The following is a 57,671-nucleotide window of genomic DNA, read 5'->3' as shown; positions in this document are numbered from 1 at the left end:
CACCACATGCACAACTTCCCCGCATTCCTGTTCCGTCACACAGATCGTCTCCTGCGGGGAAGCTATGTATGCGCCGTCGTTCATGGAAAGGCTTGCGTTTCCACGCAGGGACACCTGTTTCTGTGCGTATCCCAGCTTTCCGCAGTCTGTCAGAAGGACACGGATCTGCACCGGTCCGGCTGCCGTTGTTTCTTTTTGTTCTTCCTTTTTACTGTTCAGAAAAGCCGCGTTTTCCTGTTCCATGTTCTGTATCGTCTCCTCCTGCTTTTTGCCTTCCATCGTCTCCGTCCTGCTTTCTGCTGTCGCTGTCTCTTCCGGCGCATCCAGACGGCGCTTCACAACAAACAATAACAGCAGCAGGAGAATCCCCACTCCTAACAGTATCAGTTCCAATTTATCATTTTTTCTCTTCATATCTCATTCTATGCACACGGCTTTTTGTCTGATTCCTTTTCTTTTTGCGATTTTTCCTTGACAAATACCGCCCTATGGTATATAGTATGGTTGTGTATAAATTTCATATCAACATCCAGAGTGCATCAAAAGAAGATCCGTCTTTTGGTGAGAGAGGGAATTCAGGTGAGATTCCTGGGCGATCCGGTCACTGTAATCAGGGAGTGAAGCATAACAAATCCATTGTATGTCCGCAACATATGAGAAGGAATGTGGAACGATGATCTGTAAGTCAGGAAACCTGCTCTGTATGCATAGGGTTGATGCTTCCGATGAAAGCTTCCATTCAAAGACTATTATGGGATATGGAATGTCTGAAAATTTTCGATTAGATTTTTAGAAACCTTCGAGCGAGATTTATGCATTGCATTAAACGGCCGGGTAAACCGTTTCAGATTCTGGTTTCGCCTGTTCTTAGTCAGGCGCCATCCTCCGCTTAAAGGTGTCTGCTATTCCGCTTGCAGGTTGATTCAGATGGCGAAGCGGTTACCCACCTCTGAAAAGAATATGACATAACTGGTAAGATTCTGTTGGATTCGAAAACAGGGTCTTTTCTTTTTCTGTTTTTTCAGAATTCGTTTTCTGCATATTTTCCCATAAAAAGGCTCCCCGCCTGCGCTCCTGTTTTCACAGGACGCTGCAGGAAGGGAGCTTTTTTATGCTGTTTCTATAGCAAGACCCGAAAATAATGCAAAAAAGGCAGTGCTGCAGAGCGCGAATTGCAAGGAACAGATTTGAAGGCGTACCGGGGTACGACGAAAATCTGTGACGCAGTAATTCACGCTCTGCGGTGCTGAATTTTTTGCATTATTTTCGAGGATTGCTATAAAATAGGATCTTAGAAAATGAATTTGTATACGGTTGTGGTGTCGTAAGTATCGCCTGCCTCGAGGATCGGTTTCTCCTCACCCTCCTGGTTGATGGCATTCGGCACATACTGAGATTCCAGGCAGAAGCCGTTGCGTTTGTCATAGAATACCCCATTCTTTCCGGTAACCGGAGCAATGAAATTTCCGGCGTAGAACTGAACGCATGGCAGATCCGTGAAGGCTTCCATGGTGATGCCGCTCTCTTTGCAGGATGCGACTGCCATCAGCTCAATGCTTCCCTCGACAGCCTTGTCCAGGATAAAGTTGTGGTCGTAGCCGCCGGTCAGTTTGAGCTGTTCGAAATCTGCTTCGATCTCTGCTCCGATTGCTTTCTCGCTGGTGAAATCCATCGGGGTTCCCTGTACCGGTGCATGCTCGCCGGTCGGGATGGATGCAGAATCGATCACCGGGCTGAACTGCTCCGCTTTTAAGACAAGTGTCTGGTTCTCAATAGATCCGGCATCGTGGCCTGCCAGGTTGAAGTAGCTGTGGTTTGTCATGTTGACAACGGTATCCTGATCGCAGCTTCCCTCATAGTGGATTTCTACGGCGTTCTCATCGGTCAGGGTATACGTAACGGACACTTCAAAGTTTCCCGGGAATCCCTGGTCTCCGTCCGGGCTCATCAGAACGAAGGTAACGGCGCTGTCATCCGCCTCTTCTACGTTCCAGAGGCGGTAATCGTATCCGTCCGGGCCGCTGTGCAGGTTGTTGTTGTTCTCATTTTTTGCCAGCTGGTATGTTTTTCCGTGCAGTTCAAATGCTGCTCCCGCGATACGGTTTCCGTTTCTTCCGATGGTGGCTCCAAAATGGCTTCCGTCGGTCTCATAGCCGGTTACGGAGTCAAATCCAAGGACAACGTCTCTCTTCTTTCCATCCTTATCCGGAACGAGAACCGATACCAGATGTGCGCCGTAATCGGTTACACTGATTTCCATTCCGTTTTTATTGGAGAGCGTGTAGAGCAATGCTTCTTTTCCGTCTTTTGTTGTTCCAAAACCCTGTTTTTTCATGTTCCTTCTCCTTTTGGTTGTATGTAACGTATAAAAGAGAACCATTTTCATGATTCTCTTTTTTCTCTTTTGTAACCCCGGAATGCCGTTTCCCATACTTTGACTCCTAGCAACGCAAGCTAGGTGGGTAGCCGCAGTCACCATTTCTGCCTTCCACTGACGTCTGTTTCCAGGGTGGCCTGACATCCACATGACAATAATAAGCCTCCCGTTTAAAGTAAATGTAGGTTCAAAATAATGAGATCATCGAACATTCCAGGAAGTTACATTTTTCTTCTTTTCTTTTCACAATTCGGATTATACGCTATTTTGGTTCGCTTTTCAAGTATTATTGCACAATTACTCAAAAATATTCGAACAGCTTTTGTATTAAATGATAATACACACCATTCCGCCCCGGCTGTCGTTGACAATTTTCTGCATGGAATCCTGGAGTTTTGCCTGGCCATCCTCGGTGATCTGGGCGATTTTGCTGCGGATGCCGTCGTCAACGAGCTGCTCGACGGATTTGCCGAAAATGTTGGTATTCCAGATTCCCTCCGGGCTCTTTGCGCTCTCTTTGATATAGGCGATCAGATCCTCCGCCTGCTGCTCACTTCCGACGATCGGCGCAATCTCCGTCTCGATGTTGGCCTTGATCATATGAATCGACGGGCTCACCGATTTAATTTTCACGCCGTATTTGTTTCCCTGATGGATCACGGCTGGCTCCTCCAGCTGAATCTCCTCCCTCCCCGGAATCACGACGCCGTAGCCGCATCCGCGCACCGCATGAATCGCGTCCTCTACCTTGCGGTACTCTTCCCGCTGTGCCGACAGCTCGCGGATCGTCTGCACCAGATCATACTCGCCTTTGATCTCCACGCCGGCAAGTACACTCAGCATTTCATAATAATACTGCTCTTTCACCTCAATCCGCACCTTCACCGTACCGCTCGCAAGATCCATCGACTGCAGCAGTGTCTGGCTGACATACTGACTGGCAATCGCTGTTTTTCCGCCCACTGCATCCTTCAGGCGCGTCTTTTCCCTGCACATCTCACGGATCTTCTGCAGCAGCTCTGCCTTCAGCGGATGGTCATCGGCAAGAAGCTCCACCCATTTTGGAATATAAAATTCCATCTGCTGAAGCGGAAACTCATACAGCACCTTTTCGAGCATATGCAGAATATCTTCTTTGCGGAGCTGGTCGCAGTTCACCGCCATCGCTGCCACGCCGAATTTTGTTTCAAGCTCCTTTACCTGCCGCTGTGTCTCCTCCCGGTACGGTTTTTTCGCATTCACAAGAATCAGGAAGGGCTTTCCCTGCTTTTTGAGCTCCGCAACGGTCCGTTCCTCCGCCTGCAGAAAATTCTCCCGCGGCAGCTCGCCGAACGATCCGTCGCACGTCACCATAAGACCGATCGTGGAATGTTCTGCGATCACCTTCTTCGTACCGATCTCCGCCGCCTCCCGGAACGGAATCGCCTGCTCGGACCACGGTGTTTTCACCATCCGCTCCTTCTCATTTTCCAGATTTCCCGCCGCGTCCGGCACCAGAAAGCCGACGCAGTCGATCAGTCGCAGCCGGATCGGATCGCCCTCCCCAAGCTGCAGCTCCACGGCGTCTTTCGGCACAAATTTCGGCTCCACCGTTGTGATCGTCTTTCCCTCCCCGCTTAAAGGCAGGGCATCCCGTACCTCCGCCTGTTCCTTTTCCGAAAGATACGGCAGTGCCAGCACCTCCAGGAAACGGCGGATCAGGGTGGACTTTCCCGTCCGTACAGGCCCCACCACTCCGATCAGGAACTGGCCCTTCGTTCGTTTCTGAATATCGCGGTATACTGAATATGCATCCATGCGCTATTGTCCCCCTTTTGATCTTTGTTGCTATGTACTGTTATATTCTATGAGCCGGCCCCCTCTCCTATCACCAAAACTGCACTGCCGCGCACGCAAAAAAGGCACCGCCGCCCTTTTTTCGGACGCACAGTGCCTTTTTTCTGTCACTTTCTTATCTTCAGCCTATGATCAGCTGTTTTTTCTCATGGCAGCCTCTACCACATGGCCGACCAGAACAGATGTGGTAACGGATCCTACGCCGCCTGGAACCGGTGTGATTGCCTCAACGATCGGCTCAGCTTTTGCGTATGCAACGTCTCCGCAGAGTTTTCCTTCTTCGTTTACGTTGATTCCGACATCAATAACGGTCTGGCCTGCACACAGGTAAGTATCATCTACAACACCTGCACGGCCTGCTGCTACGATCACGATATCTGCCTCTTTAACTACAGACGGCATGTCTTTCGTTCTGGTATGGCAGATGGTTACGGTTGCGTTTTTCTTTAACAGCATCATGGCTGCCGGTTTTCCTACAACGAGGCTGCGGCCTACGACAACGGCTTTTTTACCGGTGCAGTCGATGCCGTAGTGGTCGAGGATCTCCATGCAGGCCTGCGGAGTACATGGCGGGAAGCCCTGTTTTGTTCCGGCGAATACGCCTACCATGGAACCGTCTGTGATACCGTCTACGTCCTTCTCCGGGGAGAGTGCTTTGATGACTGCTGCCTCATCGAGATGTTTCGGAAGCGGACGGAAAATCAGAACGCCGTGGATGGAATCGTCTTTGTTTACTTTATCGATGGTAGCCATCAGCTCTTCCTGGGTAACGTCTGCCGGGAGAAGGAATTTCTCGTATGCAACGCCTAAGGTCTCACAGCGTTTGGTTGCTCCTCTTTCGTAGGAAAGGTCATCCTCTCTCTCTCCGACACGGATGATTCCGAGAGTCGGTTTTACTCCTTTTGCTTCCAGCTCTGCTACATTTGCTTTGATCTTCTCATTTAATGCTGCTGTTACTTCTTTTCCTAATAACTGTTTTGCCATTTTTTTATCCTCCGCTTTTCTTTTCGGTCAAAGAGAACTCCTTTTGCAACCCGCTTGCTGCCGGGAAGCTTCTCTGGCCGTTTGTTTTCAGGCTTTCAGTCTTCCCAGTACGTTCCGGAAAATCTCGTCTGCTTTTACGGTATAGACCGCAAGCATTTCATCGCATTTTCGATTCAGTTCTTCTGCATATTCCCGGTTTTTCATAGATTTCGTGTTGATATATACATTCAGGGAAGCACCCTCTAAGGCTGCTTTGCAGAATGCTGCGCCAACACCTGCGTCACTGATCGCAAGTGCAGAACCTTTTGCTGCAAATTCTACGATCAGGTCGATTGCTTCGCAGCATTTTTCCATAATTTCCATTGGAACAGAGCAGGCATCCTTCAGCACAATCTCCATGACTCTTGCTTTTTCTGCCTTCTCCTCCTCTGTCTCGCGCGGCATGCCGTATGCTTTGGAGAGCGGTTCGAACACTTCTGCATCGCGCTCGATCAGGTGAAGCAGTTCGTCCTGAAGCGTGGTTGCTTTCGCCATCAGCTCTTTCATTTCCTCTTCGACATCCGCATATTTCTTTTTACCTACTGTCAGCGCACCAACCATGTTGCCAAGCGCTGTGCCGACAGCGCCAACCAGTGCAGAAGCTCCGCCACCGCCCGGAACCGGTGCTTTGGAACCGAGCACTTCTACAAACTCATTGCAAGGTACTGTTGAAAATCCCATGTTATTTTCCTCCGCTTATTTTTTTCGATCCAGAAGCCATCCTGATGGCCTCAAACCATAACTATTTTGCAGCCAGAGCCTTCAGCATATCAATTGTGACATCTCCCACAACCGCCATATCCTCTCCCTGCGTAAATGCAGCCGGGAAATTGTCCGAAAAGAGGATCTGCGCGGACGGCGGAAACTCATCATCTCCTGCCCATAAAATCAGTCGTACAAAAAGCCCTTTCATAAACTCCAGCTCATATCCGACATCACCGGATGAAATCGCCTGAGCGCCGACACGTTCCATGATTTCACGGAATGCATCCAGCTTTCCGCCAAAGCCAAACGCAAGACGGAACAGGCATCTTCCCTGGAACTGTTTAAAATAAACTTCTCCCCACGGAATCTCCCGGTACGTCAAAAATTTTCCGGTAGACGGAGCAGCTCCGCCCTCTGTCAGATAACGCAATACCAAAATTTTTGCATTCGGTTTTTTCTCGAGTGGATACCAGCCAATTATCGGCGAAACGCTTCCATCATCTCCAATATGAAATACGTTGTACTCCGGCCACGAAATCCGGTAGGAAACACCCATCAGGGAAACGGTAAACTCCTGTTTTTCCGCATCATACGGAACGTCGCACCGGCTGGAAATCTCTTTTGGATCTGCATTCTGATACACTTCCAGATAATGCTCATACGGAATACGCTCTTTGCTGTCTTTTTCGTAATTTAAGTCTACTGCCATGTAAATCCAATTCCTCTCAAAAAGGTTCGCCACAATTCAAAGCAAAACCACATGTGTTTCACCTTGAATCGTAACAGCAAGTTCTGCTTCCGTTTTATGCTTCCACAGACGGGAACATCGTCGTGTCTGTGTGCGGCAGGAAGCACGCCGCTACAAATTCATCCATATAGGTTGGTACCGTAGAGAGTTCCAGATATGTCATGTTCCGGGCAACCTCATACGTTTTCTTCTCTGCTGCTGTCGATAAAAGCATTGAGTACGCACCGGTCAGGGAAGAGTTACCAATGTAATGGAATTTTTCCAGCGGGATGTCCGGAAACATACCGATGGTAACGGCATTTTTCATGTTGATGCCGCTTCCGATACCGCCCGCTACGTAAACCTCCTCGATCATGGAAACATCCATATCCAGATAGTTCAGCATCGTACGGATCGCTGAGAAAATCGCGCCCTTGGCACGGATAAAGTTGTCGATATCTACTTCTGTAATCTCAACGTCGCGGACGCTTCCGGCTTCCTCTTCAAAGGCGATGACATAGCTTCCCATGCCATATTTGTCGTGGCAGATCCGTCTGCCTTCCCGGATAAATTTTCCCTTCGGATTAACCATTTTCGCACGGAACAGCGCTGCAATTACATCGATGATTCCGGAACCGCAAAGACCAATCGGCTTCGTTCCCTCATCTCCGATAACATGGTACGAAGGTTCCATCGTCTCCGGATCGATCGTACATTTTTCAATCGCACCGTCGGTCGCACGCATACCACAGCTGATATCGCCGCCCTCAAAGGCCGGTCCGGCCGAGCAGGCACAGCTTACCATAAAGTCAGAGTTTCCAAATGCAAGCTCGCCATTGGTACCAAGGTCAATAAAAAGACTCATCTCCGGCCGGTTCCAGATCATGCTGACCAACGCGCCGGCAGTAATATCTCCGCCCACATAGCTTCCGATGTTCGGTGCCAGAATGATATGGGCGTCCGGATGAATCGCAAGATTGACGTCCGATGCAAACAGTGAGTTTGTTTTAAAGAAGGCAGGAATATACGGCTCCATCCGAAGCGGATCTGCATTGATGCCCATCATCAGATGCTCCATGGTAGTGTTTCCGGCAATCGCCGCACGGTAAATCTGCTGACTGCTGATTTTCGCTGCGCGGCACATGTTGGAAATCATCGGGTTTAAGGTTTCTTTGATGATTGCATTCTGCAGTCTTTCATGGCCTCCCGGTTTCTGGGATTCAATGATACGGTTGATAACATCCGCACCATACCGGATCTGTCCGTTTCCGGAAGAGGCTTTTGCCAGGATTTCTCCGCTCAGCATATCCACGATCAGTGCAGAAACTGTCGTTGTTCCGATGTCGACAACGAGACCACCGACCACTGCTTTTGCTTCCATTGGAAGCATATCGTATAAAAAGACGTCATTTGCCGTAACCCGGACGACACACTGTGCCTGAAAATGGGATTCCCGAAGGACATCCGGCATTTTTTTCAGTACAGAGTACGGAATCCGTACCCGTTCAAGCCCCGTCGCTGCCTGTACAGCCCAGGTTACTCTCTCGTTATCCGGCATCGTATCATCCAGAGTAGGCTCTTCCATTGAGATTGTAATCACCTGCATGCTGTTTTTCAATTCCAGGCCGGCGTCTGTAATTTTCTTTTTCGTATCTTCAAAAATTGCAATTTCACTCGGTGAACTAAGGTCTGCCACTTTCATGCGGCTCCGGTAAGCGGATGCAATGTCCGGCACTTCCACTTCAACATCGCCTTTGACGGTGCTGACGCACGCCAGTCTCCAGCCATTCTGATATTCTTCCTCAGAAATATGGCGGGTTATTTTGGAATCCAGCTCACCGCTCACAAGACGAACGCGGCATTTACCGCACGATGCGTTTCCGGAACACGGTGCATCGATCGGCACATTGCTCTTCTGCGCTACTTCAAGAAGGCGCTCACCCTCGGTTGCGTAGGTGACTACCGGTTCTCCTTCTTCAAATCGAAAGGTTACTTTTGCCATAATCTGTAAATCCCCCAGTCGTATATATTCTCCGCTTTTTTTATTTTTCCGCTTTTAGATAGAAAAACCCCTGATGGTGCCTCAGGTTTTCGCAAACGCTGCGGCACCATCAGGGGAAAACCTGCGAGATTTAAAGATTAAAGCTCCAGATAAGAATCTGCATACAGAGTGTTGCCTTTGAATACGTCACAGGATTTAATGGTCTCCATCAGTCTCAGGTCATTCGGGTTAACGATGGCGCTGGTCAGACCCTGCATCATAGCCATAGCTACAAGTGCGGAATCCATGATCGGACGGATGTTTTTCGGCATACCGTTGGAGTTGTTGGAAAGTCCGCCGGTAGAATTCAGTCCCATATCGCTGAACATCTTGATGCACTCAAGAACTTCCATCTGTTTGTCCTGCATTCCTTTTACAACCAGAAACAGCGGGTCAAACCACAGATCGGTCGGCTCCATACCATGCTCCATACCTCTTTCCAGAAGGGTCTGGCAGTACATCATACGCTCGTCGTTGTCTTTTGCAATTCCTTCACCGTTGCAAAGTGCAATAACGATTGCATCGTTTGCAGCCGCAAGGTCAACGTACTCGATTCTTCCTGCAGCATCTGCAGAGTTTACGATCGGTTTTCCTTTGGAACGATTGTATACAGAGATACCAGCCTCAATTGCTTTTTTGTTGGATGTATCCAGAGCCAGCGGAACATTGTCAAAATTGCTCTGCAGCAGCTCAACAGCCCACTTCATAATGTCCTCTCCATCATTTTCAGCCGGTCCGATGTTTACATCAAGGTAAACGGCACCAGCATCCAACTGCTGTTTTGCTCTCTTTAAAATTGGCTCTTCATCTCTTGCTGCGAATGCTTTGTTTACAGTAGGAGCTGTAACAGAAAGTCTTTCGCCGATGGTTACAAATTTTGCCATATCTCTTCTCCTTTTCTTTTGGGAATCCCCCATAATTATTTTTTCACGGGAGAAACTTCCGGATACCGGAGTTCCTCCCGGATTTTTTATGTATTACAGTTCTCCGTTTGCCTGCAGATCTTTCATGAATTTCACAAGCTGAACTGCCTCAAGCGGAGCAACGATTACTTCCCATCCAGGAAGTTTGGACTCAATGTCGCCCTTTAATACGGCTACTTTACCAGGAATGATAACTTTTCTGGATTTTACTTTATCTTCTACATTCTCTTTGAAGAATTTGGAGATAGAGTTACCGGAGAATTTACCTGCTGCCCAGGAAGTCAGTACGGAAAGTCCGCCGGCATCGTTGATTACAAGGTTAACCGGAACTCCGGATCTCTCGAGCTCTCCGGATACCAGGAAATAGGTCAGGGCAAAGTCTACTGTGGTCAGGCAGATCGAATTTTCATCTGCGCCGTTCAGCGGGTAGATGCCCGGCTCTACTTTCATCGGTTTCTGCGGATCGGTAAATACGTTCTGGCGAAGTCCGAATACCGGAAGTGCCTCTGCGTATCCCATCTCCTCAAGAACGATGATGGAACCGTATTTCATGGTGAACAGGGAAAGCAGTGCCTGCTGCATATATCTGTCGCCCTGTGCGATTTTTGCCAGATTTACAATAGACGGATAACCGAAGGTACGGTCTGTATCCTTTAAGGATGCACGTCTTACCTGTACGGTAGTAGCGAAAGTCTCTTTGATGGTCGCTTCTGTGGTATCAAGAACAAGGTTCTTGTTGCCGAGTTTCTCGATTGCTTCTACGGTGTCGTGAAGCTCATCAATGTTTGCGCCGCTAACGCCGAGAACAACGCCTGCCTCTGTGGCAAGTTTGCTCATCTCTTCATAGTTGGATGCATTTGCACCATTCAGGATCGGTTTGCCTGCTTTGCATACTTCCAGAGCAGCTTTTGCAGCATCTGCGTCTTCACAGCCAAGTACCAGAACTTTTCCGGTTGCTGCTGCTTTCGTTACAAGAGATACGTATTTGTCTACGCCATTTCCGGCATAGTTTACATACAGCATCTCTGCGCACATACGCTCACCGATACGGTCGTAATCAACTTTTTTGTCTTCTTCCAGTTTTGCATCGATCTCTTCGTCAGACATGCAGCTGCAGAGAGATACCGCATAACGGGTTTTGCTTACAAATGTTTTCTCATGACGATAGAGGACCGTCTCTCCGCCAAGAGTGTACTCACTGTCGCCGGTTCCGACTTTGATCGTCTTCATTGGCGGTGCGGTAGCTTCGGAAAGCTGTGCCATAGCGTCGTCAGACATATATGGGCACGCTGAAATATCCATAGCGCCCTGTGCAACCTTCATGGAGAATGCCATACAGGTCGGACATCCGCACTCCTTACAGTTTTTCTTTGGGGTCATTTTAAAAATCTGAATACCTGATAATGCCATAATTCTTTATCCTCCTAATCTCTTCCTTACGTACTGATTACATCAGTTCCTGAATCATTTTGGAAATGGTTGCAACAGACTGTGGATGTTTGAGGATAACTGCATCAGAACCAGAAGCCAGAGATGCGGCTGCTGTCTGAATCTCCATAGAGACTCCTCGTACTTCCTGATTTCCCCATTCCGGAGATTCCTCTTCTGTTGCCATTGCCTCTTTTACATTCCATGTCTCAGAAGCGATTGGAGTAATAATTGGCATCTGCAGCATTTTATCGTCCTGGGATAATGCTGCTGCTTTGATACGGTCCAGTGTAGATACTACGTACTCATATCCGTATCCGACTGCTGCAGAACCTACGTTCATAACAATGCTGTCTGCGCTGACACCGAGCTGGGTCATAACAACATTCAGCTGTTTTGCAAGGTTGATATCTACAGCGGACTCAGCGCCGACTTTCTGGTTGTATGCCAGACCTGCGGCTGCACCAACTGCCTTGTAATCTTCTTCTCTTGCGGACATAACAAGAACGTTTCTTCCCTGAAGGACCTCTGCTACTTTTGTGAGCAGTTCGGAATCCTTCTCAACGTTTTTACATCCTTCTACAACAAGCGGCACGTCAACGGCATCAGCAACCTCTTTGACTGTCTCAATGAGTTCTTCTACCGATTTGTTCAGACCGTTCGGGTCTCCGCCTGCCAGACGAAGGCAGAGGAAATCTGCACCTTCCATAGCTGCTGCTTTTTTTGCAATCTCGCCCATGGTAGCTGCACCTTCATAGTATGCTTTTACGCTTTCCGGTTCTCCTTCCATACCAAGGTCTGTGATTTCAACGCCGACCTTCGGTCCGTTTTTGATTTCACCGTCGAAAGCATAGAATGGTAATACGTTTTCTCCGCCAAGAGTTACGGTTTTGTCTCCGCTGCCGATTACAACGGATTTAATTGCTGCATTAAACTTTTGTGGTTTGCGATTAAACGGCATAAAAAAAGCCTCCTTAAAAATAAAATTCCATACAGGCATATCTCCATGATTCCGCTTCATGGACACACCTGTTATTATTTTAACGTTTTTTCCCGGAGAATGCAAGATTTACCAGGATATTTTCCAAGATTTTCTGACAAAAAGTATCCGTTTTCTTTTCGTCAGCCGTTTTTTCCCAGAAAATCACTTTACAGCTGCCGGCATGTGCCGGAAAGGGCTTCCTCCTCCGCTTTGGAATCCCCTCCCAAGCCATGCCGGTCTGCTTATTCTTTCACAGGATAAGCCTGTAAAATACGAATTACATCATTGGATCCATGCCAAGTGCCGGATGACCTTTCTCGGTCAGGAATGCAACCAGTGTCTCCGGATCTTCTGCGATGGTCTCATCACCGATCATATCGGTAAAGTTGTCGATACCGTACAGCTCTTTTGCTGTTTCATTCAGTTTCTCTGCAACCTGCTCTTTCAGCTCTTTCGGCATCCATACGATACGGGCAACACCGCCTTCTGCTTTCATAAACTTCTTGGAAGCGATAAAGTGTTTGCCGTGTCCCATGAATCCAGGAGTCTGAACACCGCCGCCTGTCATGGAAGCCAGCTCGGAGAAAGTCATTCCCAGAGGAGTCATGCCTGCGTACTCACGGTTTGCGATGCAGACACCGTTGGAGAACGGCTCGATACCACAGATACACTCGAAGCATCCGCAGGATGTCATTGGTTTTTCCATGATGGAGTACAGAGATACATCATCAAGAGCACCCTGGGAAAGTTTACGAACAGCCTCGTTAACATCCTCGTACTCACCGATTCTCTCATCGATTACTTTTTCTTTTGTGATAACCTGGCAAGGTCCGTTCGGATCCAGCTCGTTGGTAGCTTTTGCATCCAGCCATGAAACAGCACCGCAAAGTCCGAGACGCTCTGGTGTAACAACACATACATGGCTCGGGGAGAATGCCTGGCACATGATACAGCTGTAGTATACCGGTACGGATTCATCTGTCATGGTAGACAGACGCTCGTCACGTTTGTCGAATACCGGGATTGCAATTTCGTGGCGGATCTTGGTACAGTCTTCCGGATTGGTGTAGATCTTAACCTGGCATTTGTCAACAACAGCCTCGAACTCGTTCTTCACCTGTGCGTACAGAACTTCTCCGAAGTGTTTTGCACGGAAGCCTGCGTTGAAAGCTTCTTTGCTGACACGGATACGGATCATATCACGCTGTCCGGTATGCATCACACCTTCGATGCAGTTCAGGTAGCTGTGGAATTTACGCTCAAATACAGGCTCGAAATCCGGCTGCATGCTCTTTCCGGCAACCTCAACAACGTATGCAATGCTGTGCTTGGAACCTACTTCGAACTCGTCGATGTCCGGTCCGATCAGCTCGATCTTGTGATCTTCTACTTCGGAAGCATCTTTTGTCTGAACCAGCTCGCAGCAGTCTACGCGGGAACCGTCAAACTCAACCTGCATATCACCACGGCGGATGATTTCACCCTCGAATGCAGATGCGAATGCAACCGGGATATCAATGTTGGTGATTTTGATCTTGATATCGCGTGCTTCCAGAGAAGTTGCGTTGAATTTGGAAACGTCCTTCTGGATAATAAGGCTCTTCGGAATAGCCGGAACGTCTTTGTCATCGTTTGTGATAACCGGAAAGCCAAGTGCAATCGCACCAGCGCCGCATGCAACGATCACATCATCCAGAGGAGCAAAAGCATTTACGAATGCCGGTACACGGTCTTTGGTGTAGGTCATCAGTGCGCCTGCATCGCCTGCAGTTACGTTACCGAAGATCAGGGCTGCACGGATTGCTACGGATACAGCATGGATAACAGATGTTACGTCTTTTCCAAGCGGGATGACACGTACGTTTGCGCCGGTCTTGTATCCCAGTTCCTGACACTGATCAATGATTCCGCCAACCAGTGTTACAAGAATACCCTGTGCCTGATAGCTCTTAACCAGATCCACGCCTTCCTGTGCGGTCGGAGCGCTTCCAAGGATAACAGCTACGCCCGGGATATCGCCTGTTACAAGCGGCACACCAAGCTCACGGATGATGGCATCGCTTAAATGGCCGTAGCACGGCTCATCATATGGTTTTGCACCGTCGATGTATTTAATTGCCTCGATGAACTCTGCGCAGAGTGCAGTTGCAACACCGGACATAAATACATCATTCAGCTGATTTTCTCTTGTCATCAGAGATTTTACCACGCCAAGAGCCTCTTTCATCTCTTTTAAGTTGGTAACCTTTACTCCTGTTACAGCATAGTAACACGGAAGTGCGTAAGCAGTGTCCGGGAAGCTGACTGCTTTTTCCTCTCCGTTTGCTGCGATTGCGGCATCAACGGCAGCTTCGGTAAGACCGTATACTGCATCATTTCCGCCAAATACTCTCTCGAATAATGTCATGTGTTTTTCCTCCTATCACACTTTTTCCATGCCAGGCATGTTTGACTTATCGATTTTTGTTTTTATTTTCCGTATCTCTTCTACTGCAGCCGCGCTGTAATCATATGGAGACGAACCTTCCCTGTCCGCTTCCATAATTTCCGGGTTGTAGTGGACCATGCCCAGAAGATCCTCCGGGGGGATACGGTCCTGTATGAATGCCTCATCTTTTTCGTCGCGTACTTTGTTTGCCACGACATGAACCTGATGAACGCCAAGCTCTTCGGCCAGACGTTTGACATTCTTATAGGTCTGAATACTTCTTGCACCCGGCTCGATGACTACGATGAACATATCCATGCCCTCCGTCGTTCCTCTTCCCAGATGCTCAAGGCCTGCTTCCATGTCGAGGATGACAACATCCCCTCTGTGAAGGACCAGGCTGTTGATGATTCTCCGCAGCATCACATGCTCCGGGCAGACACAGCCGCTTCCGGCCGTCTCCACGGTGCCAAGCGTCAGGAGTTTGACTCCGTTGTACTCTTTGCTGTATTTATCGGGAATATCACTTACTCTCGGATTTATTTTGTAAAACCGGTTGTCTGCACTTGCCTCGGTGCGCTCTTCGATCAGTTTTCTCATTTTGGTAATCGGAACGATCGAATCGAGGATTTCTTCCGGAAATCCAAGCGCAAGGCCCAGATTGGCATCCGGATCGACATCTGCAGCCAGAACCGGATGGCCTTCTTCTGCATAAAGTCTTGCAAGGGTCGCTGCGATGGTTGTTTTTCCTACGCCACCCTTTCCAGTTACTGCTATTTTCATTTTACACCTTTTCACTTCAAAAAGGGCGGTCTCTTTTTACGTCAGGGACCGCCCTGTCCTTTTTATACGCCGAGTGCGGCACGTTTCTCTTCGATTCGTGCGAGCATTGCATCGCCCAGCTTGTCGATGTCTTTTTCTACTGTGTAAGCTGCCTCAACCCAGTCGCGGACACCGTTGGTCAGAAGTCCTGTTACCTCAGTGGATCCGGATACGTACGGCTCTACGCCAAGGTAAGTATCGATACCGGTTGCTACAACATAGTTTCCGATGGAAACTGCTTTCTCAGACATCCACTCCGGAGCACATCCGACAACCGGAAGCTGGGAAATATTGACATTACCGATTTTAGCAAGTTCTGCTACAAGAACCATCATACGGGAGATATCAACGCAGGATCCCATGTGGAGTACCGGCGGGATATCAGCCAGCTCGCAGACACGTTTCAGGCCTGCACCGCAGAGATCTTTAGCACGTTTGTCCATCAGACCTGCTCTTGCTGCTGCCTGTGCAGAGCATCCGGAAGCAACGATGATAACGTCGTGCGCGATCAGCTTCTTCATCAGCTCGATGTGAGCGGTGTCCGGACGGACTTTCGGGTTGTTGCATCCTACCATGGCAACTGCACCGCGGATAACGCCGGATGCCACACACTGCCACAGCGGCATCAGAGTTCCGGTCTGGTCAACCTGGGAATTGGTTACTTTATCCAGAGTCTTAATGATGGACTCAAAAGAGTATCCCACGGTTGCTTTCTGCTTCATATGCGGGATATGTACCAGCTCCGGTTTCCGGTTTTTAAAGTTTTCAATTGCCATTTTTACGATGGCTTTTGCATTCTCACCTGCTGTTTTTGCGTTGAAACGAATGTATTCTGCATCCGGCATCTGCGCAATCGGGCTGGTGGTAACGAATTTAGTATGGAAACATTTGCTTAAAGGTCCAAGGGCCGGGAAAATACACTGTACGTCAACAACGATGGCCTCGCAGGCACCGGTCAGTACCACGTTTTCCTGCTGCAGGAAGTTACCTGCCATCGGCACGCCGCGGCGCATTGCTACTTCATTGGAAGTACAGCAGACACCTGCTACGTTGATTCCCTTTGCTCCCATTTCTTTTGCATATGCGATCATCTCCGGATCGTCTGCGTATTCGCAGATCATCTCGGAAAGTGACGGATCATGGCCATGAACGATGATATTTACTTCATCTTCTTTCATAACACCAAGGTTTGCCTCGGTTTCGATCGGCTTTGGAGTTCCGAACAGTACGTCAGAGAACTCGGTACCCATCATGGAGCCGCCCCATCCATCGGAAAGTCCGGAACGAAGGGACTGGCGAACGAGTGCTTCCGGAAGGGAAGAACATCCCATATGGGTCATATGAAGAGAACATGCAACCTCACGGTCAATCGCACGCGGTGCGATTTCTTCTCTCTCCCAGATTTCCTGTGTATGCTGCGGAGCACGTTTCAGGAATCTCTGTGTTCCGAACGGTTTACCATACTCTAAAAGAGCCAGCTCGGACATCTCATGTGCCAGATCATAGATATCTTTTCCTTCTGTCTCTACGCCCCACTCTTTTGCAATACGGATCAGTTTCTCCGGATCTTTTACTTTGTAGTTTCCGTTTGGATCAGCCTCATGCAGTGTGTGGCAGATCTCACGGCCATGATCGGAATGTGTTGCGGAACCGCCTGCTGTAAAGCGCAGGAAGTTACGTCCTACAATACCGTGTACATCGCATCCGCAGATTCCTCTCGGTGCCTTTGGTGTAATACGGCAAGGTCCCATCGTACAGATACGGCAGCAGGTTCCCTGCTCACCGAATTTACAGTGCGGGGTCTGGTTTTTTACACGAAACTGCCATGCGTCAGCGCCAACCTTTGCACCATTTTCCAGGAGCTCATTCGTGGCCTGTTCGAATTCTTCTACGCTTGTTAATTTGAATTCGCTCATCTTGTCCTCCTCAAGATTGTATTTTAATATTTTTATGGTAAAAACATCCTCCCATGGGGGATATTTTACTTTTGAAATATCCCTCCGTCTGCAGCGTGTACAAAGCGGAGGGCAGATTCTCTGTTTTTATAAATCAAGGTTTTCTACGATTTTCTTTAATGCCGCGCGTACCGGAGAGTCTTCCGGCAGACGTACGGTTGGTTTTCCGTCACAGTCATATTCATAAACCTGATCATCGTGCGGAACAACGCCAAGGAGAGTTAATCCCTGTTTTTCAATTTCCTCACGGGTTCCCTCATTTAACACGCCATTCGGCGCACGGTTTACGATCAGTCCTACCTGCTTCGGCTTCATATCGCATTCTTTGATCAGCTCCGCGATTCTCGCAGCGGCCTGTACTCCTCTTCTTGAGCAGTCACTGACCAAAATAGCTGTATCCATTCCCGGAAGTATACCACGGCTGATATGCTCCATGCCTGCCTCGTTATCCACAACCATGAAGGGGTAATTCGGATACAGCTTTGCAAGCTGATTCTGCAGAAGTCCATTGACGAAGCAGTAGCAGCCTTTTCCCTGTGTTCTTCCCATCACAAGCAGGTCAAAATCATCTTCCTCAGTCAGAGCGCCTGCAAATTTAAATTCCGCATAATCTGCCTTGCTCATACCTGCCGGAATCGGGTTTTTGGATGCCATCTCTGCACGGGCAATCTCCTCCCGGATATCTCCAAGGGTAGCTTCTACTTCTACACCGAGTACCTCATTCAGGTTTGAGTTTGCGTCCGCATCAACTGCAAGAACAGGACCTTTTCCTGACTCGCAGAGATACTGGATCAGCAAGCCGCATAATGTTGTTTTTCCAACGCCGCCTTTTCCGGCGACAGCTATTACGTGTGCCATAAAAATCGGATGCCTCCCAAATTCAAGTAATTAATTCATTAAACCAGTGTGCAAAGGCCGGATCTGTCGATGATTTCAGATACGTCTTTCCATTTATTCAGTGCATACAGATGAATTCCATTGACACCGAGTGCACGGTATGCATCAATCTGTTTTACGGTATATTCGATACCCTCTTCTTTGAACTCTGCAACTTTCTTGTCGTAGAATACGTCGAACGGTTTGCCCTCTGCATCTTTTGCTGCAAATGGGTTCGGGAACAGCCAGTGTCTGGAGATCATTCTGGAAAGCTCTCTGTCCATAACACAGCCGTTTCTGGAAAGTGCCATGTTGATGGTAGCTGCCTGATCCAGGATCGGCATAACTCCAACGTCTACCGGCATGGTGATTCCTGCTTTACGGATTGCATCGAGCCAGTATTTGAACTGCTCCATATCCCAGCAGAGCTGTGTCATGATGTAGTCAGCTCCGTTGTCCTGTTTCTGTTTCAGAACTGCGATATCAGACTCCAGACTTCTGCAGGAGATGTGGCCTTCCGGTGAACCTGCAACAGCGATTTCAAATTTGTCGCCGTAGGTATCACGTACGAATTTTACAAGATCCGTAGCGTAGTCAAAGTCACCGCAGGTTGTGGTCTCGCCAAGCGGAATATCACCGCGCAGTGCCAGCATGTGGTCTACGCCGTCAGCCAGATACTGATCCAGCTGTTCTTTAATTCCTTCTTTTGTGTTTTTGATAACGGTGAAATGAGTAACCGGTGTGGTTCCGGCATTTTTGATCATCTGACATACTTCACGGTTTGCTCCGACGTTTCCGCCGCCTGCTCCGTATGTACAGGAAATGTAAGACGGGTTGTACTTCATCAGGTGGTCGATGGTACCCGGCAGATTCTGCAGTCCCTTCTCTGTCTTTGGCGGGAACAGCTCAAAAGACAGAAGGGTCTTGTTTTTCATCTCTTCTGAAAGTTTCATAATTCAATTTACCTCCGCTTTAATATAATATATTCCTATTCTAAGTCCCGGTTCGCCTGTTCTGTTTGTTCCGATTCGCAGACCCCGGGGTCTTAAAACCGCTTTTATAGAATAACTGGTTCCGTCAACCAATTATCATTCACAGTCCAGCTCTACGATGCTGTTTGCAAGATCTACCATTTTGATCTTACCCTGCAGTCTGATCTCTTCGCCCAGGATGTCGCGGATGAGAACGTATTCTCCATCGACATCGATGCGGCTTACATTTTTACAGACAACTGTGTTCTCCGGATTTTTGTATACCGTTGCAAGGCACATAGCTTACGCCTCCTCTACTTAACTTCTTTCAAATGCTCTTTTACAAGCGTCAGTGCAAGGGACAGGCGCATATTGCCTTTCTGGAAATCGGATACTCCCTCCCTGATCTGTTTTGCGGCGTCCGCCATTCCGGCTTTTTCCAGTTTGTCGGCCATCTCGTCGAGTTCTGCTGCGTGATGTTCATTGTGCTGCAGCATATAGGTTAAAAGGGCAAGATTCTCGTCCTTGCATTTTTCTTCGGAACCGCATGCATTGCAGGCATGTCCGCAGTCTTCTCCCTCGTGATGATGGTCATGGTGATGATGGTGCTCGTCGTGAGCTCCGTGCGGAATGGGATTTCCATTCTCGTCATATAATAAATGCATAATATGGCCTCCTCTGTCCCCGTTTTTCTGCTCTGCCGTCCGTTTCGTCCGCTTTTGTTTTCCTGAAACGTCCTGCAGATTGTACAGGGAATGATAAATAAATATCAATTCAAACTTATTATACTCTATTTCATGCACAAAATCAATACGGCCTCCACAAAATTTCTGTACAATTCGCCGTACAGGCCGTCCTGGCATCCTTCTTTTTTCTTGCGTGGCTTGTTATTTTTTTCATTTCCCGATTGTGTTAAACTTTTTTAATATATTTGGTCTGATTTCTTTAAATTTTCATGTTATACTAAACATAATTATGAGAGAAATACGGCAGAATCTTTTTTTGATTCAAGATACGGAGGGTTTTTATGGCACTTTCTATTCCAACCATCACATTGAACGACGGCAGAGCGATGCCGCTTCTGGGGCTTGGCACTTACAAATCGACAGAAAAAGAGGCAGAAAAAGCAATTGTCACCGCGGCAAAATACGGCTACCGTCTGATCGATACCGCCTCCTCCTATAAAAATGAGGACAGCATCGGCCGCGGGATCCGCGCAAGCGGGATTCCGCGGGAAAACTTTTTTATTACCACAAAGGTATGGAATACCGCGCAGCGGGTCGGTGATATCGAAGGTGCCTTCAACCGCAGCCTCGACCGTCTCCGTCTCGACTACGTTGATCTTTACCTGATTCACTGGCCGGTGCCGGGCTGCTACCCGGAGACATGGCGCGCACTCGAAAAAATCCGCGAATCCGGGCGTGCAAAATCGATCGGCGTCAGCAACTTCGAGGAGCCGCACCTTACCGCCCTCTTTGAATTTTCCGGCATCATCCCGGCCGTCAACCAGATCGAATGCCATCCGCTCTGGAACCGGAAACCGCTCATCGCTTTCTGCCGTTCACATGGAATCGCCGTTCAAGCGTATGCGCCGCTCGCAAGAGGTCTTTATCTGAACCGTGAGATTATGCAGCAGCTGGCAGAAAAGTATGTACGCACTGAAGCGCAGATCGGCCTCCGCTACCTCGTCCAGCAGGGCATCAGTGTCATCCCGAAATCGACACAGCCGGACCGCATTTTTGCCAACGCGGATGTCTTCGACTTCGAACTTTCTGAAGCCGACATGGCGCTCATCGACACGATGGACGAACAGCTCCGCTCCGCTTCCATACCGGATGACCTGCTGTAACTGCGGATTCACAGAAAAAGCAGCACAGAAAATCTGTTTCTTTCCGTTTCAGATTTCTGTGCTGCTTTTTCTGTTTCTCTTTATTTCGAGGATACCATCCAGTCTGCTGCAGGTGCAGATCCAGTCCCCCATTGCTTCGGCTTCTTCTAAATCATGCGTGACCAGAAGTATCGTTTTTTCTTTTCCTTTTCTGCGGATATAGTTCATCGTTTTCTTTTTCGTCCCCGCATCCAGTCCCCGGAACGGCTCATCCAAAAGGAGGAAATCTGCGTCCATGCGCATGGCCCGCAGAACCGCCACCCGCTGGCGCATGCCGCCCGACAGTTCCGATACAGCCTGGTTTTCACAGCCCGAAAGGCCGAGTTCCTCCATCTCCTCCACAAGATGACGGAAGCTTCTTTTTTCTTTTCCAAACATGCGGCGCCTTACCGAGAGCTGGATATTGGCTGCAGCTGTCAGTTCTTCTGCCAGCCGCGGTTCCTGAAAAACCATACTTTTTCTTAAGGCTTCCAGTCCCCCGATTTTTCCGCCGTCCGCCTGCTCCAGGCCTGCCAGAATCCGCAGCAGGGTTGTCTTTCCCGCCCCGGAAGGAGCCATCAGACAGGTCACTGCTCCTTTTTTCAGTTCCATCGTAAGATTCGAAAAAATAACGTGTTCTCCATACGCTTTTTTCAGATGGCAGATTTCAATCGTATCTTCTCTCATTTCATCACCAGCATTCTTTTTTCCGCAAGATCCATTCCTTTTAAAACAGCTTTTTCGAGACAGAAGCTGACGTACACGATCGCTGCCGTCCAGGCAAAGAGTCCCGGTGTGTCGAGATATATTTTTGCCTGATACAGATGCTCTCCGATGGATCGGTTCGGAATGCCGATTACTTCTGCTGCCGTTCCGGCCTTCCAGCAAAGGCCGAGGGAAAGTGAACATCCCGTCCGGATATATGGGTACAGCTGCGGCAGGATCACCCAGCGCAGCCGCACCGGCCGCGGAACCTGAAAAACGTCTGTCATCTCCAAAAGCGCTGTGTCCAGTTCCCGCAGGCCGTTCCGCGTGTTTGTATACAGGATCGGAAATACCATCAGAAACGAAATCACAACCGAAAGATTCTTCGACGAAACCCATATCAGGATCAGAATCACAAAAGAAGCGACCGGCACTGCTTTCACTGCTGCAACCAGCGGCGTCAGGAGTTCTTCTGCAATGGAAAACCGACCGGCAAGTGCAGCTCCTGCAATTCCCGCCGCCGCACCAAGAAGGAATCCGGCTCCGATGCGTGCTCCGGAAAACAGCAGGGACTGCCAGAAGAACGGTTCTGTTACAAGCGTAAAAAGGCGTTTCAAAACAGCGGCAGGAGATGCCAGAAGGATCTCCTGCCCGACAAAAACACTTGCCGCCTGCCAGATCATAAGCCAGAACACGATCGGCCAGCGCTTCGTTTTTCTCTGTTTCTCTTTTTTGTCTTTATTCGGAATAATAGAAGTCATCTCCTGGAAGTTCTCCTCCGACTGCCTCCGGGTTCTGGTCTTTGAGTACACCGAGATAACCGGAAAGCTTCTCTTTCATCTCATCACCGGTGATGCAGACAATGTTGCACGCCGGAAGCGCTTTCTTTGCGACTGCCTCCGGAACAATGTCATAATCCCCGATCAGTTTTGCCGCCTCATCCGTGTTTTCGGTTACGTAGGATACGGATGCCTGGTAAGCTTCCATGAAGTCTGCAACTGCTTCCGGATGCTCCTTGGCAAAGGCAGTGCGCACAACGGTAACACCTGTCACCAGTGTGCTCACTGTTCCTTCGGACTCCTGGATTTTGTTCCATTCTTCGGTCAGGTCAAGTGCGGTGCGCAGCGTTTCTTTTTTCGTCTGTGCCGTCGTTACAAACGGCTGCGGCAGCATGGCGATTCCATCGGCATCTTCTGCAAGTGCTGCCACGCACTCGGCGTGTTCGCTCTTCCACTCGATCGTTACGTCCTCACCCGGTACGAGGCCGTTCTTTTCGAGGATATAATTCAAAGCATACTCCGGAGTTGCACCTTTGCCGCCCGCATAAATGGTTCTGCCTTTCAGATCCGCAATGGAATGTACGGTATCGCCGTCCTCGACGATATAAAGGACACCGAGCGTATTGACTGCGAGCACCTGCACGCCGCCGTTTGTCTTGTTGTAGAGTACGCTTGCAAGGTTCGCAGGAACCGCGGCGATATCCACCTCTCCCTGTACCAGTTTTGCGCTGACCTCATCCGGGGCAGCGGCAAGTTCAAACGTGTCCGCAGGTGACTCTTTGCTGTCGTTATCGCTCATCATTTTTACCATTCCCATGCTGGTCGGTCCTTTTAATGCAAGCACATGGACCAGTGTCTCATCTTCTGTTTCCGATGCCACTGTGCTGCTCTCTGTCTGCGTACTTTCTGATACTGTACTTTCTGATCCTGTGCTTTTTGTCCCGCTGCTCTCCGACTTTGTCTCTGTCTGGCCGCATCCTGCAAACAGAAGTACCATTGCAAGAATCGCTGCCGCAAAGCCCATCTTTCTTTTCTTTTTCACTTTTTTCTCCACCTTGCTGTTCTTTTTAGTCTACCAGCTTGTCCAGTTCTTTTACATATTCTGTCTGGCTGGAAATCTTGTGTTTTGCCTGCGCCGCATATTTGTTGACTGCCGCCTGTGACTTTTTGATCGACTGCATCGTGCCGGCTCCTGCCACGCATCCGCCCGGACAGGCCATGCCTTCGAGAAGATAACCGTTGTACTTTCCGGCCTTCGCCATTGTCAGCAGTTTCCGGCATTCCTTCAGACCTTCTGCATTTGCCATCTTGATTTCGCGGTCCGGGTATTTTTCACGGATTACATTTTCCACAGATTTTGCAACGCCGCCGGAGACAGCAAAGTTTCTTCCGTCCACCGATGCATCGCTGACGCCGTCCGGATCTTCCTCAAGTGCACTCACATCTACCTGGCGCGCATCGAAAATGCCCGACATCTCTTCAAACGTCAGAACGAAGTCCACCTCACTGCGGACAGACTGGCGCATGGCCTCCAGTTTTTTCGCCGCACACGGTCCGACAAAGACAACCTTCGCATTCGGATTGTGTTTCTTGATCAGACGCGCCGTCAGCGTCATCGGGGTCAGTGCCATCGAGATACAGCTTGCGTAATCCGGGAACAGTTTCTTCGCCATTACAGACCAGGCCGGACAGCAGGATGTCGCCATAAACGGCAGTTTCTCCGGAACTTCGTTCACAAAATCCTCTGCCTCCTGTGCCGCACAGAGATCCGCTCCGATCGCAACTTCAAAGACATCCGCAAAACCGAGCTTTTTCATCGCCGCACGCAGTTTTCCAGGCGTTACTTTCGGTCCGAACTGGCCGACAAACGCCGGTGCCAGCGCTGCATAGACGCGCTCTCCCGACTGGATCGCACGGATTACCTGGAAGATCTGGGATTTGTCCGAAATAGCGCCGAACGGGCAGTTGACGAGACACTGGCCGCAGGATACACATTTCTCGTAATCGATATCCGCTTTTCCGTTCTCGTCTGAACCGATGGCATCCATTCCGCAGGCTCTCGCACACGGACGCTCCTGAATAATAATAGCCTGGTATCCGCATACCTTGGCACACTGACCACATTTGACGCATTTATCCTGATCAATATAGGATCGTCCATTGGTGCGGTCCAGCGTAATGGCCTTTTTCGGACAGACTTCCACGCACGGATGTGCAAGACACCCCTGACATCCCTCCGTGATCAGAACCCGTTTTTCATGACAGGCGTTGCATGCAAATTTGATGACATTAATGAGCGGCGGTGTATAATACGTCTCCGCCTGGTCCGCCAGTTTGATATTGTCCGAGATCGGGGCGTGCTCTGCCGCGCTTCTGCACGGAAGTCCCATTGCAAGGCGAAGCCGCTCTCCTACAATCGCCCGCTCCAGAAACACATCATTTCTAAAATTTCCGACCTCACCGGGAATTACACGGTAAGGAATTTCCTCGATCGTCTTTTCCACCGGAGAGTCCACGTCATACGCCATTTTTGCAACTTCCGTAAAAATGGCATGGCGGATTTCCTGAATTCTTGTTTCTACTCCTCTCATTCTTTCTTCCTCCTGCTGTATTTTCCTCCGCATCTTTTCAGTTAAAATTATTCCGCTTTCTATTACTATACTTGATTTCGAAAGTATTGTCATCTTTTTCCCGTATTTTTGCTGAAAAATTTCGGTCTGCACAAAAAAGAACCTGCCGTCTCTGTATCATTTCACAGAAGTGACAGGTTTCTTATTTTTACCGCTCCCAGAGATCCGGGGCGAGTTCGTCTTTTTTCATACGCTGCATCAGTTCATCCACAGCCTGTTTCGGGTTTTTGTTTTCAAACAGAACCTGATTGACGGCCTGAATGATCGGCGTTTCGATTCCGAATTTTTTCGACAGGGTAAGACCCGCTTTTGCGGAATAGACGCCCTCGACGATCATCTGAACCTCATCCATCGCCTGCTGCATCGTTCTGCCCTGGCCGATCAGGTATCCGGCTTTCCGGTTCCGGCTGTGAACGGAAGCACACGTTACAATCAGGTCGCCGATACCGGAAAGACCGTAGAAGGTTTCCGCATGGGCACCCATCGCCGTGCCGAGCCGTGCAATTTCCGCGATCCCGCGGGTAATCAGAGCCGCTTTCGTATTGTCGCCGTAGCCAAGACCATCCGCCGTTCCGGCTGCCAGTGCGATGACATTTTTCAGAGCTCCGCCAAGTTCAATTCCCGTGATGTCCGGGCTTGTGTAAACGCGGAAGACCGGACTCATGAACACATTCTGCACATACAGTGCGCTCTCGCGGTCATGCGCGCCGACAACGATCGTGGTCGGCAGGCCGCGGCCGACTTCCTCTGCGTGGCTTGGTCCGGAGAGAACAACGACATTCGCTCCCGGCACTTCCTCCTCGATGATCTGAGACATCGTCATCAGGGTATCGGCTTCCACGCCTTTTGCCACATTGACGATGAGCTGGCCGTCCGGAATATCCGCCGCATACTTTTTACATGTGGTTCGCACGTACGGGGATGCTTTTGCCATTACAAGGATGTCCTGTCCGGAAAGGGAGCCGCGCACATCGCAGGTGAATTTCATTTCATCCGGCAGTTTTACGCCCGGAAGCTTCGTCAGATGCTCTCTGTGTTCCTTTAAGCTCTTAATTTCCTTTTCATTTTCCGAGCAGATCGTCACGTCATGCCCGTTGTTGCAGAGCAGGAGGCCGAGGGCGGTTCCCCAGCTTCCTGCTCCGATGATGCTAATCTTTGCCATATTTTATTTCTCCGACTTTTTGGATAAATACGTTTTCCGCTCTGTTCCCGCGATGAGACGCTTGATGTTTGCACGGTGCTCCCAAAAGGCAAGCACGGCAAGAAGTGCGATCACCACGTACATCTCATAGAGATACGGCGGTTCCAGCGCAAAGCAGCCCGCCTGTCCCATGATAACGGCCATTGCAAAAAAGACAACGTAAACCATCATGGAACCGAGGGAAACATAGTGTGTTACTGCAAGATTCAGGAAAAACAGCGCTGCACAGACCAGCGTGATTCTCCAGTCAAACGAGATAATCAGACCCGCGGTCGCAGCGATTCCTTTTCCGCCGCGGAAGCCTAAGTAAAACGGGAAGTTGTGGCCGAGAATCGTTCCGGCCGCAGCATACACCGTCAGCAGTTTCAGCAGTTCCGGGTGCGATGCACCGAAGATCAGGCGTACCGTCAGGACCGCCAGAATGCATTTGATGCAGTCGCCGGCAAGCGTGATGGCGCCTGCTTTTTTCCCTAAAGTCCGGAGCGCGTTGGTCGTTCCTGCGTTTCCGCTGCCGTGTTCCCGGATATCAATTCCCTTCGTCCTTCCATAAATATATGAGGTCTGAAAAAGGCCAAATGCGTATCCGATCAAAAGGCATATGATCCGTACCATAACTCTTTACTGCTCCTTCTCTTTTCGTTCTCTGATGATGAATTTCAGCGGTGTGCCGCGGAAGCCGAACGACTCTCTGATTTTATTCTCCAGATATCGAACATAGGAGAAATGCATCAGTTCTTTGTCGTTGACGAAAATAACAAATGTCGGCGGTTTGACCGAAACCTGTGTCATGTAGTAGATTTTCAGTCGTTTTCCACGGTCTGACGGCGGCTGCTGCATTGCCATTGCCTCGGTCAGAATCTCGTTCAGGACACCGGTCTGTACGCGCAGGTTCTGGTACTGCAGAACCATGTCGATCGTCTCGAACAGCTTCGGAAGACGCTGTCCTGTCTTCGCAGAGATAAAAAGAAGCTCTGCGTACGGCATGTAAGCCAGTGTATTTCTTACTTTTTCGGTAAAGCGGTAGATCGTCTTGTCATCTTTTTCCAAGGCATCCCATTTATTTACCGCAATGATCATACCTTTTCCACGCTCATGGGCGATACCGGCAATTTTGGCATCCTGCTCGGTGACACCCTCGGTTGCATCGATCAGAAGAACGACGACATCTGCGCGCTCTACGGCAGATACTGTACGGATGATGCTGTACCGCTCCAGCTCCTCTTTGATCTTGTTTTTCTTTCGAAGACCTGCGGTATCGATGAAAATATATTCATTTCCATTGTGCATGATCGTGGTATCGATCGCATCGCGCGTCGTTCCGGCGATGTCGGATACGATGACACGGTTCGAGCCCAGCAGTTTGTTGACCAGGGAGGATTTTCCGACGTTCGGTTTTCCAACAATGGCGATGCGCGGAATCTCGCTCTCCTCCTCGTTTTCCATCTCCGGTTCAAAGTATCCTGTCACCTCATCGAGCATATCGCCGATGCCGAGCTTTCCGGATGCGGAAATGGCGTGCGGCTCTCCGATGCCGAGGTTATAGAATTCATAAACATCCATCATCTGACGGTCGAAGTTGTCGACTTTGTTGACCACCAGCACAACCGGCTTGCGGCTTCTTCTGAGCATATCAGCTACTTTTGCATCGGCATCTACAAGGCCCTGACGGACGTCAGTGATGAAGATGATGACATTTGCGGTATCAATGGCGATCTGCGCCTGGTCTCTCATCTGGGAGAGAATGATATCTTTGGATTCCGGCTCAATACCGCCGGTGTCTACCAGCGTAAATTTGTGGTTCAGCCACTCCACGTCGGCATAAATACGGTCACGGGTTACACCCGGTGTGTCTTTTACAATCGAAATATTGTCTCCGGCTAATACATTAAACAGGGTGGATTTACCCACGTTCGGCCGGCCCACAATTGCTACAATCGGCTTGCTCATACATTGTTCTCCTTCTGTGTATCGTCTCCTGGTTTTCCTCCACAACGGCTTTCACCAGGTCGCTGCCCGGCTCATCGATAATCTGTACCGGTGTTTTCAGGCGCTCTTCCACCTCTTCCACCGTCACATCGTCGAGAAAGACGTTTTTTCCCGAACGGAGCATGTTGCACGGAAGCAGCAGGCAGTCGCCAAGATCTCTTCCCTCTAACTGCTCCATCAGATCCTTTCCGGTAATCAGACCGGATACGGTAATGGATTCTCCAAAGAAATAGTTGATAATCGTGACAACCTCCGCCTGTACATTCGGATATTTTTCACGAATTTTCTGCATGTGTTTTTCCAACGACGGCGCCGCAGCTTTTCCGGTCGCAATCGTTACATGGCGGTGACGGTCGTCCCCTTCTCGTTTCGAAAGTTCTTCCGCAACCTCGTCTTCCAGAAGCCGGAGCATTCCCACTCCGTTTTCCAGCTGGATATAGCCATCGTAATTTTCCTCCTCCGGGATCGGCTCTCCCGCCAGCAGATACCATTCATCACCAGCATGGATAAAGTGAAGTCCCCACTGTTCATACAGCTTTTTCTGCCATTTGTGAATCGTGGCAAGAACTTCTTTTGCATCCTCCCTGGTAAACGGTTCCAGAGGCGCCAGTCCGTCGCGGTACTTCGAAAGTCCGACCGGGACAACCGAAACACTTTTCAGATGCGGCAGATATTTTGACAGATCCGAAATACTGCGCTCCAGCTCTGCGCCGTCGTTGTATCCCTTGCAGAGCACAATCTGTCCATTCATCTCGATTCCCGCCTCGTAAAGGCGCTGGACCTTCGGAAAGATATTGCCCGCAAAACGGTTGTGCAGCATTTTGCAGCGGAGCTCCGGGTTCGTTGTCTGGAACGAAATATTGATCGGTGCCAGATGGTAGCGGATAATCCGGTCGATATCGTGGTCGCTCATGTTGGTCAGTGTAATATAGTTTCCCTGCAGGAAGGACAGACGCGAATCGTCATCCTTAAAATACAAGGTGGGACGCATTCCCGGCGGCATCTGATCGATGAAGCAGAAAATGCAGTTGTTGCTGCAGGAACGGTACTGATCCATGAACTCGTTCTCGAATGTGATGCCGATTTCCTCGTCGTACTCTTTTTCAATCTCCAGATCCCATTCTTCCCCGTTTTTCTTCCGGATCGTGAGTTCCAGATAGGAGTCGTTGGTCTGGAAATGGTAATCAAAAACGTCCTCGATTTCTTCCCCGTTGACACGAAGCAGTTCGTCTCCCGGTTCCAGTTCAAGCTCTTCGGCAATACTGCCCGGTTCTATTTTCTTTATGATGTGTTTCGTTTTGTTTTTCACAGATATTACGTTATGGCCTTTCCTTTTCCTTCATTTTCTGTCCGAAAGGCAGCAGAACTCTGCATAGCCAGCGGACATTCATTCATTATAATAACAACAACCTGCACAAAAAGCAAGGATTCTTTCGTTTTTTGCTTGACGCGCCCTTTCCCAAGATGATATAAATAGGAAGTAAATGGTTTGTAAAAAATGTCGATTACTGGAGGTTTGTATGGCTAATTTAGATTTACTTGAAAATTCCATTCCGGTTGCTCCGTTAAAGCTCGCAGCTCTGCCGGGCAGTATGGAAATGGCAAAAAAAGTTGATGCGTATCTGGTTCAGTTCCGTAAAGAGCTCGCCGAGCGCCGCAACGGGGTTTCCTTTTCCGGATATTCCGAGGATTCTTTTCTGATTGACTGCGAGTGCCCGCGTTTCGGTTCCGGCGAAGCAAAAGGAAAGATCAACGAATCCGTCCGCGGTGCCGATCTTTACATCCTGGTTGATGTCTGCAACTACAGCATCACCTACAAGGTCTGCGGCTACGAGAACCACATGTCACCGGATGACCATTATCAGGATCTGAAACGTATCATCGCTGCTGCAACGGGAAAAGCACACCGGATCAACGTAATCATGCCTTTCATTTATGAAGGAAGACAGCATAAGCGCACCAAACGTGAGTCTCTCGACTGCGCACTTGCTCTGCAGGAGCTGATGAACATGGGTGTTTCCAACTTTATCACCTTCGACGCACACGATCCTCGTGTCATGAACGCAATTCCGCTCGGCGGCTTTGACAACTTCATGCCAACCTACCAGTTTTTAAAAGCCCTTCTTCGTTCCGTTCCGGATCTGACGATCGACAACGATCATCTGATGATCATCAGCCCGGACGAGGGAGCGATGGCGCGTGCCGTATACTTCTCCAACGTGCTCGGCGTCGATATGGGTATGTTCTATAAGAGAAGAGATTACTCCACCATCGTAAACGGAAAGAACCCGATCGTGGCACATGAGTTCCTCGGCGATTCCGTAGCAGGAAAAGATGTTGTCATCATCGACGATATGATCTCCTCCGGTGAGAGTATGCTCGACGTTGCAAAACAGGTCAAAGAGCGCGGCGCTGACCACGTCTTTGTCTGCACCACCTTCGGCCTCTTCACCGATGGTCTGGAGAAATTCGATGCTTACTATGAGAAAGGCTATATCAGCAAAGTCATCACCACCGACCTGACCTACCGTACACCGGAACTCGTTTCCCGTCCTTGGTATGAGCCGGCTGAGATGAGCAAATATATGGCAAGCATCATCGATACGCTTAACCACGACGTATCCGTTGCAAAAGTACAGTCTACGACAGAGAAAATCAATAAGCTGCTGGCAAAACACAGATAGTCGATTTTGTGTCCGCCGGATGCATACAGCAAAAAACGGATCTGTTTTTTCCAGGTCCGTTTTTTGATGCTTTCTATTCTGTTTTCGATCCTGTTTTCAGACCAGGGAAAGGAATGCCGCGAGGTTTCCTCTTTTTCCCTTCGATGCACGGTGGGAATACAGGAAATCCGGGTTGCAGCAGGTGCAGAGGTTCGGCAGATGAATCTGCTTCTCCGGCACTCCTGCCGCAAGAAGGATCTGATGATTCGCCTCCCAGAGATTTAACTGGTATTTTCCATCTGGTTTTCCGTAGAACAGTTTCTCATGCAGTGTTTCCGGGAATGCTGCCCGGAACTCTTCGATCACGTCACCGCTCACCTCGTAGCATTCCTGGCAGATCGACGGGCCGACGGCTGCGATCACATCTTTTGCTTCTGTTCCAAACCGTTCGTGCATCGCATCGAGCGTTGCCTGTCCCATCTTGTGGACCGTTCCACGCCAGCCGGAATGTGAAAGTCCAATTGCACGGTGCACCGGGTCGACAAAGTAGAGCGGCACGCAGTCCGCATAGAATGTCGCAAGTACGACGCCCGGCTCGTCAGTGATCATACCGTCAATATCATGAAAATCGCGGTCTCTTGTCACGCCGCTGCCGCAGTCTGCTTTCGTCACATAACGGACCTTCGTTGTGTGTGCCTGATCGGAGGTAACAATGTTTTCCACTTCAAACCCCGCCGCCTCACAGAATCTTCTGTAATTCTCCCGCACATTCGCCGGATCGTCGCCGCGCGAAAAGCTGAGATTCATGCTGGAAAGATGTTCCTTACTCACCCCGCCGATCCGTGTGGAAAATGCATGGCGGATGCCCTCAATTTTCTCAATCGCCGGCCAGGTCAGATAGACCACGCCGTTTTCCGCCTCGTTGACATGCATCGTTTTTTTATCGTTTTGTTTCCATTGAATTGGTATCATAAAAACTCCCTTCCTACCAGCCGCTCCCCTGATAATAAAACGCGTTCGCATAGACGCGGATCTCCTCCGGTGTCTCTGCCACGACGTCGAAGCGGCAGGGCACATCCATCGGGATCTGGTGGAGCATGCGGTAGTAATCTGCTGTTTTTGAAATTTTCTTCTGTTTCTTTCCATCCACGGCGCTTGTCGGGTCTCCGGCTGTCCGGCCGGTGCGGTATTTTACTTCGATAAAAATGTATGTGTCGTCCTGTTTTGCGATCAGGTCGATCTCACCGAAGCGGCACCGGAAATTCCGCACCAGGATGTGATATCCCAGACTTTCCAGATATTCTGCCGCACGGCTCTCCTGTCTCGTTCCTACTTCCCGCTGGTTCAAATGCGATACCCTCTCCTTTTTTTGATGCGGTGCCTTTACACAAAATGGCCGATAAACGACTGCCGGTGGATCGGTGACGGGCCGATTTCTTTTAAAGCAGCGATATGCTCTGCCGAACCGTAGCCCTTGTTCGATGCAAAACCGTAGCCCGGAAGCACCTTGTCGTACTCTTCCATCAGGCGGTCCCTTGTCACCTTCGCAACAATACTTGCCGCCGCAATCGAAACACTCTTGGCATCTCCCTTGATGATCGGCACCTGGCGGATGTCCACCTGCGGGATTTTCACCGCATCGTTTAAGAGCACATCCGGCTTCACGGAAAGCTTGCTGATCGCCTCCCGCATCGCCTCGTACGTTGCCTGTAAAATATTGATCTCGTCGATCCGCGCCGGGGAGGCATAGCCGATGCCGACGGCCACTGCCTCGCGCATGATCACATCGTACAGCTCGTCGCGTTTTTTGGCCGTCAGCTGCTTGGAATCGTTCAGATACAGGATTTTACTGTCGCGCGGCAGAATGACCGCACCTGCGACCACAGGGCCCGCCAGAGGGCCTCTTCCGACCTCGTCGATGCCGCAGATCCAGCCAAGATCCTCATATTTGTGCTCGTAGATCTTCATCTGTTCCGTGCGCTCGCGCTCTTTTTTTAAGGCCTCTTCCTGTTTCTGGTATTTTTGAATCAGATTTTGTACGCCGGCACGGGAATCCTCTTCATATTCCAGATAAAGGGCGGGCAGCTCCGTCTCCGAAGCTGCCGCAAAAATTTCCCGTATGGCGGATATCGATTGTTTTTTCTCTGTCATCGTTGTTCTCCGCATTTTTTATTTTGATAAATCCATTTATTCCGGTTTTTCCAGCGTGATTCTGCCGAGCTTTCCGCTCCGGAAATCATCCATCAGAAGCCGTGCTGCTTTTTCGTAATCGAGCTCATTTCCCTTTTTCAGGCAGCCGCGCACACGCGCAATCTCACCCAGGATTTCCACACGATCCGTCATGCCTTCAAAGCCAAAGCGTTTCTCCAGCGTTCCCGGATACTCTGCCGTCAGATAATCGATGACGGACAGCGCCAGCTCCTCCACGTTCAGGATCTCATCGTTGATGGAACCGATCATCGCAAGATGCAGTCCCACCTGCTGGTCCTCAAACTTCGGCCACAGGATACCAGGTGTGTCCAGAAGCTCCAGCTGTTTGCTCAGACGGATCCATTGTTTTCCCTTCGTGACGCCCGGTTTGTTTCCGGTTTTCGCACAGGCTCTGCCCGCATACGCATTGATAAATGTCGATTTTCCGACGTTCGGAATACCGACAACCATCGCGCGGACCGGACGGTTCAGGATGCCGCGTTTGCGGTCGCGCTCGATTTTCTCTTTGCAGGCCTCCTGTACGGCGCTGTTAATCGCTTTCATGCCGGCTCCGGAACGGGAATTGACCTTCACAACAGAATATCCCTTTCCCTTGAAATATTCCATCCAGGCATCGTTTCCGCGCTCATCGGCAAGGTCCGATTTGTTCAGCAGGATCAGCCGTGCTTTGTTCTTTCCAAGTTCATCTATATCCGGGTTGCGGCTCGCTGCAGGAACTCTCGCATCGACCAGCTCAATCATCAGGTCGATGAGCTTTAAGTCTTCCTGCATCTGTCTGCGGGCCTTCGTCATATGACCCGGGTACCACTGATAATTCATGTTTCTTCTCCTTCTATGCTGCGTTTACACGAAACCGATTTTCTTCCACGGCGAAATCGTAAACCAGAGCTTTCCGACAATGCGGTCCGAATCCACGAGTCCCATGCCGTTGTGGCGGCTGTCCTCGCTGTTGTTCCGGTTGTCGCCGAGCACAAAGTACTGTCCCTTCCCGACCGTGATCGGCTCGGAGGCAAGTCCCGCGTTTGTGATGGCCGGAAATTCATCTTTTTCATTATAGACTTCCCCGTTGATGAGGATCTGTCCGTCTTTGATCTGTACCGTCTCGCCCGGCAACGCAATCACACGCTTGATGTGGATGCTCGCCTTCTTGTCCTCACTCGTCCGGAACGCGATGATATCCCCGCGTTTCGGAGAACTTAAGCGGTACCAGGCGGAGTCCATCAGCACACGCTCCCCCGGCACGAGAGTCGGCTCCATCGAGCCCTCCTGCACCACGACACTTCTGCAGAAAAACCAGGAAAATGCCGCCGCAAGAAGAATCACTGCGATGATTTCCAGATTCCATACAAACATGGAACGGATCTTTTTCTTGTAGAAATATTCTTTTACATATCTGGTATTCATACCCATAGTGTAATTCTCCGTAAGACAAAACCGGAGAAACACAATTGCTCATGTTCCTCCGGCCATCCTTTTAACGACTTATTATTTTACCAGCTCTTTCACTTTCGCTGCTTTACCAACACGGTCTCTTAAGTAGTTCAGTTTCGCACGTCTTACTTTACCACGTCTGATAACTTCTACTTTTTCAACGTTCGGAGAGTGTACCGGCCATGTTTTCTCAACGCCTACGCCGTTAGAGCTCTTACGAACAGTGAAGGTCTCTTTGCTTCCGCCGCCCTGTCTTTTCAGGACAACGCCTTCGAATACCTGGATACGCTCGCGGTTACCCTCTTTGATTTTACCGTAAACTTTAACGGTATCACCAACGCGGAACTCCGGTGCTTCTGCTTTTAACTGTGCATCTTCGATTTTCTTAATAATGTCGTTCATTTCTTTATCTCCTTTTTTTACCCTGGATGTTCTTAATGCCTTTTTGCAACAGCGGACCATCTCTTTACTCACAACAAGATATATTATACTATAATGCATCCGCAGATGCAAGTATTTTTTTCACTTTCCATTCGCCGCTGTACAGCAGACTGCGAAGCGCGAAAGAAAACCGCTGCAGGCCGTCCGCGGACGGTATGCCGGTAAGCCGTGCGACCAGACGGAAACCGTTTTTTTCCAGCTGCTCTTCGAGTTTTTCTTCCTCTTCTGAGAATCCGTCCGGGCACAAAAACACCAGCGGTGTTTCTTTTCCGGCAAAGCTGCGGATATACTCGCTCTTTGCTTTCATACCCTCCTCAAGCGTTCCCGGAAGCTGCAGAATCAGCAGATCATGGTCATCAAACAGATTTTTCTGTTTCCGGATCTTCTTTCGTCCGAGATCAAGGCTTACACCATAGCGTGTCATGCCTGCCAAAAGATCGTGCGCCCAGGCAGACGATTCCTCTTTTTCATTGCATGCGCAGGAAATCTGGAATGCATTTTCCAGAAGGTCCGGCCGCCGCTCGGCTGTCCGCACCAGGGATGCCTCATGACGCCACGCTTCGATCTTTTTGTGGTCACCGGAAAGAAGCACCTCCGGAACTTTTTTCTCGTGCCATGTCTCCGGTCTTGTGTAATGCGGATACTCAAGCAGATTGTCCTGCAGCGACTCAAACTGCGAAGATTCCTCGTTGCTTAAGACACCCGGCACAAACCGCGATACCGCATCCACCAGCACCATTGCACCGAGTTCTCCGCCTGTTAAAACATAATCCCCGATCGAGATATAGTCCGTTACCACTTCCTGCAGTACGCGGTCATCGATGCCCTCATAGTGGCCACAGAGCAGCACAAGATCGTCCTCAAGCGCCAGCTCTTCCACCATCGTCTGGTTCAGTACTTTTCCCTGCGGTGTCAGATAGACCGTGCGCGGCTTTTTCCCGATCTTTTCGGCTACCGACTGGTAGGCGCGGAACACCGGCTCCGCCTCCATGACCATGCCCGCACCGCCGCCGTACGGGTAATCGTCCACGCGGTTGAATTTATTTGCTGAAAAATCCCGGATATTCGTCGTCTCGAGGGAAATATAGCCGTTGTTGATGGCTCTTCCGAGGATGCTGGTGTGCAGCCCCTGCTCGATCATCTCCGGAAACAGCGTCAGAATATGATATTTCATCGTTCTTTACTCTCTTTATCAGTCAATCAGGCCCGGAAGAAGGTGAATCGTCATCTTCTGTTCATCCAGGTCCACATCCAGAATGCAGTCATGGATCGCCGGAATCAGAACCTCTCCGTGCTCTTTCGAATCTACAATATAGACGTCGTTCGCACCGGTCTCCATCACATCGCGGAGCGTGCCGAACAGTTCGCCGTCCTCGGTGTACATCTGCATTCCCTGCAGGTCTGCGATATAGTATTCGTCCTCTTCCAGCGGAATGGCATCCTCTCTCGTCACATAGAGGCTGCAGCCTTTATACCGTTCGATATCGTTGATGTTGTCAATTCCTTTGAATTTTACAATGGCAAGCTGTTTGAAAAAACGCACGCCAGTTACATGGAGTTCTTTTTTTTCTTTTCCTGTATCGAGAAAAACGCGGTCCAGAGAAAGAAAACGCTCCGGATCTGTCGTCGGGTATACCTTTACCTCACCGCGTACGCCGTGGGTTGTGGTAATTACGCCAATCTGCAAATATTCTTCCATTCAAAAACCCTTTCCAACCAGTTCTACTGTGTATTGCGACTTGAGAAACACGCTTTGCGAGTTTCTCAAGTTATCGCGGCAGTCGCCAAGGTCCCGTGCAAGCACGGACTTTGTCTCGTTGCCCGCGTAAAGAAAGGAACCGGCAACAACTGTCGGTTCCTTTTCCTATCTTTTACTTACTGTAAAATTTCTACGACAACTTTTCTGTCGCTCTTTGAGGAAGCTGCTTTTACAACCGTACGGATTGCTTTCGCAATGCGTCCCTGACGTCCGATGACTTTTCCCATATCTGACGGATCTACTTTGAGTTCCAGCAGAAGGTCATCACCGCTGACGGTTTCTGTCACAACTACCTCAGATGGATGATCAACCAGAGATTTTGCAATTACTTCGATAAGTTCTTTCATTACAAGATACCCCCGTATGAATTATTTCTCGATACCAGCCTGTTTTAAGAGTTTGGCAACGATTTCGGTCGGCTGTGCGCCGTTAGCCAGCCATTTTTTAGCAGCCTCCTCGTTGAAGCTGATTGCGCTCGGCTCGCGGTTCGGATCGTAAGTTCCGATCTCCTCGATGAAACGTCCGTCTCTTGGGGATCTGGAATCTGCTACAACGATTCTATAAAAAGGAGCTTTCTTCTGTCCCATTCTTCTTAATCTCATTTTTACTGCCATTTTTCTTTACCTCCATTGTAAATTCATGTATTTATTTATATTTTTTCTTTTATGCTAAAAGGGAAGTTTGAATCCTCCTCTTTTACCACCCTTACCGACCATTCCGGTCATCTGTTTCATCATTTTTCTTGACTGTTCAAACTGTTTGATGAAACGGTTTACCTCCGCGATGTCAACACCGGCGCCTTTTGCAATTCTCTGCTTTCTCGACGGATTGATGAGATCCGGGTTTTCTCTTTCCTTTGGCGTCATAGAAAGTACAATAGCTTCCTTTCTTGCCATGTCTTTTTCATCCACCATGCTCTCAAGATCCTGGCCCTTCATTTTCGCGCCGACGCCCGGAAGCATATTCAGGATGCTGGAGATGCCGCCCATATTGCGCATCTGCTCCATGGAATCCAGATAATCGTTGAAGTCGAACTGCGCCTTCTTCATCTTCTGTTCCATGGCTTTTGCTTTTTCTTCGTCGATGTTTGCCTGCGCTTTTTCAATCAGGCTCATCACATCGCCCATGCCGAGGATACGGGACGCCATACGGTCCGGATAAAACTGCTCCAGATCCGAAAGCTTTTCGCCCATGCCGACATAGAGAATTGGTTTGCCGGAAACTGCACGGATTGAAAGTGCCGCACCGCCTCTGGTGTCACCATCTAATTTTGTAAGTACTACACCGTCGATGCCGACTTTATTGCTGAACATCTCGGCCACATTGACTGCGTCCTGTCCGGTCATAGCATCTACTACCAAAAGGGCCTGATCCACAGGAACAGCCGCTTTGATATCCTGTAATTCCTGCATCATCTCTTCGTCGATGTGCAGACGGCCTGCCGTATCCAGAATCAATACGTTAAAGCCGTTTGTCTTTGCATGCACCAGCGCTGCCTTTGCGATATCCACCGGACGGTTTTTATCTCCCATAGCGAACACTTCCACACCCTGCTTTTCTCCGTTGACCTGCAGCTGTTTGATCGCTGCCGGGCGATAGACGTCACAGGCGGCAAGGAGAGGTTTTCTTCCCTTGGCTTTTAACTTTCCTGCAATTTTTGCGGTTGTGGTTGTTTTACCGGCTCCCTGAAGACCTGCCATCATAATAATGGTAACTTCACTCGCCGGGCGCAGTGCGATTTCCGTTGTCTCGGAACCCATCAGCTTGACCAGCTCGTCATTTACGATTTTAATGACCATCTGACCCGGATTCAGTCCGTTCATGACGTCCTGTCCGACTGCCTGCTCCTGTACGGATTTGATAAACTGTTTTACTACTTTGAAGCTGACATCCGCCTCGAGAAGTGCCATTTTTACTTCCTTCAGCGCAGTCTTTACATCCGCCTCGGTCAGGCGGCCCTTGCTTCTGAGATTTTTGAAAACATTCTGGAGTTTCTCGGTTAAACTTTCAAATGCCATGCTCAAAGCTCCTCTAATATATCCGATGCAATTGCTGCAATCCGCTGCATCACATCTTCTTTCGGGGTATCACCGGATGGGTCTGTCAGCTTTCGGATCTCGTTTACATTCTCCCGGATCTGCACAAAGCGTTGTACCAGATGAAGCTTTTCTTCATACTCTTCCAGTGTCTTGTTGCAGCGTCTGACCAGATCGTGAACTCCCTGGCGGGAAATGCCCCGCGCTGCCGCAACCTCGCTCAGGGAAAAATCGTTGAGCACCACGTCCTCATATACCTGACGCTGATGTTCAGTCAGAAGTTCGCCGTAAAAATCATACAGTAATGTCTGTTCCAATATTTTTTCCATTGCGATCACCTTGGTTATCATACACGAAAAGGCGCAGGGTGTCAAGTATTTTTTCTTGACAGTTTTAAAATTTTTCTGATCCGTTTCAAAAGCCGCAGAAAGGGCGCATTTTCCGCGTTTTTTCGCAGAAAACACGCCCCTTATAAAGACTTTTGTATACCTACTGCAGCTCCGCAATCCTCGTCACAGCCACATAAATCGACTGAATTTTGTACCATGTCGGATAATCCACAATGCCGGAAACCGGCAGGCCGAACAGCCGCTGGAACGCTTCGACGGCGTCCTGCGTCTCTTCATCGAAATAGCCATTTTCATAGACCGTCGGAATCGATGAATACACCTCCGCAATCACGTTCAGCTGCTCCTGCATCTGCAGTACCTTGTTCCCGGACGAGCCGATGGTGAGGTCATACCCCGGCCAGGAGGACGGGATGCCGGAAATCTCCTCCGCCGTGTTGATATACATATTGTCTCCATAATAATTGCGGAGAATCTGAATCGTTGAATACCCTTGGTCCGCCAGGTTTTTGGACCCCCACTGGCTCATCCAGTTCGGGCAGCTCACACGGTTTCCGTCACAGTACTGCGTCAGAATCGGCTGTTTCACATTCGGGCGCGACAGGTAATCAGCAAAAATCTCATCGACCACAAGGGAAATGCTGTCGAAAATATTCCTGCCGTAAATCCATTTGTGATCGTAGGCCGTCGACGAAGTGATCGTAAAATCGTATCCCTTGTTGCGGTACCATTCTGTATAGACACGGTTCAGCGTAAATGACATGATTGCGAGGATATTCGCCCGGATCGCCGCATCCGGCCATGTTGCATAGATTTCCGAGCACGCCACGTTTTTGATGTAGTCGCGGTACCGCACATAATAGTCGCGTGCCGTGCTGTCGGTCGGCGCTCCGTCGTGGACGATGATATACTCCGGGATCACGACACGGGACAGCACAATCTCACCGCTCTCCCTCGTCGGCTTGATCTCACTTTCCGGAATTTTCGCCGGATATTCGCCGAACAACGTATGGTCCGGGATCGTCACATCCGCAAACGCTGCGCCCTCTGCCAGTTTGAGGTCCACCTGCTGGACGGACTGTTCTCCTGAAAGAAGCTCGGAGCCCGTCACTTCAACCAGTTCATACCCTTCCGCCTCCACTTTCACCGTATATTCGGAATACGGCTGATTCACATTCGGTTCCAGACTGTACTCGAGCGGCGGCGTCGCCAGATCCAGCGTCTCCGTTCTGCCGTCCCCGTCGGTAATCAGCTCCTCGATCACATTCTGCGGATCTCCCGTATACGAAACCGTCACCCGCGCCCCGGAAACAGGCCGCGCCTGGATTCTTGTATTTACCCGGATTTCCAGCCGCCCGCGGTCAGTCATTTCCTGCTGCATACGCAAATTTTTCATAAAAAAGCCCCATATCCTGCACTCCTTTTATGGTATGCAGAATATGAGGCTTTGTTGCTTTTCATTTTTCGATTTACAGGATCCGCTGGACGTCGTGGATCATGACGTAGACCATCAACGCCATCAGAAGCACCAGGCCCGCGAAGTGAACCATACCCTCCAGGTCTCGCCGGATTGGTTTTCTGCGGATGGCTTCTATGATCAGAAAGACAAGCCGTCCGCCGTCGAGTGCCGGGAGCGGCAGCAGGTTCATGACGCCAAGGTTTGATGACAGCAGAATCACCATGTTCAGCATCGTCATCACCGTAACCAGAACGCCCTGCGATTTTACATCATCATAGGCGGTTCCGATCGCATCCACCACGCCGACCGGGCCGGAAAGATCGTTCACAGAATACTGTCCGGTGATCAGCATACTGACGCTGTCAATGACGGTGCGCACCCAGTATTTGATCTCCAGCACGCTGTATTTCAGCACGCCGATCGGGGACTGTTTCTCCCGGAGCTGATACGAAAACTGTACATTCGCATACGTATTTTCAACCGGTGTCACCGTAATCTCTTTCGTCTTTCCGCTGTGCTCATACTCCAGCGTCACAGCGCTTCCATCGAAAGGATGCTCTGTCTGGTAAGCAGTAAAATCTGCCACACAGGTGATCGGCGCTCCGTTGATCGATACGAGCAGGTCGCCCGCGACAACACCCGCAGCGGCAAGCGGCATATTCTGCTGCACATACGTGAATTCCATGCCGCGGTCACAGTCATCGTAGTTAAAGCCCATCATATACCGCGTTGTCACCGTCGGTTCATATGTGATCGTTTTCTTTTCCCCGTCGGCCTTTTTAACCTCCAGCGTAATCTCATCCGTCGGCACACCCCGTACCGTCATCACAGAGTTCAGCTCTTTTCCGATGGAAATATGTCTTCCTTCATAGGAAGTGATGATATCTCCCGCTTCCAGGCCTGCCTCTGCCTCCGGCGAACCGTCTGCCACTTCTGTGACGCGCGCCGGGGAACTTCCCGCGTAACTGATCACAAAGATTGCGCAGAAAAATGCCAGAATCATGTTGAACACCGGTCCCGCCGCAACGACGGAAATTCTTGCCCACACGGATTTGCTGTTAAAGGTTCCTTCCCCCTCCTCTTCACCGTCCTCGCCGAGCATCTGGCACGCACCGCCGAAAGGCAGAAGTTTTAAGGAATAGACCGTTCCTCCTTTTTCTGTCTTTACCACCGTCGGGCCAAAGCCGATCGAAAATTCCGTCACGGTAATACCATTCGCTTTCGCCAAAAGAAAATGCCCCAGCTCATGGATAATGACGGTGATTCCGAAAATGAGTACGGCTATCAGGATTTTTACAATCATGCTGTCTTATTCTCCCATCTTATATCTGTTCGCAATCCATTCATACGTCTCCTGCTCCGCCGCGAGAATCTGCTCCAGCGTCGGATCGGCAATCGTTTTGTGTGCTTCCATTGCACCGGCGATCACGTCGTAAATCTCGAGGAAACGGATCTTCTTCGCGAGGAACAGTGCAACGGCGCGTTCATTTGCCGCATTGAAGACCGTCGGCATGGAGCCGCCCGTCCGGGACGCCTGCATTGCCATCGGAAGGCCGAGGAAGGTATCCATATCCGGTTTTTCAAACGTGATCTGTGTCAGCGCCGCAAAGTCGAGGCGGTCGCCTGCAAGGAAGCGGCGCTCCGGGTAATACAGTGCGTACTGGATCGGCAGTTTCATATCCGGTGTGCCAAGCTGTGCCATGACAGCGCCGTCTTTAAATTCTACCATGGAATGGATAATGCTCTTTGGCTGTACCACAACCTGGATGTGGTCGAGATCAACACCGAACAGCCATTTTGCTTCCATGACTTCCAGTCCTTTGTTAACGAGTGTCGCGGAATCAATCGTGATCTTGTGCCCCATCGACCAGTTCGGATGACGGAGCGCCTGCTCTACCGTTACGTTTTCGAGCTCCGCTCTTGTTTTTCCGCGGAACGGACCGCCGGATGCAGTAATCAGAAGTTTTTCAATTTCTTTTCTGTTTTCCCCGTGCAGACACTGAAAAATCGCCGAGTGCTCACTGTCCACCGGAAGGATCTGCACACCGCATTCCTCTGCCAGCGGCATAATAATGTGTCCCGCCGTTACCAGTGTCTCTTTGTTTGCCAGTGCAATGTCTTTTCCTGCCTTCATCGCCGCAACCGTCGGGCGGATGCCGATCATGCCGACGATCGCTGTCACAAGGATTTCGCTCTCCGGCATCGTGGCAAGCTCGATCATGCCGTCCATGCCGCTGCCGATTTTTACAGGAAGATCCTTCACTCTGTCACGGAGTTCTGCCGCTTTCGCCTCATCGCCGACTGCCGCAAACTTCGGATGAAATTCCCGGATCTGCTGCTCGAGCAGTGTAATATTACTTCCGGCGCTGATGCCGACCACCTCAAGATCGCCGTTGGCACGCACGACATCGAGGGTCTGGGTTCCGATCGAACCGGTTGAACCAAGAATTGCTATTTTCTTCATATTCCAGTTTCTCCCATCTGCTTCCCGTTTATGCTGTAGGGGAAGCTTTTTTAATGAATCAGAAGCACCGACAGGAAATAGATGATCGGTGCGGTAAAGATCACGCTGTCGAAGCGGTCAAGAATACCGCCGTGGCCCGGAATCAGCTTTCCGTAATCCTTGATGCCCTGATTTCGTTTGATTGCGGATGCCGCAAGGTCTCCGACCATGGAGATCAGCGCGCCGACACCGCAGATGATGGCGTATTCCACCATGCCGCCCTTTGTCGCAGCCGCATAGATGATGCCGAGCAGAATCGCTCCGACGACACCGCCGACAGCTCCTTCTACGGATTTTTTCGGGCTTAAAACCGGCGCCATTTTATGTTTTCCAAAGAGTACGCCGACACAGTATGCACACGTATCGCAGCCCCAGGAGCACAGGAAAATCAGCCATACATGGAATTTTCCGCCGTCCAGCATACGGGTCTGATATACATAGGAAAGCATTACGCCGACATAGACAATCGCAAAGAACGCCGGCATCACCTGATTGGCGTTGTATTTCGGATAAGTAAATACGTATACTGCCATCAGAAGCACGAGATCCAGGATCAGCGCGAGCATCTGGTACATCGGGTCATGAAGCAGCAGGGACAGATAGAAAATCACAACGCCCGCATAGCCCGTAATTTCCAACAGATTCCATTTATCTTCTCTTACCTTCATCACGCGGAACAGCTCTCCTGCGCCGATCAACGACAGGCACAGAACCGTCATATAGAGCACAGTTCCGCCGCTGCAGATCGTAAGCAGCGCCACAAGGACGAGCACGATGCCGCTTAACAGTCTTGTCTTAAACATCTTTTTTATTCCTCCTTCACGCCGCCGTAACGCCGGTCTCTGTTATTATATTGTTCGATGGCTTTTCTCAATTCCTCTTCGTGGAAATCCGGCCACGGAACCTCGGTAAAGTAAAATTCCGTGTAGGCCAGCTGCCACATCAGGTAGTTGGAAAGGCGCTGCTCGCCGCTTGTACGGATCAGAAGATCTGGATCCGGGATTCCGGCGGTGTCGAGGTAGCTCTCAAAACACTGCTCCGTCAGTTTTCCGTTCTCATCAAACGCATTCTCTGCGAGAGTTCCGTTTTTCACATCCTCGATCATGCGGGTCATGCCGCGCAGAATCTCATCGCGGGAACCGTAGTTCATTGCGATCTGGAAGTACATGTGATCGTAATCTTTGGAGCACTCCTCCAGTTCATGAATGCTGTCCTGAATATCCTGCGGGAATGCGCTCGGATCTCCGATGATTTTGACGCGCATCTGATTTTTATGTGCTTTTTTGATGCATCGTTTCAGATACTGGCGGAACAGCTTTAAGAGGCCCTCCACCTCGGCGCGGGAGCGTTTCCAGTTCTCGGTTGAGAACGCATAGACGGTCAGATATTTGACACCCATGTCTTTAATCACGTCACACATTTTTTCCAGATTGTCGCATCCGACGATATGGCCGTAGCCGCGCGGCATATTGCGTTTTTTCGCCCATCTGCCGTTTCCGTCCAGGATGATGGCGATGTGATTCGGCACTTTTAATTCATTATCCATACTTTTTTCCTCCGTAAACGATAACAGGCTGCCTGCAAATGACAGGCAGCCCCTCGTTTTCTTTGTATTACACGGTCATAATTTCTTTGGATTTTACGTCCACCATCTGATCTACTTCTTTGATATATTTGTCTGTTAATTTCTGGGTCTGCTCCTCGAGCTCTTTGATTTCGTCCTCGGAAACGTCCTCTTTGGCAAGTTTCTTGAACGCATCATTGGCATCGCGGCGGATGTTGCGGATGGCTACCTTTGCGCCCTCTGCTTTTTTCTTTACCTCTTTTACCAGCTCTTTACGACGGTCCTCGGTAAGCTCCGGGAATACCAGACGGATGACTCTTCCGTCATCGGACGGGTTGATGCCAAGGTCAGACATCATGATCGCTTTCTCGATCTCTTTTACCAGGGATGCTTCCCACGGCTGGATCTGGATCATACGTGCTTCCGGAACAGAGATGTTTGCCACCTGCTGCAGCGGAGTCGGTGTTCCATAGTAATCTACAGTAATGCGGTCCAGTACGTGCGGGTTTGCACGGCCTGCGCGGATGGTTCCGAATTCGGAATCGAGGCTTGCAATGGATTTGCCCATTTTTACCTCAAACGGTTTTACTCTCTCGTCGATCTGATTTGCCATATTAAATTTGTCCTCCTGCTATCTCTTATACGGTCACAGTTCTGCGAACTGTGACATTCGCAGCTCTCATTTAAAGTTTTGCTTCGCAAAAGGAGAGCTGCTCACACCTGAATCATTTTCTTACGCAGTAAAACAGCAAGTGTTTTACTGCTGAATTTTTATTAATTATACCGTTACTCTTGTGCCGTTAATTTTTCCGTTTGCAGCATTTACAATGCTGTTCTCTTCATTTAAACCAAATACCAGCATCGGCATTTTGTTTTCCTTGCAAAGGATGGATGCGGTCATATCTACCACTTTCAGATCCTTTTCAATGACTTCCTGAATGGAAATCTCGTCAAATTTCTTTGCATCCGGGTTTGTTTTCGGATCGCTGTCGTAGACACCGTCTACTGCTTTTGCAAGCAGAATCTCGTCTGCCTCGATCTCAATCGCGCGAAGTACGGTTGCCGTATCGGTTGAGAAATATGGATGGCCTGTACCGCCGGCAAAGAATACAACCATGTTGTGCTGGAAATATTTGTTTGCACGGTCTTTGGAAAATCCTTTTGTGAACTCTCCGCATGGAAATGGAGTCAGAACTGCGGTCATCATTCCCTGGGAACGGAAGATTTCTGATACATAGATACAGTTCATAACGGTTGCCAGCATACCGATCTGGTCTGCTTTGGTACGGTCGATATTTTCGGAACTGCGTCCTCTCCAGAAGTTTCCTCCTCCGATTACGATGCCGACTTCAATCCCCTGGTCTACCAGAGTTTTTACCTGTTTTGCCACTTTTGTGACGGTCGGCTCGTCAAAACCGGTGTGTTTCTCTCCTGCAAGAGCTTCTCCGCTCAATTTCAGTAATACTCGTCGTTTCATCTTGCATCCTCGTTCCTTTATGATATTTTTTCACAAATGTCTTGCATTTATGAAATGATTATACCATCTGTTCCCAAAAACGACAAGGGCAAAATTCGTTTGTGTTCCGCAGATTGTCTGCCGCTGCGAGAATCCGTCTCCACTGCAGATATTCCGTCGGCGTCCGGTGCAGATACGCTTTGAAAATCCGCTGACATTCCCGTGGAGAGAGGTGAACGCTTGCGGCGATTTCTTTTAAAGTGAGCGGCTCCGTCAGATGGTTTTCCACCCAGGACATCATCTCTTTGATGTGCATTTATACTCTTCGCCCTGTTTCTCGTCCCGTCGATCGGATACCGCGCCGGCTGCTTCTGCGAACCGACGACCTGGATCATCTGTTGTGTGGTAATCTGTATTTTTACATTCACCATTCGAAAAGAATTCCGCGATACGGCGGCATAAAAACCATAAAAAAATCTCTGTCGGAAGTTCAGACTCCTGACAGAGATTTTTTATAGATTCATTTTAGATCTGCGCTACGACAAAGATATCATAAATTGCTTTGATTGCTGTTTCAAAGTCGCGGTTTTCAACGCCAATGATGATGTTGAGCTCGCTGGAACCCTGATCGATCATCTTAACGTTGACGTGTGCATGCGCCAGTGCAGAGAAAATCCTTCCGGCTGTGCCTCTCGTTCTTCTCATGCCGCGGCCTACAACAGCGATCAGCGCCAGATCGGATTCAAGATCAATAGAATCCGGCTGTACGGCACGATGCAGTCCTGCGATAACCTGCTGTTCTTTTGCTGCAAACTCACTCTGATGAACAAATACCGTCATGGTATCGATGCCGGACGGCATATGCTCAAAGGAAAGATTGTTGTCCTCAAAAACACCGAGCACTTTTCTGCCAAAGCCGATCTCGGTATTCATCATGCTCTTCTCAACCGTGATGGATGCAAAGCCTTTCTTTCCGGCGATACCGGTGATGGTGAATTTCGGTTTGCTGCAGGTATTCTCCACGATCATGGTTCCCGGATCCTGCGGTGCGTTGGTGTTCAGCACGTGGATCGGGATTCCCTCCTGACGGAGTGGGAAGATGGAGTCCTCATGAAGGACGGTAGCTCCCATGTAGGAAAGCTCACGCAGCTCACGGTAGGTAATGGTGGAAATGACTTCCGGATCCTTGACGATACGCGGATCGGTTACCAGGAAACCGGAAACATCGGTCCAGTTCTCGTAGATGTCAGCGTGTACGGCCTTTGCCACGATGGAACCAGTGATATCGGATCCGCCGCGGGAGAAGGTTTTTACGCTTCCGTCCGGTTTTGCGCCGTAGAATCCAGGAACGACTGCGTTATCCAGATCTTTTAAACGCTCGGAGAGCACTTCGTCAGTCTTGTCTGCAAGGAAGTTTCCGTTCTCATCGAAGCAGATCACTTCTGCAGAATCAATATACGTATATCCCAGATAATTTGCCATCACGATACCGTTCAGGTACTCTCCGCGGGATGCGGCGTAGTCCTCTCCGGCTGCTGCGGCAAAGTTTTCTGCGATTTTTTCAAATTCCGGGGAAAGATCCAGGCTGAGGTTCAGACCGTCGATGATCTCCTGATATCTCGCTTTGATGTTCTGCAGTTTCTTCTTGAAATCTCTTCCAGCAACTGCAGTGCGATAGCAGTCATACAGCATATCGGTTACTTTCGTATCAGCAGAATTTCGTTTTCCAGGAGCGGAAGGTACCACGTATCTTCTTCCCTCATCTGCGCGGATGATGTCTCCGACCTTCTTAAACTGCTCTGCGCTCGCGAGGGAACTGCCGCCGAATTTTACTACTTTCTTCATAATAATCTCTCCTTGCGTTCTTTTCGGATATCTTTCGAAATCTCGTTTTTCAGCCCGTCACTTTAACGTTAGAAAGCTGTTACGTACTAGATTAGAACAAAATCCCGTATGCGTCAAGAACTTTTTGGGCTGATTTATTCATTCCACAGATAAATTTCCGGTTTTTTCTCCATTTCATAGGAGAATGTCTCTCCAAGCCCGTAAACTGCCTGGCTTAATACGTACTCGCCGTTGTTTGCATAGATTTCGATCATATTCGGATCCACGAAAATCTCAAGAAGATCGCCCTCTTTTAACTGCGGCGTCTCGGCATGAAGCCATCCTTTTGCACCGGATGGATAGACATCCGTGCGGTCTGCGCAGACTTTTCCGCTCTGCCGCCAGATCTTATAGCCGCCGATTTCCAGGCTCTCACCCTCTTTTAATTCGGCGCGGATCATGGCACACTCTCCGCATGCCGAAACGAGGGAATCCGTCTTTTTGCAGAATCCGTCGCGGATGGCAGGCAGAACACGGAAGTAAATATGATCGTTCTGTACATCCACCACACGCGGCAGGCAGAACATGCCTTGCCATATACCATCTACCGGTTCCGGCATCCGAAGCCATGCGATGGAAATCCGGTTTCCGTCCGCATCCGTCATGGTCTGCGGTGCATAGAGGTCACCGCCGCAGTCCAGAAGCTGCCAGTTCTCCGGAAATTTCATTGTGCAGGTTTTTTCATCAAACTCAGGCAGCATACAGATCGCCCGATCCGCATAGCCGTCGGGGTCCTCGATCAGTTCCATCGGGGAGAATACAAAGACGCTGCGTCCGTTTACGTTAAAGAGATCCGGGCACTCCCACATCCAGCCGAGCTTCTGTTTCGTCGTCGCCTGTCCGGCCAGATGCCAGTGGGAAAGATCCTCACTCTTATAGAATAATGCCTCGCCCTTGTGATCCTTCGTCGTGCTTCCAAGCACCATATACCATGCGTCGCTTCCCTTCCAGACTTTCGGGTCACGCGTGTGCGTATTGTCGCCGATTTCCGGATCGGTGAGTGCCGGGATAACAACCTCCTTATCCCCGAAGACATCAAAATGCATACCGTCCTTCGAAGTAAGGTGAAGCTGCGCCGAGGTAAAATCCTGATCAAGGCACTGATGAATATCCTTCGGATTTACCTGATTATAGTGAACACCCGTGTAAAAGAGATGCATCACGCCGTTCTCTTCTACTGCGCTTCCGGAAAAGCAGCCGTTCTGGTCCTCGGAAAGACTCGGGAACAGGGCAACGCCGACATGCTCCCAGTGAATCAGATCCGGACTCACCGCATGGCCCCAGTGCATGGTGCCCCAGCGCGGCGCGTACGGAAAATGCTGATAAAAAAGATGATACTGTCCCTTATAATAAATCATGCCGTTCGGGTCATTCACCCAGTTGCCCGGCGCTTTTACGTGTAATCTGTTTTTCATGTGTTTGATTTCCTTTCTGTCTCTTTCTTGTTGTCTCTGATAAGAAAAGCCGGAAAAAGAAAGCATTTTTAATTCCGCCCTCCTTTGCCCGGCTTGTTCTTGATTTCTATGATTTACTTATTTGACTGCTCCGGCTACGACACCGTTGATGATCTGTTTCTGCAGTGCCACGTACAGAATCAGGATCGGGATGACGCAGAGCAGAAGACCTGCCATGATGGTTCCGTAATCTGCGGAGTAAGTTCCGTAGAAGCTGTAGGTGGAAAGCGGCAGAGTCAGCAGCTTTTTGTCGGTCAGCACCAGGGACGGCAGCAGGAAGTCATTCCAGAATGCCATCGCATTCATGATTACCATGGTGGAAATGATCGGCTTTAACAGCGGGAACACGATGCGGAAGAAGGTCTGGGTGTGGGTACAGCCGTCGATGTAAGCGGCCTCCTCCAGCGCCAGCGGGATACTTCCGCGGATGAATCCGTGGAACATGAACACGGACATCGCCATGGAAAATCCGGTGTGCATGAAGATCAGGGTCAGTCTGTGGTTCAGAATGTTTAAGGTTCCGCCGTATACACTGACAAGCGGGATCATGATTGCCTGGAATGGAATGATCATGGATGCAACCATCAGTGCAAAGATGATATTGGAAAATACGTTGACATTACGCACGATGTAGTAAGCCAGCATAGCTGCGAGTACCGTAACCAGTACGGTTGCTGTTACGGTTACAACCAGAGAGTTCTTGAAGGCATTCAGGAAGTTCATCTGATTGAATGCTTTTACAAAGTTGTCAAACGAAAGACCTTTGATCGTAAACAGCCAGGAGAACGGGCTCTTGATGATATCACGTTTCTGTTTTAAGGAGTTGATGATAACCATGACAAACGGGAACATGAACGCACAGAAAACGATGATCATAAGGAGCATAGCCAGCGCGTCAGTTACTTTTTTCTTTGTTCCGCCAATTTTCTTCTGATTCATTATGCTTCAACCTCCCTCTTCTTGGTGGTGTATACCTGAATACCGCTGATGCAGGCTACAATGATAAACAGGATAAAGGCTTCTGCCTGGCCGACACCGAACTGTCTCGATGTGAATGCTTTCTCATATACGTGCATGGCTGCCATCTCGGTGGTTCCGTACGGAGCACCGCCGGTTAAGGACAGGTTGACATCGTATACCATGAACGCACGGGACAGGGTCAGGAAGAGGCAGATAGTAACGGAGGACATCATCAGCGGAAGGATAATGTTTTTCATTTTTACCCAGCCGGATGCACCGTCGATGCTTGCCGCCTCGAGCACGTCCTCGGAAAGTCCCATAAAGCCGGCGACGTAGATCAGGATCATATAGCCTGCCAGCTGCCATACTGAAACGAGCACCAGCGCTGCAAATGCTTTGTTCGGGGTAGAAAGCCAGGAAATTTCAAACAGGCTCCATCCTGTGGTCTCACCGATGCTGACGAAAACACGGGAGAATACGAACTGCCAGATGTATCCAAGTACGATACCGCCGATCAGGTTCGGGGTGAAAAATCCGGCGCGGAAGAAGTTCTGACCTTTGATGCCGCGGGTCAGAATATAAGCCAGTAAAAAGGCGATCACATTGACGAGAACAACAACCGCAATGACATATTTAAAGGTTAACAGCAGGGATTTCCAGAACTGCGCGTCGCGCATAACGGCTGCGAAGTTGGAAAGTCCTACAAAGTTTTTCACGCTGGAAACACCGTTCCAGTCGGTTAAGGTCAGGTAAATACCGTAGATAAACGGTACCATGACGACTGCCAGGAAGCAGAACAGGCCCGGCAGCGCAAATACACAGAAATCTTTTCCCTTGTTGCTTGATTTCATTTTCGTTCCTCCTTCATATCCTCCGGCTTACTGCTCATCCCAGTATGCCTGGATGGAATCTATCAGTTCCTCGCGGTCACTTCTTCCGGCCAGATATTTCTGCATTGCCGCACCAAGGACAGACCAGTGATCGTTCGGCACGATCGCAGATGCGTTGAATGCTCCGCCGTTCTGTACTTTTTCGTAAATGTCGCGGCTTAACGGATCGCTTGGCTCGTTCGGGTTGTTTTTAAACGGAGGGATCAGGCTGCAGGTCTTTACAACCATCTGCTGTCCGATCTCACTGTAAACCAGCCAGTTCAGGAACTCTTTTGCTGCTGCTTTCTGCTCGTCGGTAGCCACGATATCATCCAGCATGATCTGTTTGGACGGGGATGCCTGGATTTTGCTGTTGACGAAGTCGTCCGGATCATTGTTCAGGAAGTATGGAAGGAAACCGTACTCGTCGGTCGTCTCGGCTCCTGCCTCCTCAAGGTTCGGCCATGCCCAGTTTCCGTTGAACCAGAAAGCGGTTTTTCCGTCTGCCAGGTCAATTGCCATCTCATCGTAATCTGCGCCGAGTGGATCGCCCTTTGCTACGTTGTACTCTTTTAACAGGTCAAAGGTATTCAGGAACTCGTTCATGCGGGTGTAGTCCGGCAGATATAAGGTTCCGTCCTTCAGCTCGTTGATGACTTCTGCTGCACCGTCGGAGGTTCCGTTGTATGTCTCGTAGATGTACTGCAGCTGGTGTGCTCCAAGGGACCAGTCTTCTTTTGCCATGGAGATCGGATTCTTCATTCCGTTGTCCCGCAGGCTCTGGAGAAGTGCTGCGAAATCGTCCTGGGTTTTGATATCGGATGGATCGAACTCGGTACCTAAGGTATCTTCAATCACGCTCTTGTTGTAGATAATACCGCGGCCCTCGATACAAAGCGGGAAGCTGTAAACCTTTCCGTTGATTTTGGTCAGGTACTCTTCTGCCTCGCCGGTCCATGCTTCATTGCTTAAGTCGGCTGCTTTTTCTTCTGCCAGTGCAATGACATCGGTCGTATCCAGAATGGAAAGTGTCGGCGGGTTTCCGGAGTTGTAGAGGCTGACTACTTTGGTATAAGGAGAATCGCCGTCCGTTACCGGCATGATCTCAATATGTACGCCTGCTTTCTCCTCGAACACTTTTGCAATCTCTTCCAGTGCTGTCTGGATTTCTGCTTTTGTGTTCATGATGACGATACTCGTTCCGGAAAGCGACGTATCGTACTGGAAGGTATCGGTGGTCATGTCGATCGGCACTTCTTCTTTTACTGCGTTCGGGTCATCCGGATCGCTTGCGAAGCCGAAGGTGCATCCGGTCAGTGCAGAAGTAAGAAGCACGCCAGACATTCCAAGAGCTGCCGCCCTGGCACTAAATTTCTTTCTCATCACAATTCCTCCTGTTATCTCTGGACAGCTGGTCCTGTCCTTCGTTTTGTGTAACCGGTCAAGTAACCGGTTACTTTCATTGTCTTTATCATAGCATTGACAGTGGGTTTCGTCAATATTTTCTTTACTTTTCGTGATTTTCCATAATTTTGTTTTTGGCTTTTGTGGAACTTTTACAAAACCGGTTACTTAACCGATTCCCGCTTGTTCCGGCGGGCGAGAAATGTTATACTATCTTCATATATTATTTGTTTTTTTCTGAAAGCTTACATGATTCACGCAACACTTTTGAAGGGAAGGACACTTGAACTTATGGCACGAAAAAAAAATGTAACCTTTAATGATATTGCACAGTACACGCATTTTTCCAAAACAACCATTTCCCGGTATTTCAACAACCCGGATTCCCTGACACCGGAAAATCAGCAGATCATTTCCGATGCACTGGATAAACTGAACTATAAAGAAAACAAAGTGGCAAAAATTCTCGCGAACGGACAGACCGAATTTGTCGGCGTCCTGATCCCGAGTCTCTCCATGAACTACTATTCCGAGATGCTGAATCAGATTCTTGCTTCTTATGAGAAATATGGCTATAAATTCCTCGTCTTCGCCGGAAACGGCCACGACGAGACGGAGCACCGCTACATTCAGGAGCTGATGTCGTACAAAATCGAGGGCCTCATCGTCCTCTCCCATACACTCTCCTCCCGCGAACTCTCCGATCTGCAGATCCCGGTCGTTGCAATTGAGCGCGAAGACCAGTTCGTCAGCAGTGTCAATACAGACAACTACCTCGGCGCGTACGAAGCGACTTCGCTTCTGATTCATAACCACTGTGATGTCCTGATTCATCTGAACTCACCGACCAAAGAAAATGTTCCTGCCTACCGCCGTCTCGCCGGTTTCCAGGATGCCTGTATAAAGGCCGGTGTACCGCACAAGGTTATCATTCGGGATTTTGGACTCTCCTATCAGGAAGCCGCAGCACCGCTGCAGGAAATCTTTGACAACATCGAACAAAAATATGCCGGTCAGAAAAAGGGCATCTTCCTCTCCAACGATGATCATGCCAATATTCTTTTAAATCTTCTGATCCGCAAGTACCATACCCTGCCGAACGATTACGAACTCATCGGCTTCGACGGTGCGCCGATTTCCGAGCAGGCTATCTATCCGATCAGCACTGTCGGCCAGCAGATTGACCAGATTGCAGACGAGGCTGTTTCCCTTCTGGTCTCCCAGATGCAGGAACGGAAAAAACGCCACCCGGTGCCGCTTGCCGAGCCGGTTCACAAGACCGTTCCGCCGCTTCTGATCCGGCGTCAGACGACCACTTGATTTTAAAAGCAGATTTCTATCATAAAAATGTTTTTATCAAAAAAGTGTCATCCACCTGCGGGCTGTGTGCCCTGCAGCTTGTGGATGACACTTTTCTTATCTTCTTACTCTTTTTTAGTTCTGTCCGTAATAAGCATTTGCACCATGCTTACGGTAATAGTGTTTATCCTGCAGCTCCTGCGGTGCCGGCTGGATTCTCGGGTTGATGGTCTCGGCACGGTATGCCATTTTGGCAACCTCTTCGAGGACAACAGCATTGTGAACAGCCTCATGCGCATCTTTGCCCCAGGTGAACGGTCCGTGGTTCTTGCAAAGAACGGCCGGAACGGCTTTTACATCTTTTCCCATCCGTTTGAACTCATTGACGATCAGATGGCCGGTGTTTTCCTCGTATGCCTCGTCAATCTCTTCTTTTGTCAGGCAGCGCAGGCACGGTACTTCACCGTAGATGTAGTCTGCATGGGTTGTTCCGTAGCACGGAATGCTTCTTCCCGCCTGTGCCCAGCTTGTCGCATAGGAGGAATGGGTGTGAACAATGCCGCCGATCTCCGGAAATGCTTTGTACAGCTCCAGATGGGTCGGGGTGTCAGAAGACGGACGGTAGCGTCCTTCTACTTTGTTTCCGTTCAGATCCATGACAACCATATCGTCCGGTGTCAGCAGGTCGTAATCCACGCCGCTTGGTTTGATGACGAACAGACCGCTTTCCCGGTCAATCTCGCTGACATTTCCCCAGGTAAAGGTAACCAGTCCGTATTTTGGAAGAAGCATGTTGGCTTCGTATACTCTTTTTTTCAGTTCTTCTAACATTGTGTTGTCCTTTCTGTCTTTCCCAAACGATGGTTCATTTTAAGCTCTCTACTGCTGCACGCTCAATCGGCAGGCCTTTTTTGTAGCGCTCGGTGAATACTTCAAATCCAGCGACGTCTGCCGGGTCCGGATCCATCTTGGTTCCGGCATTTCCTGCGAAGACTTTTGCATCGAGGTAATCCTCGAGTGTTTCATTCTCTTCTTTGTTGATCATATAAGAAGCCAGCAGTGCGATGCCCCAGGCTCCGCCCTCTCCTGCTGTCTCCATGACGGAAACCGGTGCGTCGATGGCACCTGCGAGGATCTTCTGGCCGACACCTTTTGTCTTGAAGAGACCGCCGTGGCCGAGAATCTGGTCGACCTGCACATGCTCCTCTTTCATCAGGATATCAAGGCCGACTTTCAAGGCGCCAAGGGAAGTAAACAGGTTGACTCTCATAAAGTTTGCCAGATTGAATTTCGCATCCGGAGTACGTGCGAAGACAGGACGGCCCTCGTTGAAGCCGGTTACGTGCTCGCCGGAGAAGTAGTTGTAGGCAAGGAGTCCGCCGCAGTCTGCGTCGCCCTCCAGGGCTTTGTTGTACAGCTTGCCGAACAGATCATTCGTGCTGATTTCCATGCCGAAGGTCTGCGCAAATTCACGGAAGAGATTGACCCATGCATTCAGATCAGAAGTACAGTTCTGGCAGTGCACCATGGCAACCGGATGACCGGACGGGGTTGTTACCATATCGATCTCCGGGTATACTTTGGAAAGGTTCTTCTCCAGAACGATCATAGCAAAAACGGAAGTTCCGGCAGACACGTTTCCGGTTCTGACGCGGACGCTGTTTGTTGCTGCCATACCTGTTCCGGCATCTCCCTCCGGCGGGCAGAGCGGAATGCCTGCTTCCAGATTTCCGGACATGTCGAGAAGTGCGGCACCTTCTTTTGTCAGAACACCGGCATTGTCACCTGCGGTCAGAACGTGCGGCAGAACATCGAGTGCTTTCCATGAATATGCTTTGTCTGCGACTGCCTCGTCAAATTTGGCGATCATGTCGGCAAAGTAAGTGTTGGTTTCAGAATCGATTGGAAAGATTCCAGATGCCTCGCCGACACCAACGACACGCTCGCCGGTCATTTTCCACTGAATGTATCCGGCAAGGGTTGTCACGTAGTCGATATCTGCCACATGCGGCTCACCGTTTAAGATTGCCTGATACAGATGGGCGATAGTCCATCTCTGCGGGATGTGGAATCCGAAAAGATCGGTCAGCTTCTCGCTTGCTTCTTCTGTGATATTGTTTCTCCAGGTGCGGAACGGCACGAGGAGGTTTCCTGCTTTGTCAAATGCCATATAGCCGTGCATCATGGCACTGAAGCCGATGGCTCCGACGCGGGTCAGGGTGATGTCGTATTTTTCTTTAACATCAGCTGCCATTTTGGTATAGGCATCCTGCAGGCCCGTCCAGATGTCCTCGAGGGTGTAGGTCCACACGCCGTTGTCGTAGCGGTTTTCCCACTCGTGATCTCCGGATGCGATCGGGGCGTTGTCTGCGCCGATCAGGACGGCTTTGATTCTGGTTGAGCCGAGCTCAATACCAAGTGCTGTTTTCTGTTCGAGGATTGCTGTTTTTGCATCCATTCCCATTGTTTTTTCCTCCCTTGGGTTCTTTTCTATTTTTTCGTCTCTGTTGACAGATTTTTTCCTGCGGTGGATTCTCTTACGATGAGTTCCGGGGAAATCAGGCGTTTGACGCTGCTTTCTTCTTCCGGGACTTTTCTGATTTTTTCGAGAATGAGCTCTGCTGCCATCTCACCGAGTTTTTCCTGCGGATGGGCAATGGTCGTGATCCCGATCGGACTGCTCTGGCCGATCAGCGAGTTGTCGTATCCGGTGACGGCGATGTCTTCCGGCACGGAGATTCCCTTTTCTTCCAGCATGGAGATGACGGCGAGCGCGATCTGGTCGTTGTAGCAGACGGCGGCATCGACGGACTTTTTGCTGTCGAGCAGCATGGAAAGCATCAGGGACGGTTTGGTTTTCCGGTCCTCGGTGTGAAACCAGATGACGTTTTCGGGATCATACGGGATTCCGCTTTCCTGCAGCGCCTGCACGTAGCCTTTATGGCGCTGGGCGCCCTGGCTGTCGTCGGCCTTGAAGATGCCGATGATGTTTCGTCGGCCGGTCTCTAAAAGGTGCCGGGTCAGCAGATAGCCGCCTTTGCAGTCATCCATCAGAATGCAGGGCTTGTCTGCCATTTGGGGGTAGCAGCCCTGGATGAAGACATACGGGATCTGGTACTTGTCCAGCATTTCGTACAAGTTGATGTGGCGGCAGAGGATCTGGCTTTTGCTCGGCTCGATGATGAGGCCGTCGATGGGCTTGTCGAGGAGTTCTTTTAAGACTTTTTCTTCTTTGGAGCGGCTGTTGCAGGTGTTCTTTAAGATAATGCTGTAGCCGTTTTCGCTCAGCACTCGATCCATTCCCTGGATGAGGCGGGGGAAGATGTAGTCGGACAGGTAGGTGGTGGTGACGGCGATGTTTTTTGAATTATGACGCTGGATTACGCGCTCGGAGCAGAAGGTTCCTTTGCCGTGCTGGGCGGTAATGTAGCCTTCATTTTCGAGAAGAGCGAGGGCCTTTCGGACAGTGTGGCGTGATAGGGCGTATTCCCGGGTCAGTTCGTTTTCGGAGGGAAGCTTCTGGCCGGGTTTTATGGTTCCGGAGAGAATCTGCTCTTTTAGGGCTTCCATCAGGGTGTAGTATTTGGCTTTGCCGGTGGTTGGTTCCATGTGATTGGTGATTCCCCTTTCTGGAATTTATAATACAACTTGTACGGTTGTCGTGACAAG

At 49.8% G+C, this 57,671-nt stretch carries 56 protein-coding genes, 1 other RNA gene and 1 riboswitch (1 of these 58 cut by a window edge); of the genes, 3 read left to right on the top strand and 54 right to left on the bottom strand.

What is annotated here, in order from left to right:
• The 18 genes from DWX26_RS01595 to DWX26_RS01510 form a co-directional block, all read right to left on the bottom strand.
• Positions 1-393 carry the 5' portion of a SpoIID/LytB domain-containing protein gene (locus DWX26_RS01595; RefSeq protein WP_158580577.1) on the bottom strand. The gene continues 1,026 nt to the left of window position 1, outside the view, so the window shows 393 of its 1,419 coding nt (coding positions 1-393); its start codon is at positions 391-393; its stop codon lies off the left edge, out of view.
• Between the two features lie 122 nt (positions 394-515).
• Positions 516-716, top strand: a riboswitch (cobalamin riboswitch).
• Between the two features lie 575 nt (positions 717-1,291).
• Positions 1,292-2,335, bottom strand: coding sequence for an aldose epimerase family protein (locus DWX26_RS01590; protein ID WP_055218365.1), 1,044 nt, complete (start codon positions 2,333-2,335; stop codon positions 1,292-1,294).
• Between the two features lie 70 nt (positions 2,336-2,405).
• Positions 2,406-2,600, bottom strand: a non-coding RNA gene (ssrS, locus tag DWX26_RS01585) — 6S RNA.
• 104 nt (positions 2,601-2,704) lie between these two features.
• Positions 2,705-4,174 carry a stage IV sporulation protein A gene (gene spoIVA / locus DWX26_RS01580; RefSeq protein ID WP_022461834.1) on the bottom strand — a complete coding sequence of 490 codons (1,470 nt, stop codon included), beginning with the start codon at positions 4,172-4,174 and terminating at the stop codon, positions 2,705-2,707.
• 171 nt (positions 4,175-4,345) lie between these two features.
• On the bottom strand, positions 4,346-5,197 hold the full coding sequence (locus tag DWX26_RS01575; RefSeq protein WP_117509041.1) for a bifunctional 5,10-methylenetetrahydrofolate dehydrogenase/5,10-methenyltetrahydrofolate cyclohydrolase: 852 nt from the start codon (positions 5,195-5,197) through the stop codon (positions 4,346-4,348).
• An 87-nt stretch (positions 5,198-5,284) separates the two neighbouring features.
• Positions 5,285-5,917, bottom strand: coding sequence for a cyclodeaminase/cyclohydrolase family protein (locus DWX26_RS01570; protein WP_055218112.1), 633 nt, complete (start codon positions 5,915-5,917; stop codon positions 5,285-5,287).
• Positions 5,918-5,978: 61 nt separating this feature from the next.
• Positions 5,979-6,650 (bottom strand): DUF3786 domain-containing protein, encoded by a 672-nt coding sequence (locus tag DWX26_RS01565; protein WP_055226447.1) that lies wholly within the window; start codon positions 6,648-6,650, stop codon positions 5,979-5,981.
• A gap of 94 nt (positions 6,651-6,744) precedes the next feature.
• Positions 6,745-8,670 carry a corrinoid activation/regeneration protein AcsV gene (gene acsV, locus DWX26_RS01560; RefSeq protein ID WP_118600600.1) on the bottom strand — a complete coding sequence of 642 codons (1,926 nt, stop codon included), beginning with the start codon at positions 8,668-8,670 and terminating at the stop codon, positions 6,745-6,747.
• 137 nt (positions 8,671-8,807) lie between these two features.
• Positions 8,808-9,593, bottom strand: a complete 786-nt coding sequence (gene acsE, locus DWX26_RS01555) for a carbon monoxide dehydrogenase/acetyl-CoA synthase methytransferase subunit (protein ID WP_022462424.1) — start codon at positions 9,591-9,593, stop codon at positions 8,808-8,810.
• 93 nt (positions 9,594-9,686) lie between these two features.
• A complete protein-coding gene (gene acsC / locus DWX26_RS01550) occupies positions 9,687-11,042 on the bottom strand; it encodes an acetyl-CoA decarbonylase/synthase complex subunit gamma (protein WP_022462425.1) in 1,356 nt (451 codons plus the stop codon).
• Between the two features lie 37 nt (positions 11,043-11,079).
• On the bottom strand, positions 11,080-12,021 hold the full coding sequence (gene acsD, locus DWX26_RS01545; RefSeq protein WP_055226450.1) for an acetyl-CoA decarbonylase/synthase complex subunit delta: 942 nt from the start codon (positions 12,019-12,021) through the stop codon (positions 11,080-11,082).
• A 298-nt stretch (positions 12,022-12,319) separates the two neighbouring features.
• A complete protein-coding gene (gene acsB / locus DWX26_RS01540; RefSeq protein WP_022462427.1) occupies positions 12,320-14,449 on the bottom strand; it encodes an acetyl-CoA decarbonylase/synthase complex subunit alpha/beta in 2,130 nt (709 codons plus the stop codon).
• Positions 14,450-14,464: 15 nt separating this feature from the next.
• On the bottom strand, positions 14,465-15,253 hold the full coding sequence (locus DWX26_RS01535) for an ATP-binding protein (RefSeq protein ID WP_022462428.1): 789 nt from the start codon (positions 15,251-15,253) through the stop codon (positions 14,465-14,467).
• 62 nt (positions 15,254-15,315) lie between these two features.
• Positions 15,316-17,208 (bottom strand): anaerobic carbon-monoxide dehydrogenase catalytic subunit, encoded by a 1,893-nt coding sequence (cooS, locus tag DWX26_RS01530; protein ID WP_117760360.1) that lies wholly within the window; start codon positions 17,206-17,208, stop codon positions 15,316-15,318.
• 126 nt (positions 17,209-17,334) lie between these two features.
• On the bottom strand, positions 17,335-18,105 hold the full coding sequence (locus tag DWX26_RS01525; protein WP_022462430.1) for an ATP-binding protein: 771 nt from the start codon (positions 18,103-18,105) through the stop codon (positions 17,335-17,337).
• Positions 18,106-18,143: 38 nt separating this feature from the next.
• On the bottom strand, positions 18,144-19,076 hold the full coding sequence (locus tag DWX26_RS01520) for a methylenetetrahydrofolate reductase (RefSeq protein WP_022462431.1): 933 nt from the start codon (positions 19,074-19,076) through the stop codon (positions 18,144-18,146).
• A gap of 135 nt (positions 19,077-19,211) precedes the next feature.
• Positions 19,212-19,394, bottom strand: a complete 183-nt coding sequence (locus DWX26_RS01515; protein WP_117509049.1) for a CooT family nickel-binding protein — start codon at positions 19,392-19,394, stop codon at positions 19,212-19,214.
• Positions 19,395-19,408: 14 nt separating this feature from the next.
• Positions 19,409-19,759: a hypothetical protein gene (locus DWX26_RS01510; RefSeq protein WP_055218122.1), complete on the bottom strand. Its 351-nt coding sequence runs from the start codon at positions 19,757-19,759 to the stop codon at positions 19,409-19,411.
• A gap of 362 nt (positions 19,760-20,121) precedes the next feature.
• Here DWX26_RS01510 and DWX26_RS01505 point away from each other — a divergent pair, with 362 nt between their 5' ends.
• On the top strand, positions 20,122-20,943 hold the full coding sequence (locus DWX26_RS01505; protein ID WP_055218124.1) for an aldo/keto reductase: 822 nt from the start codon (positions 20,122-20,124) through the stop codon (positions 20,941-20,943).
• Positions 20,944-20,991: 48 nt separating this feature from the next.
• Here DWX26_RS01505 and DWX26_RS01500 read toward each other — a convergent pair whose 3' ends face one another.
• The 8 genes from DWX26_RS01500 to DWX26_RS01465 all read right to left on the bottom strand — a co-directional run bounded on the left by DWX26_RS01500 (position 20,992) and on the right by DWX26_RS01465 (position 29,571).
• Positions 20,992-21,648, bottom strand: coding sequence for an ATP-binding cassette domain-containing protein (locus DWX26_RS01500; RefSeq protein WP_117760361.1), 657 nt, complete (start codon positions 21,646-21,648; stop codon positions 20,992-20,994).
• A complete protein-coding gene (locus DWX26_RS01495) occupies positions 21,645-22,427 on the bottom strand; it encodes an ABC transporter permease (RefSeq protein WP_117760362.1) in 783 nt (260 codons plus the stop codon). The genes DWX26_RS01500 and DWX26_RS01495 overlap by 4 nt, the downstream gene beginning before the upstream one ends.
• Positions 22,405-23,487, bottom strand: coding sequence for an ABC transporter substrate-binding protein (locus DWX26_RS01490; RefSeq protein WP_226906312.1), 1,083 nt, complete (start codon positions 23,485-23,487; stop codon positions 22,405-22,407). Before DWX26_RS01490 ends, DWX26_RS01495 begins: the two co-directional genes overlap by 23 nt.
• 25 nt (positions 23,488-23,512) lie before the next feature.
• Positions 23,513-25,036 carry a 4Fe-4S dicluster domain-containing protein gene (locus DWX26_RS01485; protein ID WP_117812873.1) on the bottom strand — a complete coding sequence of 508 codons (1,524 nt, stop codon included), beginning with the start codon at positions 25,034-25,036 and terminating at the stop codon, positions 23,513-23,515.
• Between the two features lie 187 nt (positions 25,037-25,223).
• Positions 25,224-26,237 (bottom strand): NAD(P)H-dependent glycerol-3-phosphate dehydrogenase, encoded by a 1,014-nt coding sequence (locus tag DWX26_RS01480; RefSeq protein ID WP_117812872.1) that lies wholly within the window; start codon positions 26,235-26,237, stop codon positions 25,224-25,226.
• A 3-nt stretch (positions 26,238-26,240) separates the two neighbouring features.
• Positions 26,241-26,888: a glycerol-3-phosphate 1-O-acyltransferase PlsY gene (gene plsY, locus DWX26_RS01475; protein ID WP_055226461.1), complete on the bottom strand. Its 648-nt coding sequence runs from the start codon at positions 26,886-26,888 to the stop codon at positions 26,241-26,243.
• Positions 26,889-26,894: 6 nt separating this feature from the next.
• Complete coding sequence (der, locus tag DWX26_RS01470; RefSeq protein WP_117812871.1) at positions 26,895-28,223, bottom strand: ribosome biogenesis GTPase Der; 1,329 nt, start codon at positions 28,221-28,223, stop codon at positions 26,895-26,897.
• The gene (locus DWX26_RS01465; protein WP_055226462.1) at positions 28,177-29,571 is read right to left on the bottom strand and encodes a DUF512 domain-containing protein; all 1,395 of its coding nucleotides are present in this window, start codon (positions 29,569-29,571) and stop codon (positions 28,177-28,179) included. Before DWX26_RS01465 ends, der begins: the two co-directional genes overlap by 47 nt.
• Positions 29,572-29,782: 211 nt before the next feature.
• Between DWX26_RS01465 and DWX26_RS01460 the strand changes: the two genes are divergently transcribed.
• Entirely contained in the window at positions 29,783-30,946 is a 1,164-nt protein-coding gene (locus DWX26_RS01460; protein ID WP_117509055.1) for a ribose-phosphate pyrophosphokinase, read from the top strand.
• 96 nt (positions 30,947-31,042) lie between these two features.
• Here the strand turns inward: DWX26_RS01460 and pgeF are convergent, their stop codons facing one another.
• The 25 genes from pgeF to DWX26_RS01335 form a co-directional block, all read right to left on the bottom strand.
• Complete coding sequence (gene pgeF, locus DWX26_RS01455) at positions 31,043-31,897, bottom strand: peptidoglycan editing factor PgeF (RefSeq protein ID WP_243030470.1); 855 nt, start codon at positions 31,895-31,897, stop codon at positions 31,043-31,045.
• 13 nt (positions 31,898-31,910) lie between these two features.
• Positions 31,911-32,273 (bottom strand): YraN family protein, encoded by a 363-nt coding sequence (locus tag DWX26_RS01450; protein ID WP_022461514.1) that lies wholly within the window; start codon positions 32,271-32,273, stop codon positions 31,911-31,913.
• Between the two features lie 35 nt (positions 32,274-32,308).
• The gene (locus DWX26_RS01445; protein WP_055266587.1) at positions 32,309-33,076 is read right to left on the bottom strand and encodes a ribonuclease HII; all 768 of its coding nucleotides are present in this window, start codon (positions 33,074-33,076) and stop codon (positions 32,309-32,311) included.
• 36 nt (positions 33,077-33,112) lie between these two features.
• Positions 33,113-33,955 (bottom strand): ribosome biogenesis GTPase YlqF, encoded by an 843-nt coding sequence (ylqF, locus tag DWX26_RS01440; RefSeq protein WP_055226467.1) that lies wholly within the window; start codon positions 33,953-33,955, stop codon positions 33,113-33,115.
• Between the two features lie 24 nt (positions 33,956-33,979).
• Complete coding sequence (gene lepB / locus DWX26_RS01435) at positions 33,980-34,546, bottom strand: signal peptidase I (protein ID WP_117760367.1); 567 nt, start codon at positions 34,544-34,546, stop codon at positions 33,980-33,982.
• 75 nt (positions 34,547-34,621) lie between these two features.
• A complete protein-coding gene (gene rplS, locus DWX26_RS01430) occupies positions 34,622-34,969 on the bottom strand; it encodes a 50S ribosomal protein L19 (RefSeq protein WP_022461510.1) in 348 nt (115 codons plus the stop codon).
• An 88-nt stretch (positions 34,970-35,057) separates the two neighbouring features.
• Positions 35,058-36,182, bottom strand: coding sequence for a tRNA (guanosine(37)-N1)-methyltransferase TrmD (gene trmD, locus DWX26_RS01425; protein WP_117760368.1), 1,125 nt, complete (start codon positions 36,180-36,182; stop codon positions 35,058-35,060).
• An 18-nt stretch (positions 36,183-36,200) separates the two neighbouring features.
• Positions 36,201-36,707, bottom strand: coding sequence for a ribosome maturation factor RimM (gene rimM / locus DWX26_RS01420; protein ID WP_022461508.1), 507 nt, complete (start codon positions 36,705-36,707; stop codon positions 36,201-36,203).
• 176 nt (positions 36,708-36,883) lie between these two features.
• Complete coding sequence (locus DWX26_RS01415) at positions 36,884-37,114, bottom strand: KH domain-containing protein (protein WP_022461507.1); 231 nt, start codon at positions 37,112-37,114, stop codon at positions 36,884-36,886.
• 21 nt (positions 37,115-37,135) lie between these two features.
• Positions 37,136-37,381: a 30S ribosomal protein S16 gene (rpsP, locus tag DWX26_RS01410; RefSeq protein ID WP_022461506.1), complete on the bottom strand. Its 246-nt coding sequence runs from the start codon at positions 37,379-37,381 to the stop codon at positions 37,136-37,138.
• A 54-nt stretch (positions 37,382-37,435) separates the two neighbouring features.
• A complete protein-coding gene (gene ffh / locus DWX26_RS01405) occupies positions 37,436-38,785 on the bottom strand; it encodes a signal recognition particle protein (RefSeq protein WP_118600598.1) in 1,350 nt (449 codons plus the stop codon).
• Positions 38,786-38,787: 2 nt separating this feature from the next.
• Positions 38,788-39,132 (bottom strand): YlxM family DNA-binding protein, encoded by a 345-nt coding sequence (ylxM, locus tag DWX26_RS01400; RefSeq protein ID WP_330377042.1) that lies wholly within the window; start codon positions 39,130-39,132, stop codon positions 38,788-38,790.
• A 160-nt stretch (positions 39,133-39,292) separates the two neighbouring features.
• On the bottom strand, positions 39,293-40,546 hold the full coding sequence (locus DWX26_RS01395) for a peptidoglycan-binding protein (protein ID WP_117509058.1): 1,254 nt from the start codon (positions 40,544-40,546) through the stop codon (positions 39,293-39,295).
• Between the two features lie 73 nt (positions 40,547-40,619).
• Positions 40,620-41,912 carry an RIP metalloprotease RseP gene (gene rseP / locus DWX26_RS01390; protein ID WP_022461502.1) on the bottom strand — a complete coding sequence of 431 codons (1,293 nt, stop codon included), beginning with the start codon at positions 41,910-41,912 and terminating at the stop codon, positions 40,620-40,622.
• A gap of 6 nt (positions 41,913-41,918) precedes the next feature.
• Positions 41,919-43,073, bottom strand: a complete 1,155-nt coding sequence (locus DWX26_RS01385) for a 1-deoxy-D-xylulose-5-phosphate reductoisomerase (protein ID WP_055266585.1) — start codon at positions 43,071-43,073, stop codon at positions 41,919-41,921.
• Between the two features lie 50 nt (positions 43,074-43,123).
• The gene (locus DWX26_RS01380) at positions 43,124-43,915 is read right to left on the bottom strand and encodes a phosphatidate cytidylyltransferase (protein ID WP_022461500.1); all 792 of its coding nucleotides are present in this window, start codon (positions 43,913-43,915) and stop codon (positions 43,124-43,126) included.
• Between the two features lie 5 nt (positions 43,916-43,920).
• Complete coding sequence (gene uppS / locus DWX26_RS01375; protein WP_022461499.1) at positions 43,921-44,658, bottom strand: polyprenyl diphosphate synthase; 738 nt, start codon at positions 44,656-44,658, stop codon at positions 43,921-43,923.
• A 67-nt stretch (positions 44,659-44,725) separates the two neighbouring features.
• Positions 44,726-45,244, bottom strand: coding sequence for a ribosome recycling factor (gene frr / locus DWX26_RS01370; RefSeq protein ID WP_373141022.1), 519 nt, complete (start codon positions 45,242-45,244; stop codon positions 44,726-44,728).
• 210 nt (positions 45,245-45,454) lie between these two features.
• A complete protein-coding gene (pyrH, locus tag DWX26_RS01365) occupies positions 45,455-46,153 on the bottom strand; it encodes a UMP kinase (RefSeq protein WP_022461497.1) in 699 nt (232 codons plus the stop codon).
• 58 nt (positions 46,154-46,211) lie between these two features.
• Positions 46,212-46,448 carry a helix-turn-helix domain-containing protein gene (locus tag DWX26_RS01360; RefSeq protein ID WP_118594719.1) on the bottom strand — a complete coding sequence of 79 codons (237 nt, stop codon included), beginning with the start codon at positions 46,446-46,448 and terminating at the stop codon, positions 46,212-46,214.
• A gap of 209 nt (positions 46,449-46,657) precedes the next feature.
• Complete coding sequence (locus DWX26_RS01355; RefSeq protein WP_117800910.1) at positions 46,658-47,977, bottom strand: aspartate kinase; 1,320 nt, start codon at positions 47,975-47,977, stop codon at positions 46,658-46,660.
• Between the two features lie 134 nt (positions 47,978-48,111).
• Positions 48,112-49,431, bottom strand: coding sequence for a glycoside hydrolase family 32 protein (locus DWX26_RS01350; RefSeq protein ID WP_118594786.1), 1,320 nt, complete (start codon positions 49,429-49,431; stop codon positions 48,112-48,114).
• Between the two features lie 117 nt (positions 49,432-49,548).
• Positions 49,549-50,409, bottom strand: a complete 861-nt coding sequence (locus DWX26_RS01345; protein WP_022461494.1) for a carbohydrate ABC transporter permease — start codon at positions 50,407-50,409, stop codon at positions 49,549-49,551.
• Positions 50,409-51,281, bottom strand: a complete 873-nt coding sequence (locus tag DWX26_RS01340) for a carbohydrate ABC transporter permease (RefSeq protein ID WP_022461493.1) — start codon at positions 51,279-51,281, stop codon at positions 50,409-50,411. The genes DWX26_RS01345 and DWX26_RS01340 overlap by 1 nt, the downstream gene beginning before the upstream one ends.
• A gap of 27 nt (positions 51,282-51,308) precedes the next feature.
• A complete protein-coding gene (locus DWX26_RS01335; protein ID WP_117760371.1) occupies positions 51,309-52,682 on the bottom strand; it encodes an ABC transporter substrate-binding protein in 1,374 nt (457 codons plus the stop codon).
• A 312-nt stretch (positions 52,683-52,994) separates the two neighbouring features.
• Here DWX26_RS01335 and DWX26_RS01330 point away from each other — a divergent pair, with 312 nt between their 5' ends.
• Positions 52,995-54,023, top strand: coding sequence for a LacI family DNA-binding transcriptional regulator (locus DWX26_RS01330; protein WP_117812866.1), 1,029 nt, complete (start codon positions 52,995-52,997; stop codon positions 54,021-54,023).
• Positions 54,024-54,137: 114 nt separating this feature from the next.
• Here the strand turns inward: DWX26_RS01330 and DWX26_RS01325 are convergent, their stop codons facing one another.
• The 3 genes from DWX26_RS01325 to DWX26_RS01315 are packed head-to-tail and all read right to left on the bottom strand — an operon-like array spanning position 54,138 to position 57,611.
• The gene (locus DWX26_RS01325) at positions 54,138-54,833 is read right to left on the bottom strand and encodes an L-ribulose-5-phosphate 4-epimerase (RefSeq protein WP_022461490.1); all 696 of its coding nucleotides are present in this window, start codon (positions 54,831-54,833) and stop codon (positions 54,138-54,140) included.
• A 34-nt stretch (positions 54,834-54,867) separates the two neighbouring features.
• On the bottom strand, positions 54,868-56,460 hold the full coding sequence (locus DWX26_RS01320; RefSeq protein WP_334294850.1) for a xylulokinase: 1,593 nt from the start codon (positions 56,458-56,460) through the stop codon (positions 54,868-54,870).
• A gap of 32 nt (positions 56,461-56,492) precedes the next feature.
• On the bottom strand, positions 56,493-57,611 hold the full coding sequence (locus DWX26_RS01315; protein WP_117760372.1) for a GntR family transcriptional regulator: 1,119 nt from the start codon (positions 57,609-57,611) through the stop codon (positions 56,493-56,495).
• Positions 57,612-57,671: the final 60 nt, after the last annotated feature.

This window comes from Blautia sp. AF19-1, from assembly GCF_003479155.1.
Lineage (GTDB): Bacteria > Bacillota > Clostridia > Lachnospirales > Lachnospiraceae > Fusicatenibacter > Fusicatenibacter saccharivorans.
The sequence above is the reverse complement of the archived record's forward strand: the minus strand, read 5'-3'. Positions and strand labels throughout refer to the sequence as shown.

Bases quoted from the DNA above. Each gene is read 5' to 3' on its own strand.
- pyrH (WP_022461497.1), bottom strand. From the start codon at position 46,153: ATGAAACGACGAGTATTACTGAAATTGAGCGGAGAAGCTCTTGCAGGA.
- acsB (WP_022462427.1), bottom strand. From the start codon at position 14,449: ATGACATTATTCGAGAGAGTATTTGGCGGAAATGATGCAGTATACGGT.
- der (WP_117812871.1), bottom strand. From the start codon at position 28,223: ATGAGCAAGCCGATTGTAGCAATTGTGGGCCGGCCGAACGTGGGTAAA.
- DWX26_RS01570 (WP_055218112.1), bottom strand. From the start codon at position 5,917: ATGGGATTTTCAACAGTACCTTGCAATGAGTTTGTAGAAGTGCTCGGT.
- ffh (WP_118600598.1), bottom strand. From the start codon at position 38,785: ATGGCATTTGAAAGTTTAACCGAGAAACTCCAGAATGTTTTCAAAAAT.
- DWX26_RS01590 (WP_055218365.1), bottom strand. From the start codon at position 2,335: ATGAAAAAACAGGGTTTTGGAACAACAAAAGACGGAAAAGAAGCATTG.
- DWX26_RS01480 (WP_117812872.1), bottom strand. From the start codon at position 26,237: ATGGCAAAGATTAGCATCATCGGAGCAGGAAGCTGGGGAACCGCCCTC.
- rseP (WP_022461502.1), bottom strand. From the start codon at position 41,912: ATGATTGTAAAAATCCTGATAGCCGTACTCATTTTCGGAATCACCGTC.
- frr (WP_373141022.1), bottom strand. From the start codon at position 45,244: ATGGGCAAATCCATTGCAAGCCTCGATTCCGAATTCGGAACCATCCGC.
- DWX26_RS01575 (WP_117509041.1), bottom strand. From the start codon at position 5,197: ATGGCAAAACAGTTATTAGGAAAAGAAGTAACAGCAGCATTAAATGAG.
- DWX26_RS01360 (WP_118594719.1), bottom strand. From the start codon at position 46,448: ATGCACATCAAAGAGATGATGTCCTGGGTGGAAAACCATCTGACGGAG.
- DWX26_RS01485 (WP_117812873.1), bottom strand. From the start codon at position 25,036: ATGAGAGGAGTAGAAACAAGAATTCAGGAAATCCGCCATGCCATTTTT.
- DWX26_RS01330 (WP_117812866.1), top strand. From the start codon at position 52,995: ATGGCACGAAAAAAAAATGTAACCTTTAATGATATTGCACAGTACACG.
- trmD (WP_117760368.1), bottom strand. From the start codon at position 36,182: ATGAAATATCATATTCTGACGCTGTTTCCGGAGATGATCGAGCAGGGG.
- plsY (WP_055226461.1), bottom strand. From the start codon at position 26,888: ATGGTACGGATCATATGCCTTTTGATCGGATACGCATTTGGCCTTTTT.
- DWX26_RS01565 (WP_055226447.1), bottom strand. From the start codon at position 6,650: ATGGCAGTAGACTTAAATTACGAAAAAGACAGCAAAGAGCGTATTCCG.
- DWX26_RS01350 (WP_118594786.1), bottom strand. From the start codon at position 49,431: ATGAAAAACAGATTACACGTAAAAGCGCCGGGCAACTGGGTGAATGAC.
- DWX26_RS01520 (WP_022462431.1), bottom strand. From the start codon at position 19,076: ATGAAACTTTCAGAAGAGATGAAAAACAAGACCCTTCTGTCTTTTGAG.
- DWX26_RS01510 (WP_055218122.1), bottom strand. From the start codon at position 19,759: ATGCATTTATTATATGACGAGAATGGAAATCCCATTCCGCACGGAGCT.
- DWX26_RS01395 (WP_117509058.1), bottom strand. From the start codon at position 40,546: ATGAAAAATTTGCGTATGCAGCAGGAAATGACTGACCGCGGGCGGCTG.
- spoIVA (WP_022461834.1), bottom strand. From the start codon at position 4,174: ATGGATGCATATTCAGTATACCGCGATATTCAGAAACGAACGAAGGGC.
- acsD (WP_055226450.1), bottom strand. From the start codon at position 12,021: ATGCCGTTTAATCGCAAACCACAAAAGTTTAATGCAGCAATTAAATCC.
- uppS (WP_022461499.1), bottom strand. From the start codon at position 44,658: ATGGATAATGAATTAAAAGTGCCGAATCACATCGCCATCATCCTGGAC.
- DWX26_RS01315 (WP_117760372.1), bottom strand. From the start codon at position 57,611: ATGGAACCAACCACCGGCAAAGCCAAATACTACACCCTGATGGAAGCC.
- acsE (WP_022462424.1), bottom strand. From the start codon at position 9,593: ATGGCAAAATTTGTAACCATCGGCGAAAGACTTTCTGTTACAGCTCCT.
- rimM (WP_022461508.1), bottom strand. From the start codon at position 36,707: ATGGAAGAATATTTGCAGATTGGCGTAATTACCACAACCCACGGCGTA.
- DWX26_RS01320 (WP_334294850.1), bottom strand. From the start codon at position 56,460: ATGGATGCAAAAACAGCAATCCTCGAACAGAAAACAGCACTTGGTATT.
- DWX26_RS01535 (WP_022462428.1), bottom strand. From the start codon at position 15,253: ATGAAAATAGCAGTAACTGGAAAGGGTGGCGTAGGAAAAACAACCATC.
- ylxM (WP_330377042.1), bottom strand. From the start codon at position 39,132: ATGGAAAAAATATTGGAACAGACATTACTGTATGATTTTTACGGCGAA.
- pgeF (WP_243030470.1), bottom strand. From the start codon at position 31,897: ATGATACCAATTCAATGGAAACAAAACGATAAAAAAACGATGCATGTC.
- cooS (WP_117760360.1), bottom strand. From the start codon at position 17,208: ATGAGCGAATTCAAATTAACAAGCGTAGAAGAATTCGAACAGGCCACG.
- DWX26_RS01500 (WP_117760361.1), bottom strand. From the start codon at position 21,648: ATGAGAGAAGATACGATTGAAATCTGCCATCTGAAAAAAGCGTATGGA.
- DWX26_RS01505 (WP_055218124.1), top strand. From the start codon at position 20,122: ATGGCACTTTCTATTCCAACCATCACATTGAACGACGGCAGAGCGATG.
- DWX26_RS01340 (WP_022461493.1), bottom strand. From the start codon at position 51,281: ATGAAATCAAGCAACAAGGGAAAAGATTTCTGTGTATTTGCGCTGCCG.
- DWX26_RS01525 (WP_022462430.1), bottom strand. From the start codon at position 18,105: ATGGCACACGTAATAGCTGTCGCCGGAAAAGGCGGCGTTGGAAAAACA.
- rpsP (WP_022461506.1), bottom strand. From the start codon at position 37,381: ATGGCAGTAAAAATGAGATTAAGAAGAATGGGACAGAAGAAAGCTCCT.
- DWX26_RS01415 (WP_022461507.1), bottom strand. From the start codon at position 37,114: ATGAAAGAACTTATCGAAGTAATTGCAAAATCTCTGGTTGATCATCCA.
- DWX26_RS01325 (WP_022461490.1), bottom strand. From the start codon at position 54,833: ATGTTAGAAGAACTGAAAAAAAGAGTATACGAAGCCAACATGCTTCTT.
- DWX26_RS01355 (WP_117800910.1), bottom strand. From the start codon at position 47,977: ATGAAGAAAGTAGTAAAATTCGGCGGCAGTTCCCTCGCGAGCGCAGAG.
- DWX26_RS01515 (WP_117509049.1), bottom strand. From the start codon at position 19,394: ATGTGCCTTGCAACGGTATACAAAAATCCGGAGAACACAGTTGTCTGT.
- DWX26_RS01345 (WP_022461494.1), bottom strand. From the start codon at position 50,409: ATGAATCAGAAGAAAATTGGCGGAACAAAGAAAAAAGTAACTGACGCG.
- DWX26_RS01460 (WP_117509055.1), top strand. From the start codon at position 29,783: ATGGCTAATTTAGATTTACTTGAAAATTCCATTCCGGTTGCTCCGTTA.
- ylqF (WP_055226467.1), bottom strand. From the start codon at position 33,955: ATGAATTATCAGTGGTACCCGGGTCATATGACGAAGGCCCGCAGACAG.
- acsV (WP_118600600.1), bottom strand. From the start codon at position 8,670: ATGGCAAAAGTAACCTTTCGATTTGAAGAAGGAGAACCGGTAGTCACC.
- DWX26_RS01495 (WP_117760362.1), bottom strand. From the start codon at position 22,427: ATGACTTCTATTATTCCGAATAAAGACAAAAAAGAGAAACAGAGAAAA.
- DWX26_RS01335 (WP_117760371.1), bottom strand. From the start codon at position 52,682: ATGAGAAAGAAATTTAGTGCCAGGGCGGCAGCTCTTGGAATGTCTGGC.
- rplS (WP_022461510.1), bottom strand. From the start codon at position 34,969: ATGAACGACATTATTAAGAAAATCGAAGATGCACAGTTAAAAGCAGAA.
- lepB (WP_117760367.1), bottom strand. From the start codon at position 34,546: ATGGGTATGAATACCAGATATGTAAAAGAATATTTCTACAAGAAAAAG.
- DWX26_RS01445 (WP_055266587.1), bottom strand. From the start codon at position 33,076: ATGACAGAGAAAAAACAATCGATATCCGCCATACGGGAAATTTTTGCG.
- DWX26_RS01385 (WP_055266585.1), bottom strand. From the start codon at position 43,073: ATGAAGAAAATAGCAATTCTTGGTTCAACCGGTTCGATCGGAACCCAG.
- DWX26_RS01380 (WP_022461500.1), bottom strand. From the start codon at position 43,915: ATGTTTAAGACAAGACTGTTAAGCGGCATCGTGCTCGTCCTTGTGGCG.
- acsC (WP_022462425.1), bottom strand. From the start codon at position 11,042: ATGGCATTATCAGGTATTCAGATTTTTAAAATGACCCCAAAGAAAAAC.